This window comes from Streptomyces gardneri, from assembly GCF_006539185.1.
In the GTDB taxonomy this organism is placed as follows: Bacteria; Actinomycetota; Actinomycetes; order Streptomycetales; family Streptomycetaceae; genus Streptomyces; species Streptomyces gardneri.
In genome coordinates this window covers 1-55,795 of the sequence record NZ_BJMN01000046.1, presented here as the reverse complement: position 1 = coordinate 55,795, position 55,795 = coordinate 1, and the positions used below count along the sequence as shown (strand labels likewise).

54 protein-coding genes and 1 tRNA gene (1 of these 55 cut by a window edge) are annotated in these 55,795 nt (G+C 72.7%); 38 read left to right on the top strand and 17 right to left on the bottom strand.

The annotated features are described in order from the left end of the window. From galU to SGA01_RS31295, 7 genes are all read left to right on the top strand, one after another. Window positions 1-349, top strand: the 3' portion of a protein-coding gene (gene galU / locus SGA01_RS31325; RefSeq protein ID WP_055642985.1) for a UTP--glucose-1-phosphate uridylyltransferase GalU. The gene continues 563 nt to the left of window position 1, outside the view; 349 of the gene's 912 nt are visible here — the last part of the coding sequence; its start codon lies beyond the left edge, outside the window; the stop codon is at window positions 347-349. Window positions 350-488: 139 nt separating this feature from the next. After that, window positions 489-1,757 (top strand): molybdotransferase-like divisome protein Glp, encoded by a 1,269-nt coding sequence (glp, locus tag SGA01_RS31320; protein WP_141300748.1) that lies wholly within the window; start codon window positions 489-491, stop codon window positions 1,755-1,757. 58 nt (window positions 1,758-1,815) lie between these two features. Continuing rightward, window positions 1,816-2,301, top strand: a complete 486-nt coding sequence (moaC, locus tag SGA01_RS31315) for a cyclic pyranopterin monophosphate synthase MoaC (protein WP_055642986.1) — start codon at window positions 1,816-1,818, stop codon at window positions 2,299-2,301. Continuing rightward, complete coding sequence (locus SGA01_RS31310; RefSeq protein ID WP_174867568.1) at window positions 2,298-2,834, top strand: MogA/MoaB family molybdenum cofactor biosynthesis protein; 537 nt, start codon at window positions 2,298-2,300, stop codon at window positions 2,832-2,834. Before moaC ends, SGA01_RS31310 begins: the two co-directional genes overlap by 4 nt. Beyond that, window positions 2,831-3,442: a GNAT family N-acetyltransferase gene (locus tag SGA01_RS31305; protein WP_141300709.1), complete on the top strand. Its 612-nt coding sequence runs from the start codon at window positions 2,831-2,833 to the stop codon at window positions 3,440-3,442. Before SGA01_RS31310 ends, SGA01_RS31305 begins: the two co-directional genes overlap by 4 nt. A gap of 137 nt (window positions 3,443-3,579) precedes the next feature. Further along, entirely contained in the window at window positions 3,580-4,635 is a 1,056-nt protein-coding gene (gene sepX, locus SGA01_RS31300; protein ID WP_141300707.1) for a divisome protein SepX/GlpR, read from the top strand. A gap of 93 nt (window positions 4,636-4,728) precedes the next feature. After that, window positions 4,729-4,802: transfer RNA gene (locus SGA01_RS31295), tRNA-Ala, on the top strand. Window positions 4,803-4,903: 101 nt separating this feature from the next. Here SGA01_RS31295 and SGA01_RS31290 read toward each other — a convergent pair. Further along, window positions 4,904-5,383, bottom strand: a complete 480-nt coding sequence (locus tag SGA01_RS31290) for a GNAT family N-acetyltransferase (RefSeq protein ID WP_141300705.1) — start codon at window positions 5,381-5,383, stop codon at window positions 4,904-4,906. Window positions 5,384-5,433: 50 nt separating this feature from the next. Here SGA01_RS31290 and SGA01_RS31285 point away from each other — a divergent pair, with 50 nt between their 5' ends. The 3 genes from SGA01_RS31285 (at window position 5,434) to SGA01_RS31275 (ending at window position 8,667) form a co-directional block, all read left to right on the top strand. Beyond that, window positions 5,434-6,237: an exodeoxyribonuclease III gene (locus tag SGA01_RS31285; protein ID WP_141300703.1), complete on the top strand. Its 804-nt coding sequence runs from the start codon at window positions 5,434-5,436 to the stop codon at window positions 6,235-6,237. 82 nt (window positions 6,238-6,319) lie between these two features. Further along, the gene (locus SGA01_RS31280; protein ID WP_141300701.1) at window positions 6,320-7,030 is read left to right on the top strand and encodes a response regulator transcription factor; all 711 of its coding nucleotides are present in this window, start codon (window positions 6,320-6,322) and stop codon (window positions 7,028-7,030) included. Beyond that, window positions 7,027-8,667: a sensor histidine kinase gene (locus SGA01_RS31275; protein ID WP_141300699.1), complete on the top strand. Its 1,641-nt coding sequence runs from the start codon at window positions 7,027-7,029 to the stop codon at window positions 8,665-8,667. The genes SGA01_RS31280 and SGA01_RS31275 overlap by 4 nt, the downstream gene beginning before the upstream one ends. 10 nt (window positions 8,668-8,677) lie before the next feature. Here the strand turns inward: SGA01_RS31275 and SGA01_RS31270 are convergent, their stop codons facing one another. From SGA01_RS31270 to SGA01_RS31250, 5 genes are all read right to left on the bottom strand, one after another. Beyond that, window positions 8,678-9,880 carry an ABC transporter permease gene (locus tag SGA01_RS31270; protein WP_141300697.1) on the bottom strand — a complete coding sequence of 401 codons (1,203 nt, stop codon included), beginning with the start codon at window positions 9,878-9,880 and terminating at the stop codon, window positions 8,678-8,680. Further along, window positions 9,877-10,587: an ABC transporter ATP-binding protein gene (locus tag SGA01_RS31265; RefSeq protein WP_141300695.1), complete on the bottom strand. Its 711-nt coding sequence runs from the start codon at window positions 10,585-10,587 to the stop codon at window positions 9,877-9,879. Before SGA01_RS31265 ends, SGA01_RS31270 begins: the two co-directional genes overlap by 4 nt. Then, window positions 10,584-11,774: a peptidoglycan-binding domain-containing protein gene (locus tag SGA01_RS31260; protein WP_141300693.1), complete on the bottom strand. Its 1,191-nt coding sequence runs from the start codon at window positions 11,772-11,774 to the stop codon at window positions 10,584-10,586. The genes SGA01_RS31265 and SGA01_RS31260 overlap by 4 nt, the downstream gene beginning before the upstream one ends. A gap of 3 nt (window positions 11,775-11,777) precedes the next feature. Further along, the gene (locus tag SGA01_RS31255; RefSeq protein WP_141300691.1) at window positions 11,778-12,365 is read right to left on the bottom strand and encodes a hypothetical protein; all 588 of its coding nucleotides are present in this window, start codon (window positions 12,363-12,365) and stop codon (window positions 11,778-11,780) included. Window positions 12,366-12,493: 128 nt separating this feature from the next. Continuing rightward, on the bottom strand, window positions 12,494-13,117 hold the full coding sequence (locus tag SGA01_RS31250) for a MerR family transcriptional regulator (RefSeq protein WP_055646240.1): 624 nt from the start codon (window positions 13,115-13,117) through the stop codon (window positions 12,494-12,496). Window positions 13,118-13,302: 185 nt separating this feature from the next. On the opposite strand from SGA01_RS31250, the gene SGA01_RS31245 reads away from it, so the two are divergent. From SGA01_RS31245 to SGA01_RS31230, 4 genes are all read left to right on the top strand, one after another. Then, window positions 13,303-14,847 carry a flavin-containing monooxygenase gene (locus SGA01_RS31245; RefSeq protein ID WP_141300689.1) on the top strand — a complete coding sequence of 515 codons (1,545 nt, stop codon included), beginning with the start codon at window positions 13,303-13,305 and terminating at the stop codon, window positions 14,845-14,847. Then, window positions 14,844-15,770, top strand: a complete 927-nt coding sequence (locus SGA01_RS31240; RefSeq protein WP_141300687.1) for an alpha/beta fold hydrolase — start codon at window positions 14,844-14,846, stop codon at window positions 15,768-15,770. The genes SGA01_RS31245 and SGA01_RS31240 overlap by 4 nt, the downstream gene beginning before the upstream one ends. Further along, complete coding sequence (locus tag SGA01_RS31235; RefSeq protein WP_141300685.1) at window positions 15,767-16,657, top strand: SDR family oxidoreductase; 891 nt, start codon at window positions 15,767-15,769, stop codon at window positions 16,655-16,657. The genes SGA01_RS31240 and SGA01_RS31235 overlap by 4 nt, the downstream gene beginning before the upstream one ends. A gap of 112 nt (window positions 16,658-16,769) precedes the next feature. Next, window positions 16,770-16,955 (top strand): hypothetical protein, encoded by a 186-nt coding sequence (locus SGA01_RS31230; protein WP_141300683.1) that lies wholly within the window; start codon window positions 16,770-16,772, stop codon window positions 16,953-16,955. Here SGA01_RS31230 and SGA01_RS31225 read toward each other — a convergent pair. Next, entirely contained in the window at window positions 16,943-17,785 is an 843-nt protein-coding gene (locus tag SGA01_RS31225) for an IclR family transcriptional regulator (RefSeq protein WP_167534228.1), read from the bottom strand. The genes SGA01_RS31230 and SGA01_RS31225 overlap by 13 nt on opposite strands. Window positions 17,786-17,914: 129 nt before the next feature. On the opposite strand from SGA01_RS31225, the gene SGA01_RS31220 reads away from it, so the two are divergent. Beyond that, window positions 17,915-18,409 carry a GNAT family N-acetyltransferase gene (locus SGA01_RS31220; protein WP_141300679.1) on the top strand — a complete coding sequence of 165 codons (495 nt, stop codon included), beginning with the start codon at window positions 17,915-17,917 and terminating at the stop codon, window positions 18,407-18,409. Window positions 18,410-18,475: 66 nt separating this feature from the next. On the opposite strand, the gene SGA01_RS31215 is transcribed toward SGA01_RS31220, so the two are convergent. Beyond that, a complete protein-coding gene (locus tag SGA01_RS31215; RefSeq protein ID WP_141300677.1) occupies window positions 18,476-21,940 on the bottom strand; it encodes a S41 family peptidase in 3,465 nt (1,154 codons plus the stop codon). Window positions 21,941-22,102: 162 nt separating this feature from the next. Here SGA01_RS31215 and SGA01_RS31210 point away from each other — a divergent pair, with 162 nt between their 5' ends. Continuing rightward, window positions 22,103-22,675, top strand: a complete 573-nt coding sequence (locus SGA01_RS31210; protein WP_141300675.1) for a TetR/AcrR family transcriptional regulator — start codon at window positions 22,103-22,105, stop codon at window positions 22,673-22,675. 108 nt (window positions 22,676-22,783) lie between these two features. After that, on the top strand, window positions 22,784-24,943 hold the full coding sequence (locus tag SGA01_RS31205) for an MMPL family transporter (RefSeq protein WP_141300673.1): 2,160 nt from the start codon (window positions 22,784-22,786) through the stop codon (window positions 24,941-24,943). A gap of 29 nt (window positions 24,944-24,972) precedes the next feature. Here SGA01_RS31205 and SGA01_RS31200 read toward each other — a convergent pair whose 3' ends face one another. Then, window positions 24,973-25,347, bottom strand: coding sequence for an SsgA family sporulation/cell division regulator (locus tag SGA01_RS31200; RefSeq protein ID WP_141300671.1), 375 nt, complete (start codon window positions 25,345-25,347; stop codon window positions 24,973-24,975). Between the two features lie 143 nt (window positions 25,348-25,490). Between SGA01_RS31200 and SGA01_RS31195 the strand changes: the two genes are divergently transcribed. The 6 genes from SGA01_RS31195 (at window position 25,491) to SGA01_RS31170 (ending at window position 31,166) form a co-directional block, all read left to right on the top strand. After that, window positions 25,491-26,555 carry an energy-coupling factor ABC transporter permease gene (locus tag SGA01_RS31195; protein WP_141300669.1) on the top strand — a complete coding sequence of 355 codons (1,065 nt, stop codon included), beginning with the start codon at window positions 25,491-25,493 and terminating at the stop codon, window positions 26,553-26,555. A gap of 50 nt (window positions 26,556-26,605) precedes the next feature. Next, complete coding sequence (gene cbiQ / locus SGA01_RS31190; RefSeq protein ID WP_141300668.1) at window positions 26,606-27,370, top strand: cobalt ECF transporter T component CbiQ; 765 nt, start codon at window positions 26,606-26,608, stop codon at window positions 27,368-27,370. Then, a complete protein-coding gene (locus SGA01_RS31185) occupies window positions 27,367-28,113 on the top strand; it encodes an energy-coupling factor ABC transporter ATP-binding protein (protein ID WP_055646241.1) in 747 nt (248 codons plus the stop codon). The genes cbiQ and SGA01_RS31185 overlap by 4 nt, the downstream gene beginning before the upstream one ends. 35 nt (window positions 28,114-28,148) lie before the next feature. Further along, the gene (locus tag SGA01_RS31180; protein ID WP_141300666.1) at window positions 28,149-29,357 is read left to right on the top strand and encodes a serine hydrolase domain-containing protein; all 1,209 of its coding nucleotides are present in this window, start codon (window positions 28,149-28,151) and stop codon (window positions 29,355-29,357) included. A gap of 275 nt (window positions 29,358-29,632) precedes the next feature. Then, complete coding sequence (locus SGA01_RS31175; protein ID WP_141300664.1) at window positions 29,633-30,622, top strand: ArsR family transcriptional regulator; 990 nt, start codon at window positions 29,633-29,635, stop codon at window positions 30,620-30,622. Between the two features lie 58 nt (window positions 30,623-30,680). Continuing rightward, window positions 30,681-31,166, top strand: a complete 486-nt coding sequence (locus SGA01_RS31170) for a YbaK/EbsC family protein (RefSeq protein ID WP_141300662.1) — start codon at window positions 30,681-30,683, stop codon at window positions 31,164-31,166. A gap of 21 nt (window positions 31,167-31,187) precedes the next feature. Here the strand turns inward: SGA01_RS31170 and SGA01_RS31165 are convergent, their stop codons facing one another. Further along, entirely contained in the window at window positions 31,188-31,805 is a 618-nt protein-coding gene (locus SGA01_RS31165; RefSeq protein WP_055643004.1) for a LysE family translocator, read from the bottom strand. 112 nt (window positions 31,806-31,917) lie between these two features. Then, complete coding sequence (locus tag SGA01_RS31160) at window positions 31,918-32,658, bottom strand: 2OG-Fe dioxygenase family protein (RefSeq protein WP_141300660.1); 741 nt, start codon at window positions 32,656-32,658, stop codon at window positions 31,918-31,920. A gap of 155 nt (window positions 32,659-32,813) precedes the next feature. Here SGA01_RS31160 and SGA01_RS31155 point away from each other — a divergent pair, with 155 nt between their 5' ends. The 5 genes from SGA01_RS31155 to SGA01_RS31135 all read left to right on the top strand — a co-directional run bounded on the left by SGA01_RS31155 (window position 32,814) and on the right by SGA01_RS31135 (window position 35,654). Next, window positions 32,814-33,611, top strand: a complete 798-nt coding sequence (locus tag SGA01_RS31155) for an SDR family NAD(P)-dependent oxidoreductase (protein ID WP_141300658.1) — start codon at window positions 32,814-32,816, stop codon at window positions 33,609-33,611. Window positions 33,612-33,725: 114 nt separating this feature from the next. Further along, on the top strand, window positions 33,726-34,157 hold the full coding sequence (locus tag SGA01_RS31150; protein ID WP_141300656.1) for a hypothetical protein: 432 nt from the start codon (window positions 33,726-33,728) through the stop codon (window positions 34,155-34,157). An 85-nt stretch (window positions 34,158-34,242) separates the two neighbouring features. Continuing rightward, entirely contained in the window at window positions 34,243-34,857 is a 615-nt protein-coding gene (locus SGA01_RS31145) for an RNA polymerase sigma factor (RefSeq protein WP_141300654.1), read from the top strand. Further along, entirely contained in the window at window positions 34,857-35,216 is a 360-nt protein-coding gene (locus SGA01_RS31140) for a hypothetical protein (protein WP_141300652.1), read from the top strand. Before SGA01_RS31145 ends, SGA01_RS31140 begins: the two co-directional genes overlap by 1 nt. Window positions 35,217-35,363: 147 nt before the next feature. Beyond that, on the top strand, window positions 35,364-35,654 hold the full coding sequence (locus tag SGA01_RS31135; protein WP_229918204.1) for a DUF7848 domain-containing protein: 291 nt from the start codon (window positions 35,364-35,366) through the stop codon (window positions 35,652-35,654). Between the two features lie 78 nt (window positions 35,655-35,732). Here SGA01_RS31135 and SGA01_RS31130 read toward each other — a convergent pair whose 3' ends face one another. From SGA01_RS31130 to SGA01_RS31110, 5 genes are all read right to left on the bottom strand, one after another. After that, window positions 35,733-36,584, bottom strand: coding sequence for an EamA family transporter (locus SGA01_RS31130; RefSeq protein ID WP_141300650.1), 852 nt, complete (start codon window positions 36,582-36,584; stop codon window positions 35,733-35,735). Next, window positions 36,581-37,093, bottom strand: coding sequence for a YbaK/EbsC family protein (locus SGA01_RS31125; protein ID WP_141300648.1), 513 nt, complete (start codon window positions 37,091-37,093; stop codon window positions 36,581-36,583). Before SGA01_RS31125 ends, SGA01_RS31130 begins: the two co-directional genes overlap by 4 nt. 26 nt (window positions 37,094-37,119) lie before the next feature. Continuing rightward, the gene (locus SGA01_RS31120; protein ID WP_141300646.1) at window positions 37,120-38,769 is read right to left on the bottom strand and encodes a penicillin-binding transpeptidase domain-containing protein; all 1,650 of its coding nucleotides are present in this window, start codon (window positions 38,767-38,769) and stop codon (window positions 37,120-37,122) included. Window positions 38,770-38,883: 114 nt separating this feature from the next. Further along, window positions 38,884-39,807, bottom strand: a complete 924-nt coding sequence (locus tag SGA01_RS31115; RefSeq protein ID WP_229918206.1) for a serine hydrolase — start codon at window positions 39,805-39,807, stop codon at window positions 38,884-38,886. Between the two features lie 206 nt (window positions 39,808-40,013). Continuing rightward, window positions 40,014-41,774 (bottom strand): dolichyl-phosphate-mannose--protein mannosyltransferase, encoded by a 1,761-nt coding sequence (locus SGA01_RS31110; RefSeq protein WP_141300644.1) that lies wholly within the window; start codon window positions 41,772-41,774, stop codon window positions 40,014-40,016. A gap of 52 nt (window positions 41,775-41,826) precedes the next feature. On the opposite strand from SGA01_RS31110, the gene rsmI reads away from it, so the two are divergent. From rsmI to SGA01_RS31080, 6 genes are all read left to right on the top strand, one after another. Continuing rightward, the gene (gene rsmI, locus SGA01_RS31105; RefSeq protein ID WP_174867566.1) at window positions 41,827-42,687 is read left to right on the top strand and encodes a 16S rRNA (cytidine(1402)-2'-O)-methyltransferase; all 861 of its coding nucleotides are present in this window, start codon (window positions 41,827-41,829) and stop codon (window positions 42,685-42,687) included. Window positions 42,688-42,862: 175 nt separating this feature from the next. Beyond that, the gene (locus SGA01_RS31100; RefSeq protein WP_141300640.1) at window positions 42,863-43,291 is read left to right on the top strand and encodes a hypothetical protein; all 429 of its coding nucleotides are present in this window, start codon (window positions 42,863-42,865) and stop codon (window positions 43,289-43,291) included. Between the two features lie 52 nt (window positions 43,292-43,343). Then, window positions 43,344-44,213 (top strand): TatD family hydrolase, encoded by an 870-nt coding sequence (locus SGA01_RS31095; RefSeq protein WP_141300638.1) that lies wholly within the window; start codon window positions 43,344-43,346, stop codon window positions 44,211-44,213. Window positions 44,214-44,285: 72 nt separating this feature from the next. Next, on the top strand, window positions 44,286-45,581 hold the full coding sequence (locus SGA01_RS31090; RefSeq protein WP_141300636.1) for a resuscitation-promoting factor: 1,296 nt from the start codon (window positions 44,286-44,288) through the stop codon (window positions 45,579-45,581). Window positions 45,582-45,701: 120 nt separating this feature from the next. Beyond that, the gene (rsmA, locus tag SGA01_RS31085) at window positions 45,702-46,574 is read left to right on the top strand and encodes a 16S rRNA (adenine(1518)-N(6)/adenine(1519)-N(6))-dimethyltransferase RsmA (protein WP_055643021.1); all 873 of its coding nucleotides are present in this window, start codon (window positions 45,702-45,704) and stop codon (window positions 46,572-46,574) included. Beyond that, the gene (locus SGA01_RS31080; RefSeq protein WP_141300634.1) at window positions 46,571-47,491 is read left to right on the top strand and encodes a 4-(cytidine 5'-diphospho)-2-C-methyl-D-erythritol kinase; all 921 of its coding nucleotides are present in this window, start codon (window positions 46,571-46,573) and stop codon (window positions 47,489-47,491) included. Before rsmA ends, SGA01_RS31080 begins: the two co-directional genes overlap by 4 nt. A gap of 17 nt (window positions 47,492-47,508) precedes the next feature. On the opposite strand, the gene SGA01_RS31075 is transcribed toward SGA01_RS31080, so the two are convergent. After that, a complete protein-coding gene (locus SGA01_RS31075) occupies window positions 47,509-48,483 on the bottom strand; it encodes an NHL repeat-containing protein (protein ID WP_141300633.1) in 975 nt (324 codons plus the stop codon). Window positions 48,484-48,719: 236 nt separating this feature from the next. Between SGA01_RS31075 and SGA01_RS31070 the strand changes: the two genes are divergently transcribed. The 4 genes from SGA01_RS31070 (at window position 48,720) to SGA01_RS31055 (ending at window position 55,739) form a co-directional block, all read left to right on the top strand. Further along, on the top strand, window positions 48,720-50,006 hold the full coding sequence (locus SGA01_RS31070; protein ID WP_141300632.1) for an acyltransferase family protein: 1,287 nt from the start codon (window positions 48,720-48,722) through the stop codon (window positions 50,004-50,006). Window positions 50,007-50,095: 89 nt separating this feature from the next. Next, window positions 50,096-51,901 carry an ABC-F family ATP-binding cassette domain-containing protein gene (locus tag SGA01_RS31065; protein WP_141300631.1) on the top strand — a complete coding sequence of 602 codons (1,806 nt, stop codon included), beginning with the start codon at window positions 50,096-50,098 and terminating at the stop codon, window positions 51,899-51,901. Window positions 51,902-52,036: 135 nt separating this feature from the next. After that, window positions 52,037-53,887 (top strand): PQQ-binding-like beta-propeller repeat protein, encoded by a 1,851-nt coding sequence (locus tag SGA01_RS31060; protein WP_141300630.1) that lies wholly within the window; start codon window positions 52,037-52,039, stop codon window positions 53,885-53,887. Window positions 53,888-53,900: 13 nt separating this feature from the next. Further along, window positions 53,901-55,739: an outer membrane protein assembly factor BamB family protein gene (locus tag SGA01_RS31055; protein ID WP_141300628.1), complete on the top strand. Its 1,839-nt coding sequence runs from the start codon at window positions 53,901-53,903 to the stop codon at window positions 55,737-55,739. The last annotated feature ends 56 nt before the right edge of the window (window positions 55,740-55,795 follow it).

Below are 55,795 nucleotides of genomic sequence, written 5' to 3'. Positions count from 1 at the left end.
GGACGTCGTGCGCGTGACGGACCTGGTGGAGAAGCCGGAGCCGGCGGAGGCGCCGAGCAGTTACGCGATCATCGGCCGCTACGTACTGGATCCGGCCGTCTTCGGGATGCTGCGGGAGACCGAGCCGGGCCGCGGCGGGGAGATCCAGCTGACCGACGCCCTGCAGAAGCTCGCCGCCGACGAGAAGATCGGCGGGCCGGTGCACGGTGTCGTGTTCAAGGGCCGCCGCTATGACACCGGTGACCGCGGGGACTATCTGCGTGCCATTGTCAGACTCGCGTGCGAACGTGAAGATCTGGGACCGGACTTCCGGGACTGGCTCCGGAGGTATGTCAGCGAGGAGATGTAGGACCTTGAGCAGCAGCGCGGCACCGTCGCCGTCCGACGAGCAGGGCCATGAGCACGGCCACGGGCACGGCCATGAGCACGAGCACGGCCACGGCCCCGAGCACGGCCCGGCGGACCCCTGCGAGGGTCCGGCCCGCGGTCTGTGGTCGGTGGACGAGCACCTCGCCGACATCCTCGCGACGGTCGGCCCGCTCGAACCCATCGAGCTCCAACTGCTCGACGCGCAGGGCTGTGTCCTCGTCGAGGACGTGACGGTGCCGGTCGCGCTGCCGCCCTTCGACAACAGCTCCATGGACGGGTACGCGGTGCGGGTCGCCGATGTCGCCGGTGCCACCGAGGAGTTCCCCGCCGTCCTCACGGTCATCGGGGACGTCGCGGCCGGTGACGGCGGGCTGCCCACCGTCGGCCCCGGGCAGGCCGCCCGGATCATGACGGGCGCCCCGCTGCCGCCCGGCGCCGAGGCCGTGGTCCCCGTCGAGTGGACCGACGGCGGTACGGGCGGGGGCGCGGCCACCGGCATGCGCGCCGCGAGCGCCGCCCCGGAGGGTGCGGGCGGCGAGGTGCGGGTGCACCGCGCGGCCGAGGCCCGGGCGCACGTCCGCGCGCGCGGCAGCGACGTACGGGCCGGGGAGCTGGCCCTCGCGGCGGGCACGGTCCTCGGGCCGCCGCAGATCGGGCTGCTCGCCGCGATCGGCCGGGGCACGGTGAAGGTCCGTCCCCGCCCCCGGGTGGTCGTGATCTCCACCGGCAGCGAGCTGGTCCAGCCCGGCGAGCCGCTGGGCGAGGGCCAGATCCACGACTCCAACAGCTTCGCGCTGGCCGCCGCCGCGCGGGACGCCGGCGCCCTCGCCTACCGGGTGGGTGCCGTCACCGACGACGCCGAGACGCTGCGGGCCACGATCGAGGACCAGCTCATCCGGGCGGACCTGATCGTGACGACGGGCGGGGTGAGCGTCGGGGCGTACGACGTGGTGAAGGAGGCGCTGACCGCGGACGGGCAGGTCGACTTCCGCAAGCTGGCGATGCAGCCGGGCAAGCCGCAGGGCTTCGGCGCGATCGGCGACGAGCAGATCCCCCTGCTCGCGCTGCCGGGCAATCCCGTCTCTTCGTACGTCTCCTTCGAGCTGTTCGTACGTCCCGCGATCCGGGCCCTGATGGGTGTGAAGGACCTGCACAGGCCCACGGTCCGGGCGGTCCTCGCCGCCGACAAGGCGCTGTCGTCCCCGGTCGGCCGCCGCCAGTTCCTCCGTGGCGCGTACGACGCGGAGGCGGGCACCGTCACTCCCGTGGGCGGTGCCGGCTCGCATCTCATCGCGGCCCTCGCGCACGCGGACTGCCTGCTCGTGGTCCCGGAGGAGGCGGACGGCGTGGAGCCGGGCAGCGAGCTGGAAGTGGTCCTCCTCGGCTGAGGGGGCGAGGGTGGGGGTACGGTGTCGTCCCCATACAGCGACCGGGAGTGTCACGGCCATGAGCACGCAGCAAGGTCTCACCCACATCGACGAGGCGGGGGCGGCCCGCATGGTCGACGTCTCCGCGAAGGACGTCACGGCCCGCACCGCGCGGGCCAGCGGACGGGTCCTCGTCTCGCCGCGCGTGATCGAGCTGCTGCGCGGCGAGGGGGTCCCGAAGGGCGACGCGCTCGCGACGGCCCGGATCGCCGGGATCATGGGGGCGAAGAAGACCCCCGACCTGATCCCGCTCTGCCACCCGCTGGCGGTCTCGGGCGTCACCCTGGACCTGGCGGTCACGGACGAGGCGGTCGAGATCCTGGCGACGGTGAAGACCACGGACCGCACGGGCGTCGAGATGGAGGCCCTGACGGCGGTCTCGGTGGCGGCCCTGACGGTCGTCGACATGATCAAGGCGGTCGACAAGGGCGCGGTCATCTCCGACGTACGGGTGGAGGAGAAGACGGGCGGCAAGTCGGGCCACTGGACGCGGAGCGGCTCGTGACGCGCGGGGGCCGGGTGGCCGGGGTGCACGAGCACGACACCTCGTCCTCCCCGTACCGGGCGCTGGTCGTCACCGCCTCGAACCGGGCGTCCGCCGGGGTCTACGAGGACAAGGGCGGTCCGCTGATCGCCGAGGGCCTGACCGCCATGGGCTTCGCCGTGGAAGGCCCGCAGATCGTCCCGGACGGGGCGCCGGTCGAGGCCGCGCTGCGGGCGGGCGTCTCCGCCGGGTACGACGTGATCGTCACCACCGGCGGTACGGGCATCTCGCCCACCGACGAGACCCCCGAGGCGACCCGCCGGGTCCTGGACCGCGAGATCCCGGGCATCCCGGAGGCGATCCGCGCGTACGGCCGGGAGAAGGTGCCGACGGCGGCGCTCTCGCGCGGTCTAGCCGGTGTCGCGGGCGGCACGCTGATCGTGAACCTGCCGGGGTCCCCGGGCGGGGTGAAGGACGGCCTGGCCGTCCTGGAGCCGCTGCTGCGGCACGCCGTCGACCAGGTCCGCGGCGGCGACCACCCGAGATCGTCATGATCCCGTCCTGGCCCGTGGTCCTCGTGGACGGGGACGTCGTCCTCCGCCCGATAAAGATGAGCGACCAGCGGGCCTGGCGCGAGGTGAACCGGCGCAACCGCGAGTGGCTGCGGCGCTGGGAGGCGACGGTTCCGCCACCGGCGCCGAGCGGCCCGGTCGCGCAGCGGCCGACGTACCGTCAGATGGTCCGCCATCTGCGGTCGGAGGCGAAGGCGGGCCGGATGCTGCCCTTCGTCATCGAGTACCAGGGGCGTCTCGTCGGGCAGTTGACGGTGGCCGGGATCACCTGGGGCTCGATGTGCTCGGGGCACGTGGGCTACTGGGTGGACAGCGAGGTCGCTGGGCGCGGGGTGATGCCGACGGCGGTCGCGCTCGCCGTCGACCACTGCTTCCGTGCGGTCGGCCTGCACCGGATGGAGGTCTGCATCCGCCCGGAGAACGGCCCTTCGCGCCGGGTCGTCGAGAAGCTCGGCTTCCGCGAGGAGGGGTTGCGGCCCCGCTATCTCCACATCGACGGGGCGTGGCGGGACCATCTGGTCTTCGCGCTGACGGTGGAGGAGGTGCCGGAGGGATTGCTGCGGCGCTGGCGACAGGCAAGAATAAAATAAGTGTTCGAATTTAATCGGTAGTTGGCACGCAAACGATCTGAACAATCACAAAAAAGTTCAGTGATATCAGCCAGATCGTGCGACACACCGGGCCAATTGGCCGATGCCCTCCCGTGAACCCCTCTACCGTGTGAGGCGTGAGCAGCAGCGGCCTCATCTACGCAGTCATCGTCGGGGCCTGGGCCGCCTACTTGGTGCCGATGTGGCTCCGCAGGCAGGACGAGCTGAACGAAGCCCGTCCGACGGAACGCTTCAGCACCGCCATCCGGCTGCTGTCCGGACGGGCGGGAATGGAGCGCCGGTATGCCAAGGAGCTCAAAGAGCGGGACCTTACGGCGGAGGGACCGACGCCCGACGTGGACCCGGACGCGGCGACCGAGCACCTGAGCTCGGTCGACGTCCGGGCCTTTTCCGCGCCCGCGGCCAGGACCGAGGCGCGCCTCGAACTCCCGGAGCCCGAGCCGGAACCCGCACCGGAACCCGCCCCCGCGCCGGCGCGCCCCGCCACGAGCGGGGCGGCGGCCGAGCGGGCCCGCCGGGGCAAGGTCCTCGCCCGGCGCCGGCGCACCACGACGCTCCTCTTCGCCGGGTTCACCCTCGGCGCGGTCGTCGCGGCCGTCGGCGGTGTCGCCTTCCTCTGGGCCCCCGCGGTCCCGGCGCTGCTCCTGAGCGCGTACATCGTGCACCTGCGGGTCCAGGAGCGCCGCCGCTTCGTGTACGTGATGGACCGGCGCCGCGCGGAAGCGGCGGCGGCCCGGCTGCGTGAGAGCCGCCGCCCCACCCCGACGCCCGAGCCGGAGACCGGCCAGACCCCCGTCTCGACGGCGCCCGTGTCCCCGCAGGAGGCGGGCCGCCGCGCCCTGGTCGAGCAGACGGACCACGCGGAGTGGGTGGACCAGCAGCGTGAGCGCGGCCCGGCCCGCGGCGACAGCTGGGAGCCGGTACCGGTCCCGCTCCCCACGTACGTCACGGCGCCGGTCGCCCCGCGCGCGTCGAGCGGCGTCGACATCACGGACCCGGAGACCTGGAGCGCGGCCCGCTCCTCCACGGCCGCCGACCCGACCCCGGCGCCCGCCCCGCCCCAGACGCCCCGCCGCCGCGGCACCCCGCCCCGCCGGGGCCGCGACAACGGCCGCACGCCCCTCTTCGACCAGTACGCGGAGGAGGACCGCCCCCGGGCGGCCAACGAGTGACCCCATCGGGGGCCCGCGACGGCCCCCGGTGACCTGCGGCGGAACGGATTTTTGCGTGAGCCGGTCGGGATGCTAATGTTTCACACGTCGCAAGGGCCTGTGGCGCAGTCTGGTAGCGCACCTCGTTCGCATCGAGGGGGTCTGGGGTTCAAATCCCCACAGGTCCACAGACACTGAGGATCCCGTCCGATCGCAAGATCGGGCGGGATCCTTTCTTTTTGTGCGGCCGGTCCGCCCCCCCCCGAGGGGGCACCCGCCCCCCGAGGGGTCAGACGAGGCTCTTCGCGAAGCAGCGGCTGTTGGGGTAGTCGCGGTAGTGGCCGAACTTGGTGCAGGGTTCGTAGCCGCTGGACGTGTAGAGGGCTATGGCCTCCGGCTGGGCGTCGCCCGTCTCCAGGACCATGCGGATGCGGCCGGCCGTGCGGGCGTCGGATTCGAGGGTGGCGAGGACGCGGCGGGCCAGGCCCAGGCCGCGGGCCTCGGGGACCACGTACATGCGCTTCAGTTCGGCGTCGCCGTCCGCGTAGCCCTCGTCGTTCCGGTTCTGGGTGCGCCAGCCGCCCGTGGCGACAGGGCGGCCCTCCGCGTCGTAGGCGAGGAGGTACAGGCCGTGCGGGGGGACGAACATCGTGGCGTCCAGCGGTGTGACGTCGCCCTCGTCGCCGTAGCGGGCGGCGTATTCGAGCTGCACCGCGTCGTTGAGCTTGACGGCGTCGGGGTGGTCGAAAGGCGTGGGCTGGATGTTCATGCGGAATATCGTACATGTATGCAGCGTGGGGGTGTCGGTATTCTCCCGGGATGCTCACTGTCACGTCCGTCAATGTCAATGGTCTCCGTGCCGCCGCCAAGAAGGGCTTCGTCGAGTGGCTGGCCGGCACCTCCGCCGACGCCGTCTGCCTGCAGGAGGTCCGCGCCGAGGAGTCGCAGCTGCCCGCCGAGGTCCGGGCGCCCGAGGGCTGGTTCACCGCCCACGCGCCCGCCGCCGCCAAGGGCCGCGCCGGAGTCTCCCTCTACACCCGCCGCGAGCCCGACGCGGTGCGCGTCGGCTTCGGGGTGAGCGAGTTCGACGACAGCGGGCGGTACATCGAGGCCGACCTGCCCGGCGTGACCGTCGCCAGCCTCTACCTGCCCTCCGGCGAGGTCGGCACCGAGCGCCAGGACGAGAAGTACCGGTTCATGGACGCGTTCCTGCCGTACCTCAAGGAGCTCAAGGAGCGGGCCGCCGCCGACGGGCGCGAGGTCGTCGTCTGCGGCGACTGGAACATCGCCCACCGCGAGGCCGACCTCAAGAACTGGAAGGCCAACAAGAAGAACGCCGGCTTCCTGCCCGAGGAGCGGGAGTGGCTCGGACGGGTCCTCGAGGACGGGGACGGCGGGTACGTCGACGTCGTCCGCGCGCTGCACCCCGACGTCGAGGGGCCCTACTCCTGGTGGTCCTACCGCGGCCGCGCCTTCGACAACGACAGCGGCTGGCGCATCGACTACCAGGTCGCCACCCCCGGCCTCGCCGCCAAGGCCGTCAAGGCCTACGTCGAGCGCGCCGCCACCCACGACGAGCGGTGGAGCGACCACGCCCCCGTGACCGCCGTCTACGAGCTGTAGGGGCATTCCTCCTTCGGTTTCCCCCTTCGGTTTCCCCCTTTTCCCGCTCGGGATACCGTGCGGGAAACGTAGGGGGGACGTCGTGAGCGCGCGCATTCTCGTCGCCGAGGACGATCCGAAGCAGTCGCGGCTGATCCGGATCTATCTGGAGCGCGAGGGGAACACCGTCCAGGTCGTGGCCGACGGGCGCTCCGCACTGGAGCGCGTCCGGTCCGCCCGGCCCGATCTCGTCGTGCTCGACGTGATGCTGCCCCTCGCCGACGGACTCGACGTCTGCCGCATCCTGCGCTCCGAGGGATCGGACGTGCCGATCCTCCTGCTGACCGCGCGCAGCACCGAGGAGGACATGCTCCTCGGCCTCGACCTCGGCGCCGACGACTACCTCACCAAGCCGTACAGCCCGCGCGAGCTGACCGCCCGGGTCCGGGCGCTCCTGCGCAGGTCCCGGGCGACCGGCGCCGCCGTCCGCGACGCGCTGCTGCGGGTCGGCGAGGTCGAGCTCGACACCGCCCGCTTCGAGGTCCGCGTCTCCGGCCGGCCGGTGGCCCTGACCTCCAAGGAGTTCTCCCTCCTGGAGGTCCTGGCCCGCGAACCGGGCCGCGTCTTCACCCGGACGCAGATCATCGAGCGGGTCTTCGGCTTCGACAGCGACGTCCTGGAACGCACGGTCGACGTCCACGTCCGCAACCTGCGGCTGAAGCTGGAGGCCGATCCCGCCCGGCCCCGCCGTCTGGAGACCGTGTACGGGCGCGGGTACCGCCTCTCCGACACGTCGGAGGGGGCGGGGGCTTGAGTTTCCGTGTGCGGGTCTTCGCGCTCATCCTGCTCGTCGCGGTCGCCGCCACCGCCGCCACCGCCTGGCTCACCCTCCGCCAGGCCACCAGCCAGCTCCGCGAGTCCGCCGCCGCCGACCGGGAGTCCGCCACCCGGATCACCGAGCGGCTGCGCGCTTACGGAGCGAACCACGGCACCTGGGACGGGATCGCCCCCACCGTCCGCGCCCTCGCCGAGGAGACCGGGCAGCGGATCAGGGTCGGCACCGACCGGCAGGGGCAGATCGCCGACTCCGACGTCCTCCTCGGCCGGGACCCGCGGCCCGGCGGCACCGCGCCCGCGCTCCTCGTCGACGCGCGGCCCGAGCCGGCCTTCCCCTCGGGCTTCGCCATCGGATCCATGCGCAAGGTCACGCCCTCGGTGATCAGCAAGTACGGCGCCAACGTCACCTACGCGGCCTGCCTGACCCGCGCCGGCCACCGGATCACCGTCCTGCCCGGCAAGTTCGGGATCCCGCTCTTCCGGGACGGCGGCAGGGCCCCGGGAGGCGTGCCGGGCGCGGCGCCCTGCGCCGAGACGGCCTCGGGCTCACCGAGCCGCGCCGACATCGCCGCCGCCGAGACGTGCCGCGCTGCCACGAAGGCCGAGGTGCTCGCCTGCCTGCGCCGGGTCTTCACCGAGCGGACCGCCGCCGTCGCCCCCCAGCCGCTCACCGTGCGGCTCGGCGCCGTCGACGACGCCGGACAGTCCCTGGCCGCCGGCCCGACCGCCGTCGTCGCCGCCGGAGTGGCCGCCGCCGCGCTCGCCTGCGCGCTGCTGCTCAGCCGGGCCGTCCTCCGCCCCGTACGGGCGCTGACGGCGGCCTCCCAGGGCCTCGGCGAGGGCGACCTCGGGCGCCGGGTGCCCGCCTCGGGCCGGGACGAGATCGGGGAGCTCGGCCGCTCCTTCAACCGGATGGCCGACTCCCTCCAGGACAGCGAGGAGCGGCAGCGCCGGCTCGTCGGCGACATCGCGCACGAGCTCCGCACCCCGCTCGCCAACCTCCGCGGCTATCTGGAGGCGCTCCAGGACGGCGTCCTGGAGGCCGACGCCGAACTCCTCGACTCGCTCCACGAGGAGGTCCTGCTCCAGCAGCGGATCGTGGACGACCTCCAGGACCTGGCGCTCGCCGAGGCGGGCGCCCTCACCTACCACCGCAGGGCGCTGGACGCCCGCGAGCTGGTCGAGGCCTGCCGCACCGCCCACAGCGCCCGGGCGGCGGCCGCCGGGGTCGCGCTCGACGTGGTGGGCGCGGGGCCCGGCACCGTACGGCTGCACGGGGACCCGGACCGGCTGCGCCAGGCGCTCGGCAACCTCGTCGGCAACGCCGTACGGCACACGACCCCGGCAGGCGGTGTGGTGCGACTGGAGCTGACCGAGGAGGACGGGCTCGTGCGGATCGCGGTCCGGGACACCGGCGGCGGGATCCCGGCCGCCGACCTCCCGTACCTCTTCGACCGCTTCTGGCGCGCGGACGCGGCACGCGGGAGGGCCACCGGCGGCAGCGGCCTCGGGCTGTCGATCGCCCGGCAGATCGTGGCGGACCACGACGGGCTCGTCGAGGTGACGAGCGAGGTGGGGGTGGGGTCGGTGTTCACGGTGGTGCTGCCCGCCTGACCGCGTGCGCTCAGGTGCCGGCGAGCGCCACCGTCGGCGCCAGCCGGCTCGCCCGGACCGCCGGATAGAGCCCCGCGAGCATGCCGATCACCAGCGTTGCGCCCACCCCGGCCGCCGTCGCCCACACCGGGACCACCGTCGGCCAGCCCCTACTCAGGGCGTACGCCGCCGTGATCAGCGTCCCCAGGACCGTGCCGCCGAGGCCGCCGATCACCGACAGCAGCAGCGACTCCGTGACGAACTGGGTGCGGATCTGGCCCCGGGTGGCCCCGAGCGCCCGGCGCAGCCCGATCTCCGGGCGGCGCTCCAGGACCGAGATCACCATCGTGTTGCCCACCCCGACCCCGCCGACGAGCAGCGCCACCCCGCCGAGCCCGAGGAGCAGGCCGGTGAGCGTCGACTCGGTGGCCTCGCGGGCCGCGAGCGCGTCCGAGGGGCGGGACACCTGCACCTCGCCCGGCTTCGCCGGATTCGCCGTGGCCGGGAGGACCGCCCGCACCGCCGCGACCGCGCTGTCGTCGGTACGGACGTAGACCGTCGAAGGGCGACCGTCGAACCGGAGGTACGTCCGGGCCGCCGGCCCGCCGACGAGCGCCGCGCCGTCCAGCTCGGGAGCGAGGGGTACGGGGTCGAGGACGCCGATCAGCGAGAACCAGCGGCCCCCGATCCAGAGCCGGGTCCCCGGGGCGTGCACGTCGAGCCGCTGCGCCGCCGTCGCGCCGAGCACGACCGCCGGATACGTGGCGGTCGCCGCGTCCAGCCAGCGGCCCCGGCCGACGTGGCCGCCGACGGCCGGGAGCAGGCCCTCGTCCGCCGCGAGGACGGTCAGGGAGCCGGTGCGGCCCACGGCGATCCGCTCGTTGCGGTAGACCTTCGCCCCGGTCGCTCCGGTGGCCGCGACCTCACGGACCGGCGGGACGCGGTCGATCATGCGGACCGCATCCGCCGGGAGCCGCGTCCTCTCGCCGCCGAGGGTGGCCCCCGGGGCGACCCGGAGCAGATTGGTGCCGAGCGCGTCCAGGCGGCGGTCCACCTCCGCCTGGCCCGAGCCGGAGATGCCGACCACCGCGATCATGGCGGCGACGCCGATCGCGATGCCGAGGGCGGAGAGGAAGACCCGCAGGGGGCGGGTGCGCAGGCCGGTGCCGCCGAGCCGGAACACGTCGGCGGGGCGCAGGCGGGCCGGTCGCAGCCCGGTGCCCTTGTCGATCATGCGGGCGCTCCGCTCGTGGGTTCCGTGACCGTGTCGGCGACCACCCGGCCGTCGCGCATCTCGATGCGGCGGGGCAGGGCGGCGGCGATCTCCCGGTCGTGGGTGATGACGACGACGGTCGTCCCGGCCGCGTGCAGCTCGCGCAGCAGCGCCAGGACCGCCGCGCCCGACGCCGAGTCGAGGTTGCCCGTCGGTTCGTCGGCGAGCAGGACCGCCGGTCCGCCGACCACCGCCCGCGCCACCGCGACCCGTTGGCGCTCGCCGCCGGAGAGCTGGTGCGGCAGGTGGTGGACGCGGTGGCTGAGCCCGACCCTGGCCAGGGCCGAGGCGGCGCGTGCCCGGCGGCGGCGCAGCGGGACCCCGGCGTACAGGAGGCCGTCCGCGACCGAGTCCAGGACCGGGACGCCGACCGCCAGGTGGAACTGCTGGAAGACGAAGCCGATCCGGGTGGCCCGCAGCGCGGAGACCTCCCGGTCCGTCAGGGCGGCGATGTCGTGGCCGTCCACGAGGACCCGTCCCGCCGAGGGGCGGTCCAGGCTGCCCATCAGGTTCAGCATGCTGGACTTGCCCGAGCCCGAGGGGCCGACGATCGCGACGAGTTCGCCGCGGTGGACGCGCAGGTCCACGTCCCGGACCGCCGCGACCCCACCGGGGTACGTCTTCGAGACCTCGCGGAACTCCACGACGACGGAGTCGGGGGCGCTCATTGGGGGATCCTCACCTTCATGCCCTCGGTGACCGCCGGGCCGCTCACCTCCACCATGCCGTCGGCGAACAGGCCCGTCCGGGCCGCGACGAAGCGGCCGTCGGGGGTCTCCAGGCCGTGCCCGCCCTCCGCCAGGGCCACCAGGGCCGCGACCGGGACGCTCAGGACGTCCTCGCGCTTCCGGCCCACGTACTCGACGGTGACCGGGCCGCTCTCCAGGCGGCCAAGGGCCCGCTGGTCGGGGAGGGCGATCGTGACCGGGACCGTCGGGGCCGCCCCTCCGGCCCCGCCCTCGGGGGCGGCCGCCTCCCTTCCCACCGACGCGACCCTGCCCTTCAAGGGGCTTCCGTCGGGCAGTCCGACGGTGACCTCGGTGCCGCGGGCGGCCCAGGAGGCCTCCTGCGCCGAGGCGTTGACGACGACCTTGCGGGTCGTGCCGGTGTACGTGAGGGCGTTCTCGCCGGCGGCCGAGCCGAGCCGGACGCCCGCCGGGCCGAGGCGCACCCGGCCGGAGGCGTAGACGACGTCGCCGAGGCCGATCCGGCCGGTCTCGGGCAGGTCCAGGGCCTTCTGCCAGCGCTTGACGGCCCGTTCGGTGCCGGACGTGAACTCCTCGTCGACGGTGAAGCCGGTGTAGCCGAGCGCGGCGAGGTTGGACTCGAACTGGAGGACGTCCATGCCGCGGAGGGGCAGGGGGCGTGGGGGTGTCGCGGGAGGGGCGGCCGGAGGTGCCTCCGATCCCTTGGCGCTCTTGTCACCTTCTTGCTTCGGAGGCGTGGTCCGGGGCGGGTCGGGGGCGGTCGCGGCCGCCGTGCCCAGTTCGCGGTACATCGGCAGCGTGCCGTAGAGCAGCACCACCGGCCGGTCGTCGACCCGCAGCAGGGTGTCCCCGCGTTCGGCGGTCGCGCCCGCCTCCGGGAGCCAGGTGACGGTGCCGGTCGCCTTCACCGGAAGGGGTATCTCGGTCCCGTATCCCAGCGTCCCCTCGACCTTGGTCCGTTCGACGAGGGTCACGCGGGTGACGGCGACCGTGGAGCCCGCCCGTGGTGGGGCGGCGGGGGGCTCGTCGTCCCCGCCGCCGAGGCCGAGCGCGCCGACCGCGGCGACGGTCGTGACCGCGACGAAGGCCGTGGAGAGGAGGACGGTACGGCTCCGGCGGCGAGGGGCCTCCGTGTGCGTCTCGCTCATCGCTCAGCCCTTGCCCGGGCCCTGCTCCACCGGGTCGCCGATGATCGGCGCGCAGGTGCGGCCGGCCTGCTTGGCGGCGGCCGTGGTCGAGTCCCACTGGGCGTCCCCGTAGGTGTTGCCGTCGGGCTCGGGGTCGGGGAAGTCGGGGGCGCCGTTCTTCTGCATGCAGGCGGCGAACTCGAACTGCTTCTTGATCTGTTCGGGGGTGAGCTTGGGAGCGAGCCGCCGTTCGATCTCGGCGGGGACCGACGGCTTGTCCTTGCTGCACTTCTCCAGCGCCTTCCGGCTGGCCGGGTTCGCCTTGAGGGGGCGGGCGTCGCCGAGGTCGACCTGGCCGTTCCCGTCCGGGTCGGGGGCGTCGATGCCGTTCGCGCGCAGGCACTTCACCCAGGCGCGCTGGGATTCGACGTACGCGGTGACCTCGTCCTTTCCGTCGCCGCTGCCGGTCGTCCTGCCCGTACCACCGGACGGGGTGCCTTCGACCGCCGTCGGGATCCTGCCGGCCCCGTCGTCGCCGCCCCCGCCGCAGCCGGTCAGCGCGAGGGTCACGGCGGCCGCCGCGGCGGCGAGCAGCACGCGGTTCGTCCTCATCGGTTCTTCCGTCCTTCCGTCGGGCCCCGGGCCGCGAGCGCGGTGGGTGGCCCGACCGTAGGGCCGGGATCATGAAGAACCTTTGAAGAACCTGTCTGGCGGCCATGAGGCCGCCCCGTACCGCGGAATCAGCTGCCTTCGGAGCGCAGGCGGCGGTCGAGGGCCAGGGACAGTTCCGCCTCGACGACGTTCTTGGCGAGCGGGCGCAGTCGCCAGACGTCGTCCTCGGCCGCGTGGGCGCGCAGCAGGTCGGTGAAGAGCTCCGCGAGGGCGTCGGCGTGTTCGCGGACGCGGGCGCCCGCCTTGAGGACCTCGGCGAGCGGGATGCCCTCGCGGACGAGTGCGGCGGAGACGTCGAGCAGGCGGCGGCTGATGTGGACGATCTCCTCGCCGTCCGTGACGAGGTAGCCGAGGTCGAGGGCGGCCGCGAGGTTCTCGGGGGTGACCTCGCCGGCGAAGTGGTCGGCGAGCTCCTCGGGGGTCAGGCGGACGGGCTCCTCCTCGGTGGGAGGGCCGAGGGCGAGGACCTCGCGGACGTTCCGGCCGCTCTCGAAGGCGCTGGTGAGGTCGGCGATGCCGTTGAGGGTGTGGCCGCGCTCCAGGAGGGCGGCGATGGTGCGCAGCCGGGCGAGGTGGTGCTCGTCGTACCAGGCGATGCGGCCCTCGCGGCGGGGCGGCGGGATCAGTCCGCGCTCGCGGTAGAAGCGGAGGGTGCGCACGGTGATGCCGGCGGCCGTCGCCAGCTCCTCCATGCGGTACTCGCGCACGCCGCCGGTTCCCGGTCCTTCGACTGATCCTTCTGCCACGCACGCCAGCCTATGTTGTACCGCCGGTAACTTTCCCTCGCCGTACCCCTACCGCTCGGTATGGAGCTGCTCTACAGTCCCGACTGTGCCAGTGATTGCTGGCGTGATCTGTCGGGCGCGCGGGAGGCGGCATGGCGAAGCACGAGCACGTACGGGTGGCGGTGATCGGATCGGGATTCGGTGGCCTCGGCGCCGCCGTCCGGCTGCGTCGCGAGGGAATCACCGACTTCGTCGTCCTGGAGCGGGCCGACTCCGTGGGCGGCACATGGCGCGACAACAGCTACCCCGGCTGTGCCTGCGACGTGCCCTCGCACCTCTACTCCTTCTCCTTCGCGCCCAATCCCGACTGGCCGCGGACCTTCTCCGGACAGCGCCACATCCGCGCCTACCTGGAGCATGTCACGGACACCTTCGGGATCCGTCCCCACCTGCGCCTGAACCACGAGGTGCTGCGGATGGAGTGGGACGCCGAGGCGCTCCGCTGGGAGATCGAGACCAGCCGGGGCAGCTTCAGCGCCGAGGTCGTCGTCTCCGCCACCGGACCGCTCTCCGACCCCAAGATCCCCGACATCCCCGGGCTCGCCGACTTCCCCGGCAAGGTCTTCCACTCCGCCCGCTGGGACCACGACTACGACCTCACCGGCAAGCGCGTCGCCATGATCGGCACCGGCGCCTCCGCCATCCAGATCGTGCCCGCGATCCAGCCCCTGGTCGGGAAGCTGACGCTCTTCCAGCGCACGCCCCCGTGGGTCATGCGCCGCATGGACCGGGCGATCAGCGGCCCCGAGCGCTGGCTGCACCGCGCCGTGCCCGTCACCGGCACCCTCCGCCGCGGCCTCCTCTGGGGCATCCGCGAACTCCAGGTCGGCGCCTTCACCAAGCACCCGAACGAACTCGGGCTCATCGAGAAGCTCGCCAAGGCCAACATCGCCAAGGCCGTCAAGGACCCGGTGCTGCGGGCCAAGCTGACGCCCTCGTACCGCATCGGCTGCAAGCGCATCCTGCTCTCCAGCACGTACTACCCGGCGGTCGCCGAGCCCAACGTCGACGTCGTCGCCTCCGGACTGCGCGAGGTCCGCGGCTCGACCGTCGTCGCCGCCGACGGCACCGAGACCGAGGTCGACGCGATCGTCTTCGGCACCGGCTTCCACGTCACCGACATGCCCATCGCCGAGAGGGTCGTCGGCGCCGAGGGGAAGACCCTCGCCGAGACCTGGAAGGGCGGCATGGAGGCGCTGCGCGGCGCCACCGCCGCCGGCTTCCCCAACTTCATGACGGTCATCGGCCCCAACACCGGCCTCGGGAACTCCTCGATGATCCTCATGATCGAGTCCCAGCTGAACTACATGGCCGACTACCTGCGCCAGCTCACCCTGCTCACCTCCTCCGGTCGCGGCGGGCGCGCCGCCCTCGCCGTCCGTCCCTCCGCCGTCGGCGTCTGGAACCGCAAGGTGCAGGCCCGGATGGAGCGGACCGTCTGGAAGGCGGGCGGCTGCGAGAGCTGGTACCTCGACGCCAACGGCCGCAACACCACGCTGTGGCCGGGCACGACGGGCGAGTTCCGCAAGGAGACCCGGCAGGTCGACCTCTCCGAGTACGAGGTGGTCCGCGCGGCGGAGCCCGCTCCGCCGGCGAAGAGCCGCGCCGCCTCCCGCAAGAAGGAGGCCGCCCAGTGAGCGCGCACCTCATACCCCTGCCCACGCCCCGCGAGCTCACCGCCCTCTCCGCGGACGGCTCCCCGATCCACGTCGAGGTGTACGGCCCCGAGGGCGCGCCCGCCGTCGTCCTCGCCCACGGCTGGACCTGCTCGATCACCTTCTGGGCCGAGCAGATACGGGCTCTCGCCGCCGACCACCGGGTCATCGCCTACGACCAGCGTGGCCACGGCAGGTCCCCCGTGCCCGCTCCGGGCGGCTACTCGACGACCGCGCTCGCCGACGACCTGGAGGCGGTGCTCGCGGCCACCCTCGGCCCCGGCGAGCGGGCCGTCCTCGCCGGCCACTCCATGGGCGGCATGACGCTCATGGCCGCTGCCGGACGCCCCGGCTTCCGACAGCACGCCGCCGCCGTCCTCCTCTGCTCCACCGGGCCCTCGCGGCTGACCGCCGAGGCCACCGTCGTACCGCTGCGGCCCGGCGGTCTGCGCAGCCGGCTGACCAAGGCCGTCCTCGGCGCGAAGGCGCCGCTCGGCCCGGTCAACGCCGTCTCGAAGAAGGTCCTCAAGTACGCGACGATGGGACCGGGCTCGGCGCCCGACCGGGTCGAGGCCTGCGCCCGGATCGTGCACGCCTGTCCGCGCGTCTCCCGCTACGGCTGGTCGCAGGTCCTCGCCGGCCTCGACCTCGAAGCCGGGCTGCGGGAGCTGCGGCTGCCGGTGGCCGTGCTCGTCGGCACCGCCGACCGGCTCACCCCGGCCGTCCACTCCCGCGCGATGGCGGACGCGCTGCCGCACTGCACGGGCCTCGTCCAGCTGGCCGGCATGGGCCACATGACGCCGGTGGAGGCCCCCGAGGCCGTCACCGCGCAGATCCGCGAACTGACCCTCACGTACCTGGGCGTGAAGTCCGGGGACCAGGAGAAGCAGAAGGAGCAGGCATGAGCAGGATGAGCCTGGAAGGACAGGTCGCGGTCGTCACCGGAGGGGCCCGAGGCGTCGGCGAACTCCTCGCCCGCAAGCTCTCCGCGCGCGGAGCGAAGATCGCGCTCGTCGGCCTGGAGCCCGAGCAGCTCAAGGAGGTCGCCGGCCGGCTGCACACCGAGGCCGACTGGTGGCACGCCGACGTCACCGACCACGAGGCCATGGCGAAGGTCGCGGCCGAGGTCAAGGAGCGGTTCGGGAAGGTCGACATCGTCGTCGCCAACGCCGGTGTCGCGGCGGGCGGTCCCTTCGTCGAGTCCGACCCCGACGCCTGGCGGCGGGTCATCGAGGTCAACCTGATCGGCGGCGCCGTGACCGGCCGGGCGTTCCTGCCCGTCCTCATGGAGTCCCGCGGGTACTTCCTCCAGATCGCCTCGCTCGCGGCGCTCACCCCGGCCCCGATGATGACGGCGTACTGCGCCTCCAAGTCGGGCGTCGAGGCCTTCGCGCACAGCCTGCGCGCCGAGGTCGCGTACAAGGGCGTGAAGGTCGGCGTCGGCTATCTGTCCTGGACCGACACCGACATGGTGCGCGGCGCCGACCAGGACGACGTGATGCGCGAGCTCCGCTCCCGGCTGCCGTGGCCCGCGAACCGCACGTACCCCCTCGGCCCGGCCGTCGACCGGATCGTCGCCGGCATCGAGCGGCGCTCCTCCCACGTGTACGCGCAGTGGTGGCTGCGCGGGATGCAGTCGGTCCGGGGCTATCTGCCCGGGATGATCGCGACGGTCGGGCAGCGGGAGATGCGGCGCTTCGAGCCCCGTCTCGGCTCCGTCTCCAAGGGGCTCGTGGGCGCGGGCGGCGCGGCCGACGAGCAGGCCCGCGCGGGGGACACGGCCCGGCGGTGACAGGGCGTATTCGATCGACATGCGTGGAATGTTCGCCCGTGCAAGGCTGATCGGGACCCAAGGGGCGCGATGTCCCCGGGTCCCCCTCACACCCTCCTAGGAGTGAACCTTCATGGGTAAGCGAGACCAGTTCAGCGACAAGGCGGAGCAGCTCCAGGCGCAGGCCAAGCAGGCCAGGGGCAACGCGAAGGACGAGGCGTCCGAGCGTGCCTCCCAGGGCCGTGACCGCACCGAGGCCGAGACGCGCAGGGCCCAGCAGGAGGCCCAGGACCGTTTCGACCAGGACTACGACGCCTGACGCCCGCTCCTCGAAGGCGCACCCGGGACGCCGGGTGCGCCTTCGCGCGTTCCCGGGCGGGGCGCGTGCGGGGTGATCGAGAAGGTCCGGTCGAGGAGGACGCTCTCGGCGCGGTCCTGGAGGCGGCGCGCGAGCAGGCTGAGGTCGGCCGTCCGGGCGGACGGGAGGGATATCGCCAGGGCGGCGGCCGAGGAGCCGACCGTGATGGGGACGGCGGCGCAGACGGAGCCGAGGGCGTACTCCTCGTACTCGAGGAGGGGCGTCCCGCGCCGCTGGGAGGCGAGGCGGCGCTCGATGGCGGCGCGGCCCGCCACCGTGTGCCGGGTGAGCGGGGTCGCGGGGTGCCGGTCGAGATGGTCGGCGCGCTCCTCGTCGCCGAGCTGCGCGAGGAGCACCTGGCCGGCGGCGTGCGCATGGCCGGTGAGGCGGAAGTCGGCCCACTCGCTGACGGGCGGGCAGTCGGGGTTGCGGGAGGCCGTCGTGACCCGGATCTCGCCCTCGCGGTAGACGACGAAGTAGACGGCGGCGTCGAGTTCCAGACTGAGATGGTCGGCCCACTCCTGGGTGGGCAGGCTCTCGGGAGCGGAGGACTGCGGGATCGCGAGCCCGCCGGCGTCCGCGAGGGCGTACCCGTGGCGGTCCTTGGTCACCAGGCCCTCGTGGCAGAGGGTGCGCAGCAGGTGGTACGCGGTGGGAAGTGGCAGGTCGGTGTCGCGCGCGAGCTGTTTGGCGCTGGCGCTGCCGCCCCGGTGGTTCAGGGCGCGCAGGAGGTGGACGGCGCGCTGGACGGACTGGATGAGGGTCTGGCCGGTCGATTGTCGATCGGGCATGCGGCTTCCTGTTCTGCATCTTCTGCATCCTGGACGGCGTGCTCCGCCCGGCGGGTTTCCGCCGTGACCGGCCCCGGGCCGCAGGATATTAGGGCGCCCTTTCCCAGGCGAGCGCATACCGTGCCCCCCATGCCTGAACTGCAGCGACTGCGCCCCGACCACGCGCCCGCCCTGCTCGCGTTCGAGCGGGACAACAGGGCCTACTTCGCCGCCTCCGTGCCCGACCGGGGAGACGCGTTCTTCGAGGAGTTCGAGGACCGGCACCGGGCGCTCCTCGACGAGCAGGAGACCGGTGCGATCCACTTCCACGTCCTGGTGGCGGAGGACGGGGAGGTACTCGGCCGCTTCAACCTCGTGGACGCCGTCGACGGGGCCGCCGAGCTCGGCTACCGGGTCGCCGAGAAGGCGACCGGGCGGGGTGTGGCGACGGCCGGGGTGCGCGAGGTGTGCCGACTGGCGCGGGAGGCGTACGGGCTGACGCGGCTGACCGCCGCCACGACCCTCGACAACGCGGGGTCGAGGGCCGTGCTCGGGCGGGTCGGCTTCGGCGCGGTCGGGAGCGTGACGCTGGACGGCGAGCCGGGCACCTCGTACGAGCTGGACCTCGGCGCGGCCCGCACGTAGGGCTTCCGTGCGGGCCGCGCCCGGGCCTAGGGCCTGCCTTTCGGATCATGCCGGGCTCGGGCGGTCCTATCCGGCCGGCCCCGTGGGCCGCGGCGGCAGTTTCGGGCGGGAGCGGTCGGGGACCGCCTCGTAGCCCGGGGGGCTGGCCGGCGGGGTCTCGTCGAGGAGCGAGAGGGCGACGTGCACGGCGTCGTCGAGCTGGGCGTGCCGGCCCTCGGCCCAGTCGAGGGGGGTGCGCAGGACCGCGAGGTCGGGTTCGACGCCGTGGTTCTCCAGGGACCAGCCGTACTCGGGGAACCAGGCCGCGTTCATCGGGACCGTGATCTGGGTGCCGTCGCCGAGCCGGTGACGGCCGGTCATGCCGACGACCCCGCCCCAGGTGCGCTGCCCGACGACGGGACCGAGGCCGAGGAGCTTGAAGGCGGCGGTGATCATGTCGCCGTCGGAGGAGGTGGCCTCGTCGGCGAGCGCGACGACGGGGCCGCGCGGGGCGTTCGAGGCGTACGAGACGGGCTGGGCGTTCCGGGTGAGGTCCCAGCCGAGGATCCTGCGGGTGAGTTTCTCTATGACCAGCTCGCTGATGTTGCCGCCGGCGTTGCCGCGGACGTCGACGATGAGCGCGGGCCGGGAGACCTCCATGCGCAGGTCGCGGTTGAACTGCGCCCAGCCGGAGCCGCCCATGTCGGGGATGTGGAGGTAGCCGCAGCGGCCGCCGCTGAGCTCCCGGACCACCGCCCGGCGCTTGGCGACCCAGTCCTGGTAGCGCAGCGGGCGTTCGTCGACGAGCGGGACGACGGCGACGCGGCGGGAGCGGCCCTCGCCCTCGGCGGGGGTGAAGGTCAGCTCGACGGTGGTGCCGCCGGTGCCGGAGAGCAGCGGGTACGGGCCGGCGACCGGGTCGACGGGCCGGCCGTCGACATGGGTGAGGACGGCGCCCTCGCGGATGCCGGTGCCGGCGAGCGGGGAGCGGGCCTTGGAGTCGGAGGACTCGCCGGGCAGGATCCGCTTCACCGTCCAGCCGGCCTCCCTGGGTACGAGGTTGGCGCCGAGCAGGCCCATGGGCCGCTGGTAGTGCGGCGGGCCCTCGTTGCGGCGGGCGGGGGTGACGTACGCGTGCGAGGTGCCCAGTTCGCCGGCGACCTCGCGGAGCAGGTCGGCGAACTCGTCGGGGGAGGAGACCCGTTCGACGAGCGGCCGGTACTGGTCGAGGACCGCCCGCCAGTCGACGCCGCCCATGCCGGGTTCCCAGAAGTAGGCGCGGACGATCCGGCCGGCCTCGTCGAAGGCCTGGCGCCACTCGGCGCCCGGGTCGACCTCGTGGAGGATGCGCCGCAGGTCCAGGTAGACGGTGGAGTCGCCGTCCCCGGACTCGGTGGAGGGCACGGCCCGCAGCTCGCCCTCGTCGGCGACGACGAGCCGGGTGCCGTCGCCGCTGACCGCGAACCAGTCGAGGTCCTTGGCGAGTTCGGTCTTGCGGGCCTTGGTGATGGTGAAGTGTTCGAGCGAGGGGCGGCCCGAGGTGTCGGCCGGATTGGCGAAGGTCTCGCCGAGCGCGCCCGAGATCGGCCAGCGCAGCCAGACCAGCCCGCCGCCGCTGACGGGGTGCAGCGCGGAGTACTTGGAGGCGGCGACCGGGATGGGGCTGACCCGGTCGGGGAGCCCCTCGATCTCGACGGTGACCGTGCCGTCGCCGGTGTCCGTGTCGTCGTCGGCGGGGTCGAGGCCGCCGGCCGCGGGGCGCCCGTCGGGCAGCAGCGCGAAGGGGGAGGGCGTCGCGGAGGAGAGCGGCACGAGGTAGGGGCGGCAGCCGAGCGGGAACGACAGGTCGCCGGTGTGCACGTCGTACACCGGGTCGAAGCCCCGCCAGGAGAGGAAGGCGAGATAGCGGCCGTCCCGGGTGAAGACCGGGTTCTCGTCCTCGAAGCGGCCGTTGGTGACGTCGACGACGGTCCGGGCGCCGGGCCCCGAGATGCGGGCCATCTTGATGGAGCGCAGGGAGCGGCCGATGCCGGGGTGGGACCAGGTGAGCCAGGCGCCGTCGGGGGAGAAGGCGAGGTCGCGGACGGGGCCGTTGACGGACCGGATCAGCTCGATGACCTCGCCTTCCTCGGAGCCTCCCGCGGAGCCCCCGGTGGCGTCCTCGCCGGTGTCCTCGGTGTCCTCGGTGTCCGCGGTGTCCGCGGTGTCCGCGGTGTCTTCTGTGTCCGCGGTGTCTTCGGTGTTCGCGACGGCAGCCGCGTCCTCGGACACGGTGATGAGGAGGAGCCGCCCGTCGTGGGAGGCGATCGCGAGCCGCTCGCCGTCCGGGTCGGAGATGAGCTCCTCGACCCGGCCGAGCCGGCCCGAGGCGAGCCGGCGCGGCGGCCGGTCGCCGCTGGCCCGCGGCAGGTAGGCGACCTCGATGGCGTCCTCGCCCTCGGCGTCGGTGACGTACGCGACCTGGCCGCCGCTGCCGAGCATCTCGGGCAGCCGGACGCGGACGCCCGGGGTGTCGATGATCGTGCGGGCCGGGCCGTCGCGGTGCGTGAGCCAGTACAGGCTGCCGCGGACGGAGACGGCGCTGGCCCGGCCGGTCTCGTCGACGGAGACCGCGTCGACGTGGTGGGCGGCGGGCACCTGGTAGTGGCGGCGGCCGACGCGCTGCCCGCCGAGCCGGACCTCCAGCTTCCGGGGGCGGGAGTCGGCCGTGAGGGTGTCGACGATCCACAGCTCGCCCGCGCACTGGTAGACGACCCGGCGGCCGTCGCTGGAGGCGTGCCGGGCGTAGAAGGCGTCGTGGTCGGTGTGGCGGCGCAGGTCGGTGCCGTCGGGCAGGCAGGAGTAGAGGTTGCCGACGCCCTCGTGGTCGGAGAGGAAGGCGATCCGGCCGTCGACGGCCATCGCGCAGTCCAGGTGGCCGCCGATGTCGGGCAGCAGCCGTTCGCCGTGCAGCCAGAGGCGACCGGTGGCGCCGCCGAGGTAGCGCTTCCAGGCGGCCGGCTCGTGCGGCGGCTTTCCGGTGAGGAGGAGGGTGCGGCGGTCGCCGACGTTGCCGGTGGCGTCGGGGTGGCCGCAGACGCCGGGGTCGTCGGTGACGCTGATGTCGGAGACCGGGCCCCAGGGCATGCGGAGGCCGGGGGAGCCGTCGGTGGGGACGGTGTAGGCCCAGGAGTAGTACGAGAAGGGCTGCCCGTGCGAGGAGACGGCGAGGATGTCGGAGCGGCCGTCCCGGTCGGGGTCCGGGGGCGTCCAGCCGCAGACCCGGGTGTCGGTGGAGCCCCAGTAGGTGAGGCGCCGGGCGGAGCCGCCGTCGATGGGGACGAGATGGATCTCCGGGTCGAGGCTGCGCCAGTTCGTGTACGCGATGTGGCGGCCGTCCGGCGAGAAGCGCGGGTGGCCGACCCGGGTGCGGTCGACGGTCAGTCGCCAGGCCCGGCCGGGGCGGTGGCCCTCGGGGACGAGGGGCGCGATCCAGAGATCGTCCTCGGCCGCGAAGCACAGCAGGTCGTCGTGGAGGTGCGGAAACCGGAGATACGCGACGTCGTCACTCACCTGTACATGCTTTCCGCGCGGAGGGGGCGCGGCAACTCGTACGTGTGTGCCTGTGCGTGTGGGCCAGGACACGTACGAAACGGTTTCGTTTCGTTGAGGGCGGGGGTATCTTCGTACTGTACGAAACCGTTTCGTTCGCACCATCGGATCGGAGGAGCCGGCATGGCTCGCAGCAGACTCACTCCCGAGCGGGAGTCCGAGCTGTACACGGCCGTGCTCGACCTCCTCCGCGAGGTCGGCTACGACGCCCTCACCATGGACGCCGTCGCCGCCCGCACCCACTCCAGCAAGGCCACCCTCTACCGCCAGTGGGGGAGCAAGCCGGAGCTGGTCGCCCGGGCGCTCCGCGCCAACAAGCCCGCCTCTCTCTCCGAGATCGACACCGGCTCGCTGCGCGGCGACATCGAGGAGATGCTCGCCCACACCGACGACTGCCAGATGGACAAGGACGCCGCGCTGATGCGGGGCCTTGCCCATGCCGTCCACACCAACCCCGAACTGCACCGCGCGCTGCGCGAGCTGCTCATCGAACCCGAGATGAACGGCCTCGACGAAGTGCTGCAACGAGCGGTCCGCAGGGGCGAGGTCGCCGCCGACAACCCGGCGCTGAAGCTCGTTCCGCACATGCTGATCGGTGCGTTCATCGCCCGCCCGCTGATCGAGGATCAGCCGGTCGACCGCGCCTTCCTCAGCGCGTACTTCGACGCCGTCGTGCTCCCCTCACTCGGCGTCTGATCCTCCCCGCAGTACCGCTGGACCCTTTCTCCACCTGACGTCGAACCGCTCACGCCGTCGGGCCGGCTCCCCATGTCCTGTCCCGCCCCACAATGGGAGTACGCCCCCGTGGCCACGTTCCTCTACAAGCTGGGCCGTTCCGCCTTCCGGCGCCGACGGCTCGTCGCCCTCCTCTGGGTGGCGCTCCTGGCGGTCGCCGGTATCGGCGCCGCCACCGCGCCCGCCCCCGCGTCCAGTTCCTTCTCGATCCCCGGCACCGAGGCCCAGCGCGCCTTCGACCTGCTCGAAGAGCGCTTCCCGGGCGCCGGCGCCGACGGGGCCACGGCCCGTGTCGTCTTCAAGGCCCCCGAGGGCCAGAAGATGACCGACCCGGCCCACAAGGCCGTCGTCGAGGAGACCGTCGCCGCGCTGAAGTCCGGCTCGGACCAGATCGTCTCGGTCACCGACCCGTACACCGCGCAGGCCGTCTCGAAGGACGGCTCCACCGCCTACGTCTCCGTCTCCTACAAGGTCAGCGGGATGGAGCTGACCGACGAGAGCCGGGAAGCCCTCACCCAGGCCGGTCTGGGCGCGCAGGGCAAGGGGCTGACCGTCGAGGTCGGCGGTGACGCCCTCCAGAGCATGCCCGAGCAGGGCGCGAGCGAGGCCATCGGCGTCGTCATCGCCGGCATCGTGCTCGTCATCACCTTCGGCTCGCTCGTCGCCGCCGGACTCCCGCTGCTCACCGCGATCATCGGCGTCGGCATCGGCGTCTCCTCGATCACGGCCCTCGCCAACGTCCTCGACCTGGGCTCCACCACCTCCACCCTCGCGATGATGATCGGCCTCGCGGTCGGCATCGACTACGCCCTCTTCATCGTCTCCCGCTACCGCGCGGAGCTCGCCGACGGGCGCGAGAAGGAGGACGCGGCGGGCCGTGCGGTCGGCACGGCGGGCTCGGCGGTCGTCTTCGCCGGACTCACCGTCGTCATCGCCCTGGTCGGCCTGGCCGTCGTCAACATCCCGATGCTGACGAAGATGGGCTTCGCCGCCGCCGGCACGGTCGTCATCGCCGTCCTCATCGGACTCACCCTCATCCCCGCGATGCTCGGCTTCGCCGGCGACAAGATCGTCGGCCGCAAGCAGCGCAAGGGCACCGCGAAGGTGAGCGATAAGCCCAACGGCGGCACCCGCTGGGCCCGCTTCGTCATCCGCCGCCCCCTGATGGTGCTGCTCGTCGGCGTCATCGGCCTCGGTGCGATCGCCGTGCCCGCCGCCTCCCTGGAGATGGGCCTGCCGGACGACGGCGTCAAGCCCACCTCCACCACCGAGCGCAGGGCGTACGACGCGCTGTCGGACGGCTTCGGCCCCGGCTTCAACGGCCCGCTGCTCGTCGTCGTCGACGGCGACAAGGCCACCGCCGACAAGGCCGTCTCCACGATCAAGGGCCTCGAAGGCTGGGCCGCCGTCACCCCGGCGACCCCGAACAAGGCCGGCGACGCCGCGATGATCACGGTGGTCCCGAAGGACCGTCCGTCCTCGGGCGCCACCGAGGACCTGGTCCACGACATCCGGGGCGCCACCGGCGACGAGGTCCTCGTCACCGGCGCGACCGCGATGAACATCGACTTCTCGCAGAAGATGAACGACGCGCTCGTGCCCTACCTGGCACTCGTCGTCGGCCTCGCCTTCCTGCTCCTGACGGTGGTCTTCCGGTCGATCCTGGTGCCGCTGAAGGCGGCCCTCGGCTTCCTGCTCTCGGTCGTCGCGGCCCTCGGCGCGGTCGTCGCGGTCTTCCAGTGGGGCTGGCTCGGCAGCCTCTTCGGGGTCGAGCAGACCGGCCCGATCATGTCGATGATGCCGATCTTCATGGTGGGTGTCGTCTTCGGTCTCGCGATGGACTACGAGGTCTTCCTCGTGACCCGGATGCGGGAGGCGTACGTGCACGGCGAGCGGCCCGGCGAGGCGATCGTGACCGGCTTCCGGCACAGCGCCCGGGTGGTCGTCGCCGCGGCGGTCATCATGATCGCGGTCTTCTCCGGCTTCATCGGCATGGACGACCAGATGATCAAGATGATCGGCTTCGGCCTGGCCGTCGCGGTCCTCTTCGACGCCTTCGTGGTCCGCATGGCGATCGTCCCGGCCGTGCTCGCGCTCCTCGGCCACAAGGCCTGGTGGCTGCCGAAGTGGCTGGACCGGATCCTGCCGAGCGTGGACGTGGAGGGCGAGGGCCTCGCCGCGTCGACCGGTGAGGACGCGCCCGCGAAGCCGGACCTCGTCAAGGTCTGACCTGCGGGACCGATCCCGTACGTACGCCGTCAGTGTGTCGTCATCGACGTACTGACGGCGTACGTGTGCCGGAGGAAGCGGAGCAGGGCGGCGGTGTCGAACTGGACGACCTGGACCCCGTCGTCCCTGTGGAACTCGACGACCGTCTGCACCCGGCCGCAGGGCCACACCTCGATGTCGCCGCGGCGGGTCGGGGTGCGCAGCCCGTTCTCCAGGAGCGTGCGAGGGAAGGACCACTCGACGTCGCCGGGAAAGCCGAAGCGGACGGTCGCGGGGGAGAAGTCGGCGTCGAAACGGAGGGTCACGGGGACGGGCCGGGAGAGCGGCGCGTCGCTGATGATGCGTCCCTTGGCGTGGTCGTCGACGGCGTGATCTTCGGCTGTGTGCTCGTCTACGGCGGCCATCGCGGGCTCCTCACCTTTTTGTCCTGCTATCAGTAAATGTGTCACTCCTTCCCCTCCTTCGCACGGGCATGCGTCGTCCACGCTGTGATCTGTGACCCATGCGCTCTTGCAAGTAGTTCGCAGGAAGGCTCATCATTCGGGGCGTGCATGTACCTGACGGATTCATCAATGCCCCCGTATCGGCCGTGGCCGGTGTCGTCGCCGCCGGCGCCGTCGCCGTGAGCCTGCGCGGGGCCCGCCGCGAGCTTGGGGGCACCTCCCGTGCCGAAGGCCACGGGGGAGAGAGGACGGCGCCGCTCGCCGGGCTCGTCGCGGCCTTCATCTTCGCCGTGCAGATGCTGAACTTCCCGGTCGCCACCGGGACCAGCGGACATCTGCTCGGCGGCGCGCTCGCCGCGATACTCGTCGGCCCGTGGACCGGCGTCCTGTGCGTCGCCGTCGTCCTGCTGATGCAGGGCATCCTCTTCGCCGACGGAGGCCTCACCGCCCTCGGCGTGAACATCACCGTCATGGGCGTCGTCACGGTCGTCGTCGCGTACGCGCTCTTCCGCGGACTCGTCCTCGTGCTCCCGCGCACCCGCCGCTCGGTGACCGCGGCCTCCTTCGTCGCCGCGCTCGTCTCCGTACCGGCCTCGGCCGCCGCCTTCACCCTGATCTACGCGATCGGCGGCACCACCGACGTACCGATCTCCAAGGTCCTGACGGCCATGGTCGGCGTGCACTTCCTCATCGGCGTCGGCGAGGCCGTCATCACCATGCTGACGGTCGGCGCGGTCATCGCGGTCCGCCCCGACCTGGTCTTCGGCGCCCGCGGCCTGACCACCCCGCTCAAGCTCCGGGTCGACGGCGAGCTGGTCGACGCGCAGGCCCCGGCCGCCGCGCCCGCGGCCCCCGGCTCCCCGAGGAAGCTGTGGATCGGCGGCGTCGTCACCGCGCTCGTCCTCGCCGGCTTCGTCTCCTTCTACGCCTCCGCCAGCCCCGACGGCCTGGAGAAGGTCGCCGCCGACAAGGGCATCGACGCCAAGGTCGAGGAGCACGCCGCCGCCGGCTCGCCGCTCGCCGACTACGGCATCAAGGACGTCTCCAACGCCCGCCTCTCCGGCGGCCTCGCCGGCGTCATCGGCGTCGGCGTGACCCTCGCCGTCGGCACGGGCGCCTTCTGGGTCGTCCGCCGCCGCCGTACGCACCAGGAAGCCGCGGCGGCCTGACGTGGCGCGGTCCGTGACACGGGGGCGACCTGACAGGGGACCGGTCTGACATGGGAGCCGGCCACGCCCACAAGCTCTACCGGCACGCGCACTCGCCGGTCCACGAGCTGCCCCCGCACACCAAGCTCGCCGCCGTCCTCGGCTTCGTGGTGGTCGTCGTCTCGACGCCACGCGAGGCCGTCTGGGCCTTCGCCGGCTACGCCCTGCTCCTCGCGGTCGTGGCGGCGAAGGCCCGCGTCCCGGCCGGCTTCCTGCTGAAGCGGCTGCTCATCGAGGTGCCGTTCGTCGCGTTCGCGCTGCTCATGCCCTTCGTCGTCCCCGGCGAGCAGACAGAAGTCCTCGGGGTGTCGCTGAGCGTCCCCGGCCTGTGGGGCGCCTGGAACGTCCTCGCCAAGGGCACCCTCGGCGTCGCCGCCTCCGTGCTCCTCGCCTCCACCACCGAGCTGCGCGCCCTGCTCCTCGGCCTCCAGCGGCTGAAGCTGCCCCCGATGCTCGTCCAGATCGCCTCGTTCATGATCCGGTACGGCGACGTCATCACCGACGAGATGCGCCGCATGTCCGTCGCCCGCCGCTCGCGCGGCTTCGAGGCGCGGGGCGTCCGCCACTGGGGGGTCCTCGCGAAGTCCGCGGGCGCGCTCTTCATCCGCTCGTACGAGCGCGGGGAACGGGTCCACCTCGCCATGGTCAGCCGCGGCTACACGGGCACCATGCCGGTCATCGACGAGGTGACCGCCACCCGCGCCCAGTGGAGATACGCCGCCGCGCTGCCGCTCACCGCACTCCTGATCTGCCTCCTCGGATGGACGACCTCATGACCACTCCCCCCTCCCTCGAGGTGTCCGGCCTCGCCTACGCGTACCCCGACGGCCACCAGGCCCTCTTCGGCGTGGACCTGACCGTCGGGCGCGGCGAGCGGGTCGCCCTCCTCGGCCCCAACGGCGCCGGCAAGACCACCCTCGTCCTCCACCTCAACGGCATCCACACCGGCGGCGCGGGCACGGTCACCGTCGCCGGGCTCCCGGTCGGGAAGAAGCACCTCGCCGAGATCCGGCGCAAGGTCGGCATCGTCTTCCAGGACCCCGACGACCAGCTCTTCATGCCGACCGTCCGCGAGGACGTGGCCTTCGGCCCGGCGGCGGCGGGCGTCCGGGGCGCCGAGCTGGACGCCGTCGTGCGCAAGGCCCTCGACCGGGTCGGGATGGCCGACTACGCGGACCGGCCGCCGCACCACCTCTCCTTCGGGCAGCGCCGCCGGGTCGCCGTGGCCACCGTCCTCGCCATGGAGCCGGAGATCCTCGTCCTCGACGAGCCGTCCTCCAACCTGGACCCGGCCTCGCGCCGCGAGCTCGCCGACATCCTCCGCTCCCTGGACGTCACCGTCCTCATGGTCACCCACGATCTGCCGTACGCCCTGGAGCTCTGCCCGCGCGCGGTGATCCTCAGCGAGGGCGTCATCGCCGCCGACGGGCGGACCGGCGAGATCCTCGCCGACACGGAGCTGATGGCCCGGCACCGCCTGGAGCTGCCGTTCGGCTTCGTACCGAGCTCCGTGGCCTGACCCCGGAATCCACCCCTTCCGGCCGACGTTGCACCATGGGAGCCGGTCGTACGAAAGGGAGAGTGGGTCGGGTGGACGTCCAGGGCACGGTGGCGGCGGGCTGGGAGCCGGTCAGGGACGCGTTCCTGCGCAATTTCGAGCAGCGCGGGGAGCACGGGGCGGCCGTCGCCGTCCACCGGGACGGCGTGCAGGTCGTCGACCTGTGGGCCGGCAGCCGCGATGTGGACGGCTCGGCCCCCTGGACCGGGTCGACGGCCCAGGTGGTCCGCTCGGCGACCAAGGGCGTCGCCGCCGCGGTCCCCCTCCTCCTGCACCAGCGCGGCCTGCTCGACCTGGACGCCCCCGTCGCCACGTACTGGCCGGAGTTCAAGGCGGCCGGCAAGGACCGCGTGACCGTACGGCAGCTCCTCGCGCACCAGGCCGGGGTCCCCGTCCTGGACCGACCGCTCACCCTCGCCGAGGCCGTCGACCTCCCGACGGCCACCGGCGCGATAGCCGCCCAGGCCCCCGTCTGGGAGCCCGGCACCGCCCACGGCTACCACGCCCACACCTTCAGCTGGCTGCTCTCCGGCCTCGTCCACCGCGTCACCGGCCGCACCATCGGCCGCTGGGTCGCCGAGGAGATCACCGGCCCCCTCGGCCTCGACCTGTGGATCGGGCTGCCGGACGCGGAGGCCCATCGGGTCGGCCGCCTCGGCCCCGTCGAGGAGATCGACCCGCCCGGCGGCGGCGCGCTCAAGCTCCGCCCCAAGCGCTCCGTCAGCGAGGCCTACAAGGACCCGGACTCCCTCACCCGGCGCGCCTTCGGGGTCATCGAGCCCAAGCCCGACGAGAACGACCCCGTCTACCGGGCCGCCGAACTGCCCGGCTCGGCAGGTGTCGCCACCGCCCGCGCGCTCGCCCGCTTCTACGCGGCGACCCTCGGCCCCGTGGACGGCGCCGAGCGCCTCTTCGCCCCGGCGACGCTCACCCTGGCCCGTACGGAGGAGTCGGCGGGACCGGACAAGGTGCTGCTCGTCGGCACCCGCTTCGGGCTCGGCCACATGCTGCACGGACCGGCCTCCCCGCTGCTCGGCCCGTCCTCCTTCGGGCACCCCGGCCGCGGCGGCTCCCTCGGCTTCGCCGACCCCGAGTCGGGGATCGCCTTCGGGTACGTCACCAACGGCATGCGGAAGACGGTCACGGCCGACCCGCGCGCCCAGGCGCTGGTGCGGGCGGTGCGGTCGGCCGTCGACCGGACCTGACCCCGACCGGACCCGCATCGGAGGGACCCGACCCGACCTGAACCGGTCAAGGGCCGAAACCGGCCTGAACTGACCTGACATTCTGCGCCGTTGACCGGCGGGCGCGGGGGTGCGTGGCCAGTACCGTGTGCGAGCCCACTGACCAATGGGCGGCACGGGGGGCACGAGTGAGCGGGATTCCGTCGCGAGCGTCGCGACCAGCGAGAACCTTCGGAACGACACGAACACCGCGAACGACACCGCGGCCGTCCCGGCCCGCGCCACCGGCCGACCACGTGGCGCTGCGGATCGCGAGCAGCCGGCTCTGGGAGATCTACGGCAGCATCGGCCTGCTCGCGGCGCACCGGGGCCTCGTGCCCTGGCCGTACGCCAACTGGGCCAAGGTCGCCCGCCGTTCGCTGAGCCGCTCGGACATGACCATCCCGGGCTGGCTCGTCCACCTCTTCCGGACCGGTGGCGGGAGCCTGCCGCCGTTCCTCCTCGCCGTCCCGGCCTCGGACGGACCGGACCTGAGCGAGGAGCTCGCGACCCTGGCGGCGGTCTGCCCGTCCCGGGTCCGCGCGGAGCTCGAACAGCGCTTCCCGCAGGGCGTGCCCGCCGAGGTCCGCCCGCTGTACGCGGACCCCGTGGCGCGCCTCGCCGAACTCCGCGCCTTCCTGCCGAGGTACTGGCAGGCCGCGCTCGCCCCGCACGCGGCGACCGCGCGGGCGGCGACGGAGGAGGACGTCCTGCGCCGCGCCCGCACGCTGGCCACCCAGGGCCCGGAGGCGCTGCTTGACGCGGTGGGCGGGATCGCGGTGCCCGGCGGGGTCGCGGTGCCCGGCGTCATGGCCGTGTCGGGCGTCTCCCGACTCGTGCTCGTGCCCCTGCTGTTCGGCCGGGGCACGCCCTTCTTCACCTCGGCCCCGGACGGCTCCGAGGCCGCGCTGTCCTACCCGGTCGAAGGGTCCGCCGTCCTCGTCGGGGAGGCGCCGCCCGCGCGGCGCACCGACGCGCCCGCGCGCGGCGACCGGCTGGAGATCCTGATCGGCCGCAGCCGGGCCGGTGTCGTCCGGGCCCTCGTGACGCCCACGACCACGTCGGACCTCGCGACGGCCCTCGGGCTCGCCCCGAGCACCGTCTCGCAGCACCTCGCGGCGCTGCTCGCCGCGGGCGTGGTGCGGCGGCGCAGGGCGGGCGTGCGCGTGCTCTACGAACTGGACCGCCCGGGCGTGGTGCTGCTGAGGCACCTGGACCACGCGCGCGGGGCGCCGGTGGTCCGCTGACCGGGCAGTAGGGTCAATTCGCCGTACACGTACACAGGTTGCAACAGGAGAGAGCGCAATGTCCCAGGAAACGTACGAGAAGCTGGTCGCCCTGCTCGACGAGCGCGGTGCCGCCTACCGGGTGATCGAGCACGCGCCCGAGGGCGCCACCGAGGCGGTCAGCGCCCTGCGGGGGCACGAACTCGCCCAGGCGGCCAAGTGCATCATCGCGATGGTCAAGATCGGCAAGAAGGAGAAGCGGTTCGCGCTGGTCGTCGTCCCGGGTGACAAGCGGATCGACCTCGCGGCCGTGAAGGCGCTGTACGGCGGCACCTACGTCTCCTTCGCCTCCCCGGAGATCGCGGAGGAGCTCGCGGGCTCGGAGAGCGGCACGATCCTGCCGTTCTCCTTCGACGAGCGCCTGGAGCTGTTCGTCGACCCGGACCTCCTGACGCACCCGGAGTTCTACTTCAACGCCGCCCGGCTCGACCGCTCGATCGCCCTCTCCAGCGCGGACTACCGGTCGATCGCGGAGCCGCGCGTGGAGCGGGTCTCGACCGACTGACGTCCTAGGGCCTGTCCGGCGTCACGCCATGGTGGGCGTCAGCGCGAGCACCATTCCCAGGCCGACGAGCACGGTGCCGATGACCTTGTTGAGCACGCTCTGGCGCTGCAGCAGGCGGGCCCGCAGGCTCTGGTTGGAGAAGAGGAGCGCGGCCAGCGCGAACCAGACCAGGTGGGCGAACGACATGAAGAGGCCGTAGCCGACCTGCTGGAAGACGGGGGTGTCGGCGCTGACGACCTGCGTGTACGTGCTCAGCACGAACAGCATCGTCTTCGGGTTGAGCGCGTTCGTCAGGAATCCGGTGCGCAGCGCGCCCGCCTTCGACAGGCCGCCGTCGCTCGACAGGTCGATGTCCACCTGGGTCTTGGTGACGAACGTCTTGTACCCGATGTACACGAGATACGCGGCGCCGATCAGTTTCATCGCGGTGAAAAGCATCGGACTCCTGGAAACCAGAAGTCCCACGCCCAGCATCGTGTAGGTGACGTGGACGAGAACGCCCAGGGCAATTCCGACGGCCGCGAGAACTCCCGCGGTGCGCCCGTACAGATAACTGTTGCGGACGGTCATCGCGAAGTCCGCGCCGGGGCTGATGACAGCCAGAACAGTGATGACCGCCACGGCGATGAGCTGACCCATTTGCTGACCCGTTTTCCCGTCTTCTTCTCACTCGTTCACGCGGCGGTGGGGGCGCGGGGGTCTCGCCGTGGCGGACTCGCCGCGGCGGGCACCCCCGCACCCCCTCCGTACATCAGGGCTTGTGACGGTAGGTCACGACCAGCACGTCACGCGAGGCCGGGGTGGAGGAATCGATCCGCTCGATCGGCGAGACGCCGTGGTAGACCCGCTCGTCGTTGACGAGCGCCAGGTCGAGGGGGTCGGTGAGGGCGAACTTCTCCACCGGCTGCTTGTCCAGGTTGAAGACGGTGCTCTCGCCGCCGGTGGCGTTGGAGCGGCCGATCATCGCCATCAGGACGAAGGTGACGCCGTCGCGGTGGACGCCCTCGGGCGTGGGCAGACCGACCTCTTCGCCGTCGACCTCGATGCGGAACTGGTGGGCCTCGATGTGCCACGCGGAGTACGGGGCGAGCCGGCCGAAGATGTCGCAGCCCAGGGTGACCAGGCTGCTCATCGTGGCACCGTGCAGCGACGCGTCCTCGAAGGGCTCGTAGTGCCGGGCGACACCGCCGTTGAGGGTGTTGTAGTCGAGCCCCTGGTAGTGCGGCTGGTGGGCCTCGACGCGGTAGTCGGCGCTCGACCGGGGCGCGCTGAGCGTGGCGTGCCGGCGGCGGCGGTAGCGCCCGCCGTCCGCCATGTAGCTGTCGAGCGGCATCCGGCCCCAGCTCTCGCGGAAGGGCTCCAGGTCGTCGAGCGCGGCCCCGGACCGCTGGAGGAGAAGTTCCTTGACCTTTTCGCCGGAGCGGAGGTCAAAGCTCCGGGAGGAAAGCGACTCGCATATTTCCTCTACTCCGGACGCGTACGACGAAGACATTGTTCCCCCTGTGTCCAAGTGATCATCGGCGAAGTCGATCGTGGTATTTGCGGCGGGTGCATGTCAAAGCCTTTCGGTCGTGGCCGAATTGTCGGGAGTCCGCTTTTCATGAAGGGAATGTTGCGACCGTATGACGTGAGGGGTAGGAACCGCCCATGGAACTCAGACTCGGTGAACTCCCGGCACGCTTCGACGAATACGCGGTACTGATCACGGGCGCGGCGCGCGGCATCGGCGCGGCCACCGCACGCCGGCTCGCGGCCGAGGGCGCGCGGGTGCTGGTCACGGACATCGACGAGGACGAGGCCGCACGGACCGCCGCCGAACTGCCCGGGGCGGTGGCCCTGCGCTGCGACGTCGGCGACCGGGACTCGGTGGAGGCGGCCGTCGCGTACGCGGTGGAGACCTTCGGCGGCCTCGACGTCCTCGTCAACAACGCCCTCGCCCCCGTCGCCCCCGACCCGGACCGCTTCGAGGACGAGCCGGACGGGGGCTGGGCGGGCCAGCTCGACGTGACGCTGATGGGCGCGGTCCGCTGCTCCCGGGCCGCGCTGCCGCACCTCGCGGCGGCGGGCGGGCGCGGGGCGATCGTCATGATCGGCTCGGTCAACGCCGAGGCGGACTTCGGCAGTCACGCCTACAGCGCGGCCAAGGCGGGCCTCACCTCGCTGACCCGGACGCTGGCGGGCGACGCGGCGCCACGCGGTGTCCGCGTCAACCAGATCAACCCGGGGACGATCGCGACGACGGGCTGGGCGGGCAGGGAGGCCGAACTCGCCGCACTGGCGGACCGGGTCTACCCGCTGGGCCGCGTCGGCACTCCGGAGGACGTGGCCGCCGCCGTCGCGTTCCTCGCGTCGCGGGACGCGTCCTGGATCACGGGCACGGTCCTGCGGGTCGACGGCGGCCTGCTGGCGGTGAACACGCACTTCGCGGAGGTCCTGGCGGACTGAGGAAGCCGCCGCGGAAATTTCCGGAACCGGGACGCAACCCCGGGAGGTGCCACACGTCTGGTGGGTTGAAGGCGCCCTTCACGTCCTGTCCCACCTCCTCACCTGGAGAGCCCCATGAAGCACACCTCTCGCCGTCGCCGGATCCTGGGCGCGGTCACGGGCGCCGCACTGCTCCTGGGCGGCGCCTTCGCCGCGCAGGCCGTCGCCGACTCCGGCGAGAAGCCGAAGCCCGCGGCGCCGAAGGTCGTCCCGGCCGAGGATGCGGCACCGAAGCCGGCACCGAAGCCGGCCGTGGTGAAGCCGGGCACGGCCCGGCCCGCCCCGGCCCCGGCGGTGAAGCAGCCGGGCACGGCGCGTCCGGCCCCTGCGCCGGCGGTGAAGCAGCCGGGCACGCCCCGGCCTGCTGCCCCCGCCCCGGCCGTGAAGCCGGCCCCGGCCGCCGCGAAGCCCGCTCCGGTGGCCGAGCGGACGCCCGCCCCCGCCCCGGCCCCCGCCGAGAACGCGCCCCGCGTGATCGCCCCCGGCACGGCGGGTGCCGGGAAGTAACACCGGAGCCCGGAGTCAGGGCGGGCCGGCCCTCCACAGGGCCGGCCCGCCCCCTTCCCCTCCCGCAACGGATCGAGCGAGGCCCATGCAGTACGCGATACAAGCGGCGCCACCCTGGTGGTCGCGCCTGCTCGCCCGCGTGTCCGGTACCGAGAACCTCGCGGTGGTACGGGAACTCCGCCCCCGCGTGCGCTCGTCGCCGTACGCCGACGAGCGGCCGCCCGGCCTGACCGAGCTGTACCGGGCGCGACGGCTCGACATGGTGCGGCTCGCGCTCTTCCTGGTCGACGACCTGCACACCGCCGAGGACGTCGTCCAGGACGCGTTCGCGGCCGTGTGCCGCGCGTACGGCACCTCGCTGGACGGCCTCCGGGACCCGGGGGCGTATCTGCACACCGCCGTGGTCAACGCGGCCCGCTCGGTCCTGCGCCGCCGCCGCACGGCCCGCGGCTACACCCCGCCCCACCAGCCGGCGAGCCCGCCGGTGGACGAGGGCCTCCTCCTGGCGGAGGAACACCGCGCCGTCCTCGACGCGCTGGCTCAACTCACCGTCCGCCAGCGCGAGGTACTGGTCCTGCGCTACTGGTCGGAGCTGACCGAGGAGCAGATCGCGCGGACGCTCGGCCTTTCGCGCGGCACGGTGAAGTCCACGGCGAGCCGCGCCCTGGACGCCCTGGAGAAGAGACTGGAGGCGTCCTGATGGCCACCCCGCCCACCGAAGACCGCCACGCCGCCACCGAGGCCCGCCTCAGAGCGGCCCTGACGGCCCGCGCGGCCCAGGTCACCCACCACGACCTGCGCCGGGAGCCGCCACCCCAGGGCCGTGCCCGGTCCCTCCGCGGCCTGTACGGCCGGGGCCTCGCCGCGCTGGCCGTGGCGGCGGCCGTGGCGGCGGTGTGCCTCCTGGCCCTGCTCCCCGAGAGCCGCCTGAACCCCACCCCGGTGCAGCCCGCGCGCCCCCCGGCCACCACCACCGACCGCCCGGCCCCCGAACAGCCTCCGATGCCCCGGCCGTCCGCGCAGACGCCCCGGGTGGTCCCTCCGGCCCCGGCGGACTGACGGGAAGCGCCGCAGCGCTCGAGTGCCCCACGGCACACTGCACAGCGAGGTCCACCCGTCGCCGCCCGCTCCGGCAAATGGCGTGTCTGCGACCGCCTCGGACCGGGAAAGCTGGTGTGGGCGAGCTTGCCGTGGAGGGGGAGTCGGATGCGTCGTGAGGGAATCGCGGCCGGTCGGATGGCGGGGCCGTACCACCGGGGGGCTCGGCGGCCGAAACTCTGGGCGTTACGGGCCGACCGGTCCGGGAGCGGCCTGATCACCGAGGCCGAGTGCACCACCTGCCACGACGGTTCCGGCGCGGCGGACGACGGGCGCGGGCCCGCCGTCTGGTGCCTGGCCCACGCCGAGGAGACCGGCCACACCGGCTTCCGCCGCATCCGGACCGACTTCTTCCGGGCCTCCTGCGACGGCGCGGGCGAGTCCGTCGACGGCGCCTGAGCCTCGCGTATCCGAGCCGAGGCACAGTCGGCCCGCCCGGAGCCTCGGCCCGCCCGGAGCCTCAGCCCGCCTGGAGCCTCAGCCCGCCTGGAGCATCAGGCCGATGCCGAGCACCATCAGGCCCGCCGCCGCGATCCTCGGGCCGCCGAAGCGTTCCTTGAAGAAGAGCGCGCCTATCGCCGCACCCACGATGATCGAGGACTCGCGGAGCGCCGCGATCGGGGCCAGGGGGGCCTTCGTCTGGGCCCACAGAACGAGGGCGTACGCCGAGACCGAGAGCGCCGCACCGAGGAGGCCCCGGGCCGCGTACGGGCGGAGCTGGGGGACGAGGGCCGACCGGCGCTTCCCCAGGGCGTACGCGGGGATCACGAGGCCCTGGAGGATCATCAGCCACGCGATGTAGCCGAGCGGGGTGCCGGAGGCGCGGACGCCGACGCCGTCGACGACCGTGTAGAGCGCGATCGACAGGCCCGTGGCGCCCGCGGCGGCCAGCGCCGGCCACTGAGGGCGGGCGTCCTTGCCCCGGATGCCCCAGAGGGCGAGGCCCGTCAGGCCCGCGCAGGCCACCGCCACCCCGAGCAACTGCCAGCCGCCCGGCACCTCGTGGAGGAAGACCGCCGCGAGGACGGTCACCACGAGCGGGGCCGTACCGCGGGCGATCGGGTACATCTGCCCGAAGTCGCCGAGCGTGAACGAGCGCATGAGCAGGGCGTAGTAGCCGATGTGGAGCACCGCCGAGGCGATCAGGTACGGCCAGGCGCCGGCCGCCGGGAACGGTACGAAGAGGGCCGTGGCCAGGCCGATCAGCGCCCCGCCGCCGGATATCAGCGTGAAGGAGAGCAACTGCTCCTTGATGTGGTGCGCGATCGCGTTCCAGCTCGCGTGCGTGACGGCCGCGACGAGGACCGCGAGGGTGACGAGAGGGGTCACGCCGAGGCCTCGCGCACGTCCACGACGGTGGCGCCGGCGTGGGCGACCAGGGTCTTCGGGTCGAGGGCGAACACCGTGTGCGGGGTGCCCGCCGCCGCCCACACCACCTCGTGGTCGAGGACGCCCCGGCCGGCGAGGACCCGGGTCCGGGTCCGGTGCCCGAAGGGCGGGACGCCCCCGATCGCGTACCCGGTCGTCTCCCTGACCGCCTTCGCGTCGGCCCGCGTCACCTTCCCGGCGCCCAGCTCCTGCCGTACCCGCTCGACGTCCACCCGCGAGGCGCCGTCCATCAGGACGAGGACCGGCACCCCGTCGGCGGCGAAGATCAGCGACTTCACGATCTCGGCGACCCGGCAGCCGATGGCCTCGGCGGCCTGCTGCGCGGTGCGGGTCTCGTCGGGGAAGCGGCGGACCTCGACGTCGAGGCCCAACTCCTGGAGGGCGGCGGCGAACTGCGGGTGTGCGTCAGTGGTCATGGCCCGCACGCTAGTGGTAGTTGTACGGGCCATGCGACCGGGTTCCGCGCGGTGAGGGATCAGCCGGCCTTCAGGACGCTCGCGACCACAGGCCCGGCCGCGTCGCTGCCGTGGCCGCCGCTCTGGACGACGGCCGCCGCCGCGAGGTCGCCGGAGTAGCCGGTGAACCAGCTGTTGGACTTGTCCTGGCCGCCGACCTCGGCGGAGCCGGTCTTCGCGCCCTTGGGGGAGGCGACCCCCGACATCGAGTCGAAAGCGGTGCCGTCCGACGAGGTCGCCGTCTCCTTCATCATCCGCCGCAGCGCCGTCGCGACCCCGCGCGAGAGCGGCTCGGCCTCGGCGAACTCCCGGTCGTCGAGCTCCCTCGCCACCAGGTACGGCTGGAGGAAGCCGCCGTTCTTCACGGTCGCGGAGAGCGAGGCGACGTTCAGCGCGCTCATCTGGATCCTGCCCTGGCCGATGTACGAGGCCGAGGTCTCGTTCCCCGCGGACTCGGGGACGCTGCCGTCCGCCGCCGGGACGCCCACCTGCCAGCTCTGGCCGATGCCGAAGGAGTCGCGGGCGGTGTCGCCGAGGGCGGTGTCCGCGATCTTCTTGTCGCTGAGGACGGTGATCGCCTTGATGAAGGCGGTGTTGCAGGAGCGCCGGAACGCCTTGACGAGGGTGGCGTCGGGGATGCTGAACCGGTCGAGGTTCTCGAAGGTCTGGCCGCGCGACAGCACGTCGGGAGGACACTCGACCTTGCTGTCGGGCCCGGCCACGACACCGTTCTGCAGCATCATCGCCGCCGAGACGATCTTCATCGTCGAGCCGGGGGCCTGCTGCCCCTGGAGAGCCGTGTTGAACTCGGTGGCCGGGTTGTTGGCCACCGCCCGTATCGCGCCCGTGGACGGCTCGATCGCCGCCACCGAGGCCTTGCCGTAGGTCTTGACCGCCTTCTCGGCCGCCGCCTGCACGCCCGCGTCGATGGTGGTCTTCAGCGTCCCCTCCTTGCCCTTCGACAGGACGAGGAGGGGGATGTCGGTCCCGGACTCGCTGCCCGAGTCGATCCATGTCTCGATGCCGGCCGAGCCGCCCGCCTTCGCCCCGTACCGCTTGCGCAGTTCGGCCAGGACCGGCGCGAGCGAGGGGTACTTCTCCGCCGTCAGCTCAAGGCCGTTGCGGTCGACGGCCTTCACGGACGCGGCCTTCGCGACGCCCGTACGGACCGTGGCGTCGGCGGTGAGCAGCTTCGGGTGGAGCACGGAAGGTGCCCACTTCACCAGCGGCCGGCCCGTCGTCTGCCCCCGGACGACGGTCAGTTCGGAGGTGTACGACCAGGGCTTCGACACGTCCTTGTACGTGATCGTGGCCTTCACCGTGAACGGCACCGTCGCTCCGACGGGCGTCCCCGGCGTGATGGTCGCCTCCGAGACGCTCGCGCCGTCACGGTAGGCCGCCACGGCGGGCCCCGCCGTGACCGGGTCGTTCGTCAGCTGACCGGCCTTCTCCGGCTCCCCGGCGGCCCAGGCCGCGAGGAACTCCCGTGCGGTGGAGGTCACTTCGTCACCGGTGACGGGCCCGGTCCTCGGCCCGTCACCGGCACGGGTCTCGGGGGACGTGTTGCCGCCCGTGATCCCGTTGTAGAGGTTGAGACCCCCGTATCCGACACCGCCCGCCACGACGAGGAACACGCCTCCGACTATCGCTGTCTTGGCTCCACTGCGCATGACTGCGCCTCCCCTCCCCAGGTGGCCGTCCAGTCAAGCAGCGTCCCTTCGGTGTGTCGAGCAACTATCGGCACATCCGTCACGTGGGCCGCCGGTCACGGCGGATCGGGGCGGTCAGCCCTGGGGCACCGCGACGTGCGCCTCCTGGGGCGTGGTGGTCGGCGCGTAGAGGGTCGCGGCGGACGCGGTCGGGAACAGATCCCGGTGGATCACCTTGGCCACGGCCTGGATCGTGTTCACGCCGTAGTTCATCGTGCTGTTGCCGTCGGTGAGCACGGAGATGGTGTAGTCGTGGCCGCCGCCCTTGAACGCGCCGATGCTGTGCACGCGCCAGCCGCGCGTGGAGCGCTGCAGCCAGCCGTTCTTGACGTGCTTGGACACGGTGGAGGGCGCGCCGGCCGGGGTGCCCCACCTCTGCGAGGTGACGACGTTCTTCATGAGCTTGAGGATGTAGGCGCGGGCGTTGTCACTCAGGACCGAGTTCCTGGCGGTGATCAGCGAGAGGAGCCGCTGCTCGTCGGTGACGTTGATCCGGGTGAGCCCCCAGTAGCCGCCGGACCCCGGCACCGTCCGCGTCATGCCGGCAGCCGCCAGGAAGCCCTTCACCTTGGTGACGCCGAGCTGCCTCCACAGGGAGCTGGTGGCCGCGTTGTCCGACTTGGTGATCATGGCGGTGGCGAGGTCGGACTCGCGTGCGGTCAGGTACCGGTTGGTCTTCTTGGCGTCCCACAGGAGCGTGGCGAGGACGGTCACCTTCACGATGCTGGCCGAGTCGTACGAGGTGGTGGCGCGCAGGGTGCAGGTGGTGTTCGTGGTGCGGTCGCGCAGGCCGACGGCGACGGTACCGGTGCGGGTGGCGAGGGCGGCGGTGATGTCCCTCTGCAGCTTGGCGGCGAGCCCGGCCTTGCCGGACGTGCAGCTGACCCGCGGCGCCGTGGCGGCGGAAGCGGGCGCCGCACCGGCGACGACGGGCACGAGCATCCCGGCCACGGCCACGGCCGGAAGCACGCGGGCACGCAGGAATATGCGGTGAGTCATGTGGATCCCCCTGGAAACGAAACGAACGCGCCTACGGCGCACTCGTCTGACAAGACTGCTGAGCGTGCGGATGGTTGTACGAATCCAGCGAATCGAGCGAAACCGGGGACGCGACCGCCCGAGGGCCGCGGACGGTCGCCGGCAGCCACGGACGACAACCGGGAGGGCGCGACCACCGGTCGCGCCCTCTCACGTCGATTCCCCCGCTAGATCCAGGTGTCGAGCCACATACGGCCCCGCCATTGGTCTATCGGAATGGGGGTGCCGGTGTAGATGGGCCAGAAATAGATGAAGTTCCAGACGATCAGCAGAACCAGACATCCCGCCGCCACCGCACCGAACGTCCGGCGCCTTTCCGACGATCCGCGTGGGCCGATGATCGCGCCCAGCATCATGGCCACCGCCAGACACAGGAAAGGCACGAAGACGACCGCGTAGAAAAGGAAGATGGTGCGTTCCTGGTAGAGGAACCACGGGACCCAGCCCGCCGCGATGGCACAGGCGACGGCGCCCGCGCGCCAGTCGCGGCGGAAGGCCCAGCGCCACAGGACGTACAGGATGGCGAAGCAGGCCGCCCACCACAGGAGCGGGGTGCCGAGGGCCAGGACCTCCTGGGCGCACTTCTCCTTGGCGGTCGCCGGGCAGCCGTTGGTGCCGGGCGCCGGGGACTCGTAGAAGTACGAGACGGGGCGGCCGAGGACGATCCAGGACCAGGGGTTCGACTCGTAGGTGTGCGGCGAGGTCAGGCCCACGTGGAACGAGTACACCTCGGACTCGTAGTGCCAGAGGCTGCGCAGCCACTCCGGCAGCCAGCCCCAGGTGCTGTCCGCGCCGCCCGGGAGCTTGTCCTGCTTGGCGGCCCAGTCGCGGAAGTAGCCCTTGTCCGAGACGAGCCAGCCCGTCCAGGTCGCCAGATACGTCGCGATCGCCACCGGCACCACCGACACGAACGCCGGGACCAGGTCCTTCTTGATCACCGAGAGGTACGGGCGGACGGCGCCGCCCGTGCGGCGGCCCGCCACGTCCCACAGGACCGTCATCAGGCCGAAGGCCACCATGACGTACAGGCCGTTCCACTTGGTCGCCGCCGCGAGGCCCAGCATCACACCGGCCGCGATCCGCCACGGCCGCCAGCCCATGCGCAGCGTCTCCGCGATCTCCGCGTCGGGCCGCAGCACCCCCTCGTCGTCCTCGGGGAGCGCCGCCGCGAGCCGTTTCCGGTTGCGGTCGCGGTCGACGACGAAACAGCCGAAGGAGGCGAGCACGAAGAACATCAGCACCTGGTCGAGGAGCGCGGTGCGGCTCATCACGAAGTGCAGTCCGTCGACGGCGAGCAGCAGGCCCGCCAGACAGCCCAGGAAGGTGGAGCGGAAGAGGCGGCGGCCGATCCGGCACAGCATCAGCACCGACAGCGTGCCGAGCAGCGCCACCATGAAGCGCCAGCCGAAGGGCTCGAAGCCGAAGAGCTTCTCGCCGAGGCCGATGACCCATTTGCCCATCGGCGGATGGACGACATACCCCGGGTCGGTCGGGACGAGCACCGCGCCCGGGTCCGTCAGGATCGTCTTGTCGATGTCCTTCGGCCACGCGCCCTCGTACCCCTGGTTGATCAGGGCCCAGGAGTCCTTGGCGTAGTACGTCTCGTCGAATATCACCGCGTGCGGCTTGCCCAGGTTCCAGAACCTCAGGACACCCGCGACCGCCGTGACCAGGAGCGGACCGCCCCAGGCCATCAGCCGCCACAGCCGCTCGGCCGGCCCGGGGCCGATGCCGAAGAGCGACCACATGCGCGCCGACGGACGGGCGTACGGCGGGTCGAGCCGCTCCCGCAGCCCGATGGGAGCGGCTTTCTCGGCGCGGGGCGCGTAGCCGAAGCGCCGCAGCCTCTGCTGCCACGAAGAGGGCTCTGCCACGGGCTCTGCCATGGGGTGCTGGCCCTCCAGGGCCTCGGGTGCGGTACTGGTCACCGCGCCATCGTAGGGAACGCGCCTGTGCACGTCGCCTGTCCGGGCTGGGAGGATGTCCCGTGTGACAGGAACGCTGGTACTCGCAGGGACCCCCATCGGTGACATCGCGGACGCTCCGCCCCGACTCGCCACCGAACTGGAGAACGCGGACATCGTGGCCGCCGAGGACACCCGGAGGCTGCGCGGCCTGACCCGGGCCCTCGGCATCCACACCTCGGGGCGCGTCGTCTCGTACTTCGAGGGAAACGAGTCCGCCCGTACGCCCGAACTGGTCGAGGCGCTGGTCGGCGGCGCCCGCGTCCTCCTCGTGACCGACGCCGGCATGCCGTCCGTCTCCGACCCCGGCTATCGCCTCGTCGCCGCCGCCGTCGAGCAGGACATCAAGGTCACGGCCGTCCCCGGCCCGTCCGCCGTCCTCACCGCGCTCGCCCTCTCCGGGCTGCCCGTGGACCGCTTCTGCTTCGAGGGCTTCCTGCCGCGCAAGGCGGGCGAGCGCCTCGGCCGGCTCCGCGAGGTCGCGGACGAGCGCCGCACCCTCGTCTACTTCGAGGCCCCGCACCGGCTCGACGACACGCTCGCCGCGATGGCCGAGGTCTTCGGCGCCGAGCGCCGCGCCGCCGTCTGCCGTGAGCTGACCAAGACGTACGAGGAGGTCAAGCGCGGCCCGCTCGCCGAGCTGGCCGCCTGGGCCGCCGAGGGCGTACGGGGCGAGATCACCGTCGTCGTCGAGGGCGCCCCGGAGACCGGACCCGGCGAGCTCGACGCCGCGGAGCTGGTGCGCAGGGTGCAGGTGCGCGAGGAGGCGGGGGAGCGGCGCAAGGAGGCGATCGTCGCGGTCGCGGCCGAGGCGGGGCTGCCCAAGCGCGAGGTGTTCGATGCGGTCGTGGCGGCAAAGAACGCGGCAAAGGGCTGACGGAACAGTTCCCGGAAACGGTAAAGGACTAATCTGAAAGGCAAAGCCGAACCCGGCGCCGGGACTCTTCACAGGGCGCTTGGCAAGGGAAGAGCCAAAAGCCTTCCATGGTTCGTCTCCTGCTGATGCGCTCCGGCCCGAAAAGGCGTCCACTGATCAGTGGAGAGGAGCTGGCATGAGCGAGATCACCGGCACCGGCATATCCGTCGCACATGAGGCGTACGCCTTCGCCTGCATGCGCTGTGGATACGGCTGGGAGCAGGCGTACGACATCGAGCACCACGTCGACGCCGCCGGCCAGGAATTCGTCGTCTACAAGGCCGAAGGGGAGCGGGTCCCGTCCCCGCTGTCCAGTCCCACCTGCATGAACTGCGGCGGTCACGTCGTCCGGATCATGCGGGCGGGGCAGGTGTCGTCGGTGCTCGACCTGATCGCCGCGACGGAGAGGCACCAGCACGGGGCGAAGGCGACCAAGCCCGTCTCGATGGCCGGACCGATCGGGCAGGAACTGACCGAGGCGACCGAGGACGCCCCCGAGACCCCGCCGGTGCCCCACCACTGGCACCTTTCCGACCTCCTCCATCCCTTCCGCAAGCACGAGTAGCACCGGAGGGACCCTGCGCGCCGGCACTCGTGGCCCTCGTACGATCGGGGCCATGAGTGCCAAGGACGCCCCGCCGCCGCTGCCCGAGCCGCTCCTCGTGGAGGTCGCGGACTCGCACACCCACCTGGACATGCAGTCCGGGACCGTCGAGGAGGCCCTGGTCAAGGCCGCCGCCGTCGGCGTGACCACCGTCGTCCAGGTCGGCTGCGACGTGAAGGGCTCCCAGTGGGCCGCCGAGACCGCCGCCGCCCACGAGCGCGTGCACGCGGCCGTCGCACTCCACCCGAACGAAGCGCCGCGGATCGTCCTCGGCGACCCCGACGGCTGGTCCCGGCAGGGTGCCCGCGAGGGCGGCGGGGACGCGGCCCTCGACGACGCGCTCGCCGAGATCGACCGCCTCGCCGCCCTGCCGCACGTCCTCGGCGTCGGCGAGACCGGCCTCGACTTCTTCCGTACGGGCCCCGAGGGCATGGCCGCGCAGGAGCGTTCCTTCCGCGCCCACATCGAGATCGCCAAGCGGCACGGCAAGACGCTCGTCATCCACGACCGCGAGGCCCACGCCGACGTGCTGCGCGTCCTCGACGAGGAGGGCGCCCCCGAGCGGACCGTCTTCCACTGCTACTCCGGCGACGCCGCCATGGCCGAGATCTGCGCCGCCAAGGGCTACTACATGTCCTTCGCCGGCAACGTCACCTTCAAGAACGCCCAGCCGCTGCGGGACGCGCTCGCCGTCGCCCCGCTGGAGCTCGTCCTCGTCGAGACCGACGCTCCCTTCCTCACCCCCGCGCCCTACCGGGGCCGCCCCAACGCCCCGTACCTCATCCCGGTCACCGTCCGGGCGATGGCGGAGGTGCGCGGGATCGGGGAGAACGAGATGGCCGAGGCGATCGCGGTCAACACGGCCCGCGCCTTCGATTACTGATCCATAACGGTTACGTGTCGTAGTCGAAAGGTTCGGGAGAGTGACCACGGCCGGGGCTAATGTCCCGGCCTCGTGAGTACTTCCCAGGGCAGTCACCGAGCCGGACGGCGAGCGGCGACCCTGCCCGTCCACGAGCAGCCGACCCAAGCCGCGCCGCTCGTCATCCCCGGCACCGGCCCCGGAGCCGGGGCAGCCCCCGGCGTCGTCCCCGGCCAAGGGGGCTCCCGTGGCGGATCCCGGCGCGCCGCCCGCCGCCGCAAGGCCTCAGGATCCCCCCGCGACGGCCTGCGCCGGCTCGTCCCGCAGGCTCTCGTCGTCGCCTTCCTCGCCGGCGGCACCAGCGCCTTCGTCGCCAACGACAAGGCCGTCCGGCTCTCCGTCGACGGCGTCCCGCGCAGCCTCCACACCTTCGCCGACGACGTCGACGAGCTCCTCGCCCACGAGGGCCTGACCGTCGGCGCCCACGACATCGTCGCCCCCGCCCCCGGCGAGGCCCTGGCCAACGGCGACGAGATCATCGTCCGGTACGGGCGCCCGATCACCCTCACCCTCGACGGGCAGAGCCACCGGATCTGGACCACCGCCAGGACCGTCGAAGGAGCCCTGCGCCAGCTCGGGGTCCGCGCGGAGGGCGCGTACCTCTCGGCCTCCCGCGCGGCCCCGATCACCCGCCAGGGCCTCGCCCTCGACGTCCGCACCGAGCGGACGGTCACCTTCCTCGCCGACGGCCGCGAGCGCGTCGTCCGGACCAACTCCGCCACCATCCGCGAGGCCCTCGCCGAGGCCGGGATCACCCTCTCCGGCCAGGACACCACCTCCGTCGCCGCCGACTCCTTCCCCCGCGACGGCCAGACCGTCACCGTGCTGCGCATCATCGGCTCCCGGCAGGTGCGGGAGGAGACCATCCCGTACGCCGTCGAGAGGGTCCGCGACCCGGAGCTCTTCGCCGGCACCGAGGTCGTCGAACGGCAGGGCCTCGCGGGCGTCCGCCGCGTCACGTACTCCCTGCGCACGGTCAACGGCGTCCGGGAGCGGCCCCGCAGGACCGGCGAGGAGATCGTCCGCGAACCCGTCAGCCGCAAGGTCAGGATCGGCACCCGCGCCCTGCCCACCTCCGTCGCCGGCGCCGACAGCCTCGACTGGGGCGCCCTCGCCGCCTGCGAGTCCGGCGGCCGCCCGAACGCCGTCGACCCCTCGGGGACGTACGGCGGGCTCTACCAGTTCGACCCCGGCACCTGGCGCTCCCTCGGCGGCAGCGGAGTCGCCCAGAACGCGCCCGCAGCGGAGCAGACCTTCCGCGCGAAGAAGCTGTACGTGCAGCGGGGGGCGAGTCCGTGGCCCCACTGCGGCAGACGGCTGCACGGGTGAGGCGGAGCGAGACGGGGTGAGGCGGGGTGAGGCGGAGTGAGACGGGGTGAGGCGGGGTGAGGCGGAGTGAGACGGGGTGAGTCGTAGGGCTGCCCCACCAGTGCCCCGTAGGCTGTACCGGTGAGCACCACCACCGGCCCCGAAAGCCCCGACGCCCTCCTCGGCCCCGCCGACATCCGTGAGCTGGCCGCCGCCCTCGGCGTGCGCCCCACGAAGCAGAAGGGCCAGAACTTCGTCATCGACGCCAACACCGTCCGGCGGATCGTCCGCACGGCCGAGGTGCGGCCCGACGACGTCGTCGTGGAGGTGGGGCCCGGACTCGGCTCCCTCACCCTGGCACTCCTGGAGGCCGCGGACCGGGTGACGGCCGTCGAGATCGACGACGTGCTCGCCGCCGCGCTGCCCGCCACGATCCAGGCCCGGATGCCGGCCCGCGCCGACCGCTTCGCGCTCGTCCACTCCGACGCCATGCAGGTGCAGGAGCTGCCGGGCCCGGCGCCGACCGCGCTCGTCGCCAACCTGCCGTACAACGTCGCCGTGCCGGTCCTGCTCCACATGCTGGAGCGGTTCCCGACCATCGAGCGGACCCTCGTCATGGTCCAGGCCGAGGTCGCCGACCGGCTCGCCGCCAAGCCCGGCAACAAGGTCTACGGCGTCCCGTCGGTCAAGGCGAACTGGTACGCGGAGGTCAAGCGGGCCGGCTCCATCGGCCGCAACGTCTTCTGGCCCGCGCCGAACGTCGACTCCGGCCTCGTCTCGCTGGTCCGCCGCACCGAGCCGCTCGCGACCACCGCCTCCCGCAAGGAGGTCTTCGCGGTCGTCGACGCGGCCTTCGCCCAGCGCCGCAAGACCCTGCGCGCGGCCCTCGCGACCTGGGCGGGCTCGCCCGCCGCGGCCGAGGAGGCCCTGGTCAAGGCCGGGATCTCGCCGCAGGCGCGCGGCGAGGCGCTGACGGTCGAGGAGTTCGCGAGGATCGCGGAGGCGAAGGCATGAGCGACGCCGTGACCGATGCCGTGACCGTACGGGTCCCCGCCAAGGTCAACGTCCAGCTCGCGGTCGGCGCGGCCCGCCCCGACGGCTTCCACGACCTGGCCAACGTCTTCCTCGCCGTCTCCCTGTACGACGAGGTGACCGCCACCCCCGCCGAGACGCTCACGATCACCTGCGAGGGTCCGGACGCCGACAAGGTGCCGCTGGACCGCACGAACCTCGCCGCGCGCGCCGCCGAGCTCCTCGCGGCCCGGCACGGCATCTCCCCGGACGTGCACCTGCACATCGCCAAGGACATCCCGGTCGCCGGCGGCATGGCCGGCGGCAGCGCGGACGGCGCGGGCGCGCTGCTCGCCTGCGACGCGCTCTGGGGCCTGAACACCCCGCGCGAGACGCTCCTGGAGATCTGCGCCGAACTGGGCTCCGACGTGCCCTTCAGCCTGGTCGGCGGGGCGGCGCTCGGCACCGGGCGCGGCGAGAAGCTCACCGGGCTGCCGGTCGGCGGGGCCTTCCACTGGGTGTTCGCCGTCGCCGACGGCGGGCTCTCGACCCCCGCGGTGTACGGCGAGTTCGACCGCCTCACCGAGGGCGTCGACGTCCCCGAGCCGACGGCCTCCCCGGTCCTCCTGGACGCCCTGCGCACCGGCGACACCACCGCCCTCGCGGGCGCCCTCACCAACGACCTCCAGGCGGCGGCGCTCTCCCTGCGCCCGTCGCTCGCGGCGACCCTGACGACCGGCACGGACGCGGGCGCGCTGGCCGCACTGGTCTCCGGCTCGGGCCCGACGACGGCGTTCCTGGTGAAGGACGCGGAAACGGCGGAGACGGTCGCCGCCACCCTGACGGCCTCGGGCACCTGCCGCACGGCGCGGGTGGCGACGTCCCCGGCCCCGGGAGGGACCGTCCTCCCGTCCGCCTGACGCTCTGCTTGTTCCTGTCAGTTCTTGTTCTTGGAGATCCGGGCCAGGAGCAGGTTCGGGTCCGGGTCCAGCGTGTTGAAGAAGGCGGCGCTGTTCACGTAGACGGTCTTGGCGCGCACGGCCGCGGAGGTCGGGTTGTCGAGGCCGTCGGCGTGGGTGAGCACGGTCTTGTGGGTGCCGTCGGGCCGTACGAGCTCCAGCTTGTCGACCTGGTTCAGGGCCGCGAGGACCGTGTCGCCGTGCCCGGTGAAGGTGAAGTCGTCGATGGACGTGAGCCCGGTCGCCCGGGTCTCGATCGGGCCGGCCGCGTGGTCGGGACCGGGACCGATCGGAATGCGCAGCAGCGTCGCATGGGCGGTGTTGGACACCCAGACGGCACCGTCGTGGATCTTCAGGCCGTTGGCGCCGAAGGGGATCTGCTCGGTGGGTTCGAGCGCGGCCCCGGTGGCCCAGGCCGTGGGCGTGCCGCCGGTCACCGGGAGGGACCACACGGTGCCGAGCTGGGTGTCGGCGGTGTAGAGGGTGCCGCACTTCTCGTCGAGGGCGAGCCCGTTGGGGAAGGCGTCCGCCGGGAAGAACCCGATCTGCTCCGGCTCGCCGCCGCCGGGCGCGATGCGCCAGACGCCGGTCTCCTCCTTGCCGGTGACGTAGGTGACGTACAGGGTGCCGTCGTGGGCGCGGGCGATGCCCAGGGCGACGGCCCCGCCGACGGGCGTCTGCGCCCCCGGCACCTCGGGCAGGGTGGCGAGGATCGTCGTGTCGCCCTTCGTCGTGACGCGGGCGACCTGATGGGCGAAGGCGAAGGTGATGTCGGCGGAGCCGTCGGGTTCGAGGGCGATGTTCTCCGCGTTCTGCCCGGCGGCGAAGTCGAAGTGGGCGACGACGCGGGGATCGGACACGGTCGGATCGCCGCCGGCCGCGGGGCCCGCCGCGATCAGCGTGAGGGCGGCGGTGGCGGTGGCGACGGCGACCAGTCGTGGGTGTCTCGGCACGTGCTTCTCCTCGGGTGGGGGTGTGAGAAGAACATGACGGCCCGTCGGTCCGAGGCGCGGGCGGCCAGGCCGGGGGGTCGCCCGCGTGGTCGACGGCTAGGGCCTGTCCGGCGGATCAGGGTCGGACAGGGCGCGGGGCCGGTCGGCACTGCTCCCGGCGCCGGTGCGCGTACTCAGCCGGCGGTTGAGTATCCGCGCCCTGTCGGCCACATGGCCCTCCGCGGGACCGTACGAGCATGGGAATCAGCGCGCGTGAGCTCGCCGCCGCAACGCCGGCGAGCCGGGACCGGTACATCGACCTGCTTCGGGTCGCCTCGCTCGCGGTCGTCGTCCTCGGCCACTGGCTCATGGCGGCCGTCACCGAGGACGGGCAGGTCGGGAACCTCCTCGCCGTCGTCCCCGAGCTCCAGCTCGTCACCTGGGTCTTCCAGGTGATGCCGGTGTTCTTCTTCGTCGGCGGCTTCTCGCACGCCCTCGCCCACCGCTCCCGCCCCGCGTACGCCTCCTTTCTGCGGGCCCGGCTCCAGCGGCTGCTGCGGCCGACGATGGTCTTCGTCGGCGTGTGGGGCGCGGCCGCGCTCGTGCTCCAGCTGGCCGGCGCGGACGGCGGGCTCGCCGGGGTCGCGCTGCGGCTGGTCACGCAGCCGCTCTGGTTCATCGGGATCTACCTCGCGATGGTCGCCTTCACCCCGCCGCTGCTGCGGCTGCACGAGCGCTGGGGCTGGGGTGCGTTCGCCGCGCTCGCGGGCGGCGCGGTCCTCGTGGACGTGCTGCGGTTCGCGGCGGACGTCCCCTTCGTCGAGTTCCTGAACTTCGCGTTCGTCTGGCTGGCGGTCCACCAGCTCGGCTTCCTGCGCGCAGACGGGATGATCCGCCGCCCGGCGCTCCTCGCGGGCGCGGGCCTGGTCGGGGCCACGGCGCTGGTGGCCCTGGGGCCGTATCCGCTCTCGATGGTGGGCATGCCCGGCGAGAAGGTCTCGAACATGGCCCCGCCCACCCTCGCGCTGCTCTGCCACGGCCTCTGGCTGGTCGGCGCGGTCGAGCTCCTGAGGGGCCCGGGGGCGCGCCTCGTCGCCCGGGCCGGGGTGTGGCGGGCGGTGGTCGCGGCCAACGGGATCGCGATGACCGCGTTCCTCTGGCACCTGACGGCGATGCTCGGCGTGTACGGGGCGATGCTCGGGCTGGGCCTGGAGCTGCCCGCCCCGGCATCCGGCGCCTGGTGGGCGCAGGTCCCGCTGCGGATCGCGGCGGCGGCCGCCGTCACGGCCCTGCTGGTGGCGGCCTTCCGCCGCTTCGAGGCGCCGGGCCGGGTCCGCCGCGAAGGTGGAGCGGCGCCATTCGCCGCCCTGGGCGTCACCCTCGCCCTCTTCGGGATCCTCGGCCTCTCGATGACCGGCTTCGCCGGGCTCCTCACCGGCCACTCCGCCACCCTGATCGCCGTCCCGGTCACGGCCCCGGTGGCCGTGGCGGTGACGCTGGCGGGCTGGCTGCTCGTGGACCGGCCCGCGTCTCGGCGGCGGTAGCCGGCGGGCCGACCACGTCATCACAAAGAGTGACCGGTCGCCCCACGGTCTACTCTGGACGTCGATCGATCACCCCGTCAGGAGTCAACGTGGCCGTCAACCTGGTCAATGTCGAGAACGTCAGCAAGGTGTACGGCACCCGTGCCCTGCTCGACGGCGTCTCGCTCGGCGTCTCCGAAGGGGACCGGATCGGGGTCGTGGGCCGCAACGGCGACGGGAAGACCACCCTCATCCGGATGCTCGCGAAGCTGGAGGAGGCCGACACCGGCCGGATCACCCACAGCGGCGGGCTCCGCCTCGGCGTCCTCACGCAGCACGACTCGCTCGACCCGAAGGCCACCATCCGGCACGAGGTCATCGGGGTCATGGCCGACCACGAGTGGGCCGGCAGCGCCAAGATCCGGGACGTGCTCACCGGGCTCTTCGGCGGGCTCGACCTGCCCGGCTTCGAGCAGGGCCTCGACACCGTCATCGGCCCGCTCTCCGGCGGCGAGCGCCGCCGGATCGCGCTCGCCAAGCTCCTCATCGACGACCAGGACCTGCTCGTCCTCGACGAGCCCACCAACCACCTCGACGTCGAGGGGATCGCCTGGCTCGCCAAGCACCTCCAGGAGCGCCGCTCGGCGCTCGTCTGCGTCACCCACGACCGCTGGTTCCTCGACCAGGTCTGCACCCGCATGTGGGACGTGCAGCGCGGTGACGTCCACGAGTACGAGGGCGGCTACTCCGACTACGTCTTCGCCCGCGCCGAGCGCGAGCGCCGCGCCGCCACGGAGGAGACGAAGCGGCAGAACCTGATGCGCAAGGAGCTGGCCTGGCTCCGGCGCGGCGCCCCCGCCCGTACCTCCAAGCCGCGCTACCGCATCGAGGCCGCCAACGAGCTGATCGCCGACGTGCCGCCGCCGCGCGACACCTCCGAGCTGATGAAGTTCGCCAACGCCCGCCTCGGCAAGACGGTCTTCGACCTGGAGGACGTGACCGTCACCGCCGGGCCGAAGGAGCTGCTCAAGCACCTCACCTGGCAGCTCGGACCCGGCGACCGCATCGGTCTCGTCGGCGTCAACGGCGCGGGCAAGACCTCACTCCTGCGCGCGCTCGCCGACGCGGCCGTCACGCAGGGCGAGACCCAGCCCGCCGCGGGCAGCGTCACCGTCGGCAAGACCGTCCGCCTCGCCTACCTCTCGCAGGACGTCACCGAGCTTCCCGGCTCGCTGCGCGTCCTGGAGGCCGTGCAGCAGATCCGCGACCGCGTCGACCTCGGCAAGGGCCGCGAGATGACGGCCGGCCAGCTCTGCGAGCAGTTCGGCTTCACCAAGGAGAAGCAGTGGACGCCGGTCGGCGACCTCTCCGGCGGTGAGCGCCGCCGTCTCCAGCTGCTGCGCCTGCTGATGGACGAGCCGAACGTCCTCTTCCTCGACGAGCCCACCAACGACCTCGACATCGAGACCCTGACGCAGCTGGAGGACCTCCTCGACGGCTGGCCGGGCTCCATGGTCGTCATCTCCCACGACCGGTTCTTCATCGAGCGCACCACCGACAAGACGCTCGCGCTGCTCGGCGACAAGACCCTGCGGATGCTGCCCCGCGGCATCGATGAGTACCTGGAGCGCCGCCGCAAGATGATCGAGGCGGCCGTCCCGACGCCCGCCGCCGCGGCCGCGCCGCAGAAGCCGGGCGTCTCCGCCGCCGACGCGCGCGCCGCGAAGAAGGAGCTCCAGAAGGTCGAGCGGCAGCTCGACAAGGTCTCCGACAAGGAGGCGAAGCTGCACGCGAAGATCGCCGACAACGCGACCGATTTCGAGCTGGTGGCGAAGCTCGACGCGGAGCTCCGGGAACTGGTCGGGGAGCGCGAGGAGTTGGAGATGCGCTGGCTCGAACTGGCCGAGGACGCATAACCGGACACATGGCAGGGCGCATAACAAGGGCATCACGGGCCGGTCCTCCCTTGGGCACAAGGGGCGGACCGGTCGCTTTTGCGAAGTCGCGTGAGTGGTAGAAAGAAAAGTCGCTCACGTCAAGGGGGAACCGCTGTGACCCAGCCGCCCAGCAACCAGCCGCCGGGGGGCTTCGGAGCCCCTCAGGATCCGAACCAGGTCCCCGGCCAGGGCATGCCGCCCGTCCCGCCCGTCCCGCCGCAGGCTCCGCCGGTGCCGCCGCAGGCCCCGCAGGCCGGCGCGCCCGGTCCGTACGGCCAGCCGCAGCAGCCGCCGCAGCCCGGATACGGGTATCCGCAGCAGCCGGGCCAGCCCGGTCCGTACGGTCAGCAGCCGCAGCAGCCCGGCCCGTACGGCTACCCGCAGCAGCAGCCCGGCCCCTATGGCCAGCAGCCGCAGCCGGGCCCGTACGGCCAGCAGCCCGGCCCGTACGGCGGTTACCCCGCGCAGCCCGGCTACCCGGGTGCCCCCACCCCGCCCGCCCCCGGCGGCGGTGGCCTCAAGGGCCGGACCGGTGTCGTCGCGGCCGTGGCCGCCGTGGCCGTCCTGGTCGCCGCCGTCACGACCTGGGCGGTCGTCGGCGGCGGGGACGACGAGGACCCGATCGCCAAGCCGACCCCGACCGCCTCGGCCTCCACGTCGGAGTCCGCCGCCCCCAAGCCGACCGAGTCGGTGGACGAGGGCGACGGCTCGGGCGACGGCCGCGGTGGCGACGACGACCTCAACGCCGGCCGCAAGCCCGGCGAGGCGAAGGTCAACTGGCTGCTGAAGAACAACGTCGACCTGCCCCGCAACGGCGCCGACGTCCTCGGCCCGTGGATCGTCGGCGACGTCGTCGTCAAGGCGATGTACAAGAGCATCGACGGCTACAGCCTGAAGGACGGCTCCCTGAAGTGGCACGTCGACGTGCCGTTCGAGCTGTGCGCGGCCCCGCCGGCCCCCTCCACCGGCGGTTTCATGGTCTTCGGGCACAACGACAGCGCCAAGGACGGCGCCAAGTGCCTCGGGCTCCAGCAGGTGAACCTGAAGACCGGCAAGGTGGGCTGGAAGAAGTCCGTCCCCAAGCCGACCGGTCTCTTCGCCTTCTCCGACAACACGCTGGCCATCAGCGGCAACACGGTCACGGCGGCCGGTTCCAGCAGCGCGTACGGCTTCTCCCTCACCGACGGCAAGCAGCTCTTCAAGAGCGCCACCACCGGCTGCAAGCCCTTCGCCTACGCGGGCGGCAGCAAGCTGATCGCCGCGATGGACTGCCCCTCGGGCAGCACCACCAAGAAGATCCAGGCGGTCGGCGAGGTCAACCCGGCCAACGGCAAGCCCAAGTACACCTTCCAGCTGGAGGCGAACTGGGAGGTCGACAAGGTCTACTCGGTCGACCCGCTGGTCGTCTCCGCCACCCAGCGCGAGCAGAAGAAGTGGACCATCTTCGCGCTCGACGCCAAGGGCAAGCTCCGCTCGCAGATCCAGGGCGGCAAGGACAAGTTCGCCCCGTCCTGCGGCGGCAGCTTCGTCATCTTCGGCAAGAACCTCCAGGGCTGCACCGGAGTCACCGCCGACGCGAACACCTTCTACATGGCCACCGAGACCGCGTACGGCAAGTCCAACGAGGTCGTCGCCTTCGACCTGAAGACCGGGAAGGCCAAGTGGCGTTCCAAGGCTCCGGACGAGCAGACGATGATCCCGCTGCGCATGGACAGCGGTCAGGTCCTCGTCTACGTCGACCCGTCGTACGACAAGGGCGGCGCGGTCGCGACCATCGCCCCGACCGGCGGCGCGCCGAAGATCCTGCTTCAGCACCCGGCCTCGACCGCCCAGGTCGAGAGCAGCTTCTACGACCCGGGGTTCGCCTACGGCAGCGGCACCTTCGTCGTGACGAGCGGACGTGTCTCCGCGACGAACGACAAGGAAGAGAAGCAGGTCAAGACGATGATGGCGTTCAGCAAGTGAGGGATTCGGACCGATGACGCAGCCACCCCCGCCCCCGCCGAACCAGCCCCCGGATCCCCAGGGCGGCTTCGGCGCGCCCACGCCCCCGCAGCAGCCGCCGCCGGGTTACGGACACCCGCAGCAGCCGGACGCCGGATACGGATACCCGCAGCAGCCGCAGCCCGAGCCGGGATACGGCTACCCGCAGCAGGCGCCGCAGCCCGACGCCGGTTACGGCTATCCCCAGCAGCCGCCGACGGCTCCGCAGCAGCCCCCGTACGGCTACCCGACGGCTCCGCAACAGCAGCCGGTCCAGCCTCCGTACGGCTACCCGGCCCAGCCGCAGCAGCCCTACGGCGGCTACCAGACCGCCCCGGTCCCGGCCGTGGCCCCCGGCGGCAAGAAGCTGTCGGCGCAGCTCCAGATCATCATCGCGGCGGCCGTCGCGGTCGTCCTGATCGTCGGCGCCGGCATCTGGTACGCCAACTCCGAGAGCGGCGACGGCAAGGACCGCGAGCCCCTGAGCTCGGCCGGCACCTCGCAGGGCGGCTCCGGCGGCAGCGGTGAGGCCAAGGGGACCGGCGGGGGCGGCAGCGAGAAGCCGCCGGCCGAGACCCAGGCGAAGCTGACCTTCCAGCTGCCCAAGCCCGGGGTCCCGGACGTCACCGACGTCTCCGGCTCCTGGGTCACCGACAAGGCGTACGTGAAGACGGGCGTGAACTCGCTCGTCGCCCACGACCTCGCCAAGGGCACGCCCGTCTGGACCCTGCCGCTGACCGGCCAGATCTGCGGCACCTCGCGCCACCTGACCGCCGACAAGAAGCTTGCGATCCTCTTCGAGGCCAGCAAGCGGGTCGCGCCGCGCTACTACCAGCAGTGCACCGAGGTCGGCGTGGTCGACCTCGACACCGGCAAGCTGCTCTGGTCCACCTCGGTCACCGGTGGTTCCGCCGGCGACCAGAAGGCCCGCTTCGGCGAGGTCACGGTCAGCGGGAAGACGGTCGCGGCCGGCGGCAACGACGGGGGCGCGGCCTTCGACATCGCCAACGGCAACCCGCGCTGGAAGCCGCAGGCCAACGACCAGGACTGCTTCGACCTGGGGTACGGCGGCGGCGAGGGTCTCGTCGCGGTCCGCAAGTGCGGTCCGTACGACAGCCAGTACGTGCTGATCCAGAACCTCAACCCGATGACGGGTGCGCCGCTCTCGCAGTACAAGATGCCCGCGGGCGTGAAGTACGCGTCGATCGTCTCCACCAAGCCGCTGGTCGTCGCGGCCGACGTCGGCGACAGCGCCGGAGACGGCAGCGGCATCTCGGACTTCTTCTCCCTGGACGAGAAGACCGGCAAGCTGAAGGCGAAGATCACGGCGGACGCCGACCAGTACGCGGGCCGCTGCCGCTCGACGAAGGTCGAGTCCTGCACGAAGATCCTCGTCGGCAACGGCCGTCTGTACGTGCCGACCGAGGAGCACGAGGGCGCCAGCGGCGAGTTCGGCGACGAGACCAACGAGGTCATCGCCTTCGACCTGGCCACGGGCCGGACGGCGCCGGAGAAGGCGGACGCGGGGGACAAGTACTCGCTGGTCCCGCTCCGCATGGACGGCGGCAGCCTCATCGCCTACAAGGCGCCGCCCTACGACAAGGGCGGGCGGATCGTCTCGATCGACGGCGTCACCATGAAGGAGACGCTGCTGCTTGAGAACCCGGCGGACGCCACGGTCAACGACATCGAGAACACCTTCTCGCCGGACTACTCGGAGATCCTGTACCGCGACGGAAGGGTGTTCATGTCCGCCATGATGCTCTCCAAGCCGCGGGCGTCGGCATCGCCGGACGACAAGGAGCCTCTGGCGGTGTCGTACAGCACCCGCTGACGCATCGGAGAACTCGCCACGCGGCCCGGCGCATCGGTTCACACCGATGCGCCGGG

Bases quoted from the DNA above. Each gene is read 5' to 3' on its own strand.
- moaC (WP_055642986.1), top strand. From the start codon at position 1,816: ATGAGCACGCAGCAAGGTCTCACCCACATCGACGAGGCGGGGGCGGCC.
- SGA01_RS31305 (WP_141300709.1), top strand. From the start codon at position 2,831: ATGATCCCGTCCTGGCCCGTGGTCCTCGTGGACGGGGACGTCGTCCTC.
- SGA01_RS31290 (WP_141300705.1), bottom strand. From the start codon at position 5,383: ATGAACATCCAGCCCACGCCTTTCGACCACCCCGACGCCGTCAAGCTC.
- SGA01_RS31285 (WP_141300703.1), top strand. From the start codon at position 5,434: ATGCTCACTGTCACGTCCGTCAATGTCAATGGTCTCCGTGCCGCCGCC.
- SGA01_RS31270 (WP_141300697.1), bottom strand. From the start codon at position 9,880: ATGATCGACAAGGGCACCGGGCTGCGACCGGCCCGCCTGCGCCCCGCC.
- SGA01_RS31265 (WP_141300695.1), bottom strand. From the start codon at position 10,587: ATGAGCGCCCCCGACTCCGTCGTCGTGGAGTTCCGCGAGGTCTCGAAG.
- SGA01_RS31260 (WP_141300693.1), bottom strand. From the start codon at position 11,774: ATGAGCGAGACGCACACGGAGGCCCCTCGCCGCCGGAGCCGTACCGTC.
- SGA01_RS31255 (WP_141300691.1), bottom strand. From the start codon at position 12,365: ATGAGGACGAACCGCGTGCTGCTCGCCGCCGCGGCGGCCGCCGTGACC.
- SGA01_RS31250 (WP_055646240.1), bottom strand. From the start codon at position 13,117: ATGGAGGAGCTGGCGACGGCCGCCGGCATCACCGTGCGCACCCTCCGC.
- SGA01_RS31245 (WP_141300689.1), top strand. From the start codon at position 13,303: ATGGCGAAGCACGAGCACGTACGGGTGGCGGTGATCGGATCGGGATTC.
- SGA01_RS31235 (WP_141300685.1), top strand. From the start codon at position 15,767: ATGAGCAGGATGAGCCTGGAAGGACAGGTCGCGGTCGTCACCGGAGGG.
- SGA01_RS31230 (WP_141300683.1), top strand. From the start codon at position 16,770: ATGGGTAAGCGAGACCAGTTCAGCGACAAGGCGGAGCAGCTCCAGGCG.
- SGA01_RS31225 (WP_167534228.1), bottom strand. From the start codon at position 17,785: ATGCCCGATCGACAATCGACCGGCCAGACCCTCATCCAGTCCGTCCAG.
- SGA01_RS31220 (WP_141300679.1), top strand. From the start codon at position 17,915: ATGCCTGAACTGCAGCGACTGCGCCCCGACCACGCGCCCGCCCTGCTC.
- SGA01_RS31210 (WP_141300675.1), top strand. From the start codon at position 22,103: ATGGCTCGCAGCAGACTCACTCCCGAGCGGGAGTCCGAGCTGTACACG.
- SGA01_RS31200 (WP_141300671.1), bottom strand. From the start codon at position 25,347: ATGGCCGCCGTAGACGAGCACACAGCCGAAGATCACGCCGTCGACGAC.
- cbiQ (WP_141300668.1), top strand. From the start codon at position 26,606: ATGGGAGCCGGCCACGCCCACAAGCTCTACCGGCACGCGCACTCGCCG.
- SGA01_RS31185 (WP_055646241.1), top strand. From the start codon at position 27,367: ATGACCACTCCCCCCTCCCTCGAGGTGTCCGGCCTCGCCTACGCGTAC.
- SGA01_RS31180 (WP_141300666.1), top strand. From the start codon at position 28,149: ATGGGAGCCGGTCGTACGAAAGGGAGAGTGGGTCGGGTGGACGTCCAG.
- SGA01_RS31170 (WP_141300662.1), top strand. From the start codon at position 30,681: ATGTCCCAGGAAACGTACGAGAAGCTGGTCGCCCTGCTCGACGAGCGC.
- SGA01_RS31165 (WP_055643004.1), bottom strand. From the start codon at position 31,805: ATGGGTCAGCTCATCGCCGTGGCGGTCATCACTGTTCTGGCTGTCATC.
- SGA01_RS31160 (WP_141300660.1), bottom strand. From the start codon at position 32,658: ATGTCTTCGTCGTACGCGTCCGGAGTAGAGGAAATATGCGAGTCGCTT.
- SGA01_RS31155 (WP_141300658.1), top strand. From the start codon at position 32,814: ATGGAACTCAGACTCGGTGAACTCCCGGCACGCTTCGACGAATACGCG.
- SGA01_RS31150 (WP_141300656.1), top strand. From the start codon at position 33,726: ATGAAGCACACCTCTCGCCGTCGCCGGATCCTGGGCGCGGTCACGGGC.
- SGA01_RS31145 (WP_141300654.1), top strand. From the start codon at position 34,243: ATGCAGTACGCGATACAAGCGGCGCCACCCTGGTGGTCGCGCCTGCTC.
- SGA01_RS31140 (WP_141300652.1), top strand. From the start codon at position 34,857: ATGGCCACCCCGCCCACCGAAGACCGCCACGCCGCCACCGAGGCCCGC.
- SGA01_RS31135 (WP_229918204.1), top strand. From the start codon at position 35,364: ATGCGTCGTGAGGGAATCGCGGCCGGTCGGATGGCGGGGCCGTACCAC.
- SGA01_RS31125 (WP_141300648.1), bottom strand. From the start codon at position 37,093: ATGGCCCGTACAACTACCACTAGCGTGCGGGCCATGACCACTGACGCA.
- SGA01_RS31120 (WP_141300646.1), bottom strand. From the start codon at position 38,769: ATGCGCAGTGGAGCCAAGACAGCGATAGTCGGAGGCGTGTTCCTCGTC.
- SGA01_RS31115 (WP_229918206.1), bottom strand. From the start codon at position 39,807: ATGACTCACCGCATATTCCTGCGTGCCCGCGTGCTTCCGGCCGTGGCC.
- rsmI (WP_174867566.1), top strand. From the start codon at position 41,827: ATGTCCCGTGTGACAGGAACGCTGGTACTCGCAGGGACCCCCATCGGT.
- SGA01_RS31100 (WP_141300640.1), top strand. From the start codon at position 42,863: ATGAGCGAGATCACCGGCACCGGCATATCCGTCGCACATGAGGCGTAC.
- SGA01_RS31095 (WP_141300638.1), top strand. From the start codon at position 43,344: ATGAGTGCCAAGGACGCCCCGCCGCCGCTGCCCGAGCCGCTCCTCGTG.
- SGA01_RS31080 (WP_141300634.1), top strand. From the start codon at position 46,571: ATGAGCGACGCCGTGACCGATGCCGTGACCGTACGGGTCCCCGCCAAG.
- SGA01_RS31070 (WP_141300632.1), top strand. From the start codon at position 48,720: ATGGGAATCAGCGCGCGTGAGCTCGCCGCCGCAACGCCGGCGAGCCGG.
- SGA01_RS31055 (WP_141300628.1), top strand. From the start codon at position 53,901: ATGACGCAGCCACCCCCGCCCCCGCCGAACCAGCCCCCGGATCCCCAG.